Origin of the sequence: Shewanella zhuhaiensis, assembly GCF_022484835.1 — a bacterium.
Lineage (GTDB): Bacteria > Pseudomonadota > Gammaproteobacteria > Enterobacterales > Shewanellaceae > Shewanella > Shewanella khirikhana.
Genome location: NZ_JAKUDL010000008.1, coordinates 115,344 through 173,014 on the forward strand (window position 1 = coordinate 115,344; position 57,671 = coordinate 173,014).

Below are 57,671 nucleotides of genomic sequence, written 5' to 3' on the forward strand. Positions count from 1 at the left end.
ACTTGCTGAGGTTCGCTCGGTGGTCGAGAGCTTCTGGCAGCGGGTTTCACCCCAATTGCCGCTGAACCTGGTGTTTCAGCATCGCAGTGGCCTGGGCACCCGCACCGAGCTGTTATCCGGCGAACTGCCCGAGACCCATGTGATAAGCGAGCTGGGGCTTAAGTATCTGGTGCATTTGCTTCGTGGCCAAAACCACGGTTTGTTTCTCGATATGCGCGAAGGCAGACGTTTTGTGCGTGAGCATGCCGATGGCAAAAAGGTGTTGAATCTATTCAGCTATACCTGTGCATTTTCGGTAGCAGCGCGTGCCGGCGGCGCCGAAGAAGTGGTCAACATCGACATGGCCAAAGGCGCCTTATCGATTGGTAAGCAGAACCATCAGCTGAATGGCATCGATGGCGGCGTGCGCTTCCTCGGTCATGATATTTTCAGCAGCTGGGGCAAGCTGACCCGCTATGGCCCGTACGACCTGGTGATTGCCGATCCCCCAAGCAATCAAAAAGGCAGCTTTATCGCCACCAAGGACTATGTGCGTTTGCTAAGGCGCCTGCCAGAGCTGGTGGCGCCGGGTGGTGATGTGCTGCTGTGTTTGAATGCCCCCGAGCTTGGCAGCGATTTTTTAATGCAGCAGGTAAAAGATACCGCGCCTGCGCTCGAGTTTGTTGGCCGCGTTGCCAACCCTGAAGTCTATGCCGATGTGGATGAGGAGAAATCCCTCAAGGTGCTGCACTATCGCAAGACGGCTGAGTAACTGCCGAGACTGTTGATTTGGCCGTTTTGGAAGACTGGCGAACTCAATAGAGTGGATATGTATTAGGTCCCAATGCTTAAGGTCCCCGTGCTTAACGGTGCCTATGCATAAAGGCTGCTGTGTTTAAAGGCTGCTATAAAGGCGACAGACAAGATAAGACCGCCGGAATATCCCGGCGGTTTTTTTGTTGACGTTTTGATGACAAATGTCTTTGTGGCTGGTGCCCATAACCCCAAGCTTTTGCCTTGAAGCCTGAGTAAGCAGGCAAGCAAATGAACCGGCTATTTGGGTTAAAAGCCCTAAAGGTTAGTAACTTAATCTCTCGGATATGGCAGAGTGGCCATTGTCCTCGAGCCAGGATGCAATCCGCAGTGGATCGCTGCTTAAACTGTGCATGTCGTCGCACAGTCGGTCTTGCACATCCAAAGGTATGTGCATGTTTTCCATGAACATCCGTATCCCCAACACGTCCCCACGTCCTATGAGAGCGGCAAGCCGGTCAGCCTGAAAATCGATCAGCGCATTCATATGACAGTCTCCTGCTGTTGACACCCTAACTAATAGCACCGTCGAAATTTGATTGCCTATACTGTTTAGTTGCTAAAAGCAACCGCTAATATAAATGGCGAATAAGGCGGCTATTAAGGTTTGAATTGCAGGTGGGGAAAGCTGTCAAACTGAAAGACTTTCATGATGGGTTACGTTTTGAGCATTTATTAACCAGCCTTTCAGTAAATAATTGCCAAAATGGGTCACAAAACTGAAAGTAAACTGTAATTCCCGTTTCGAGGCTGGTATACTTCGCCCCGTGGACAGCCAAGCTGATACCCGATTTTAATCGGCCGACACCAATCGGCCAGCACCAATCGGAACGTATCAGGCAGCGTCAGACCTCAGACGCCGTGCCACACAGAGTTCATGTCTGCGAAGAATAGACAGAACCTCAGTACCCGACCCAAAACAAAGCCGGAGCCCGTTATGGAAATTCATGAGTACGAAAACGCGTATTATCAGGTGCAGGATGAAGTGATTGAGTCACTGCCTCTGGAAAAGGACGAAGAAGCGTTTTTGGATTGAGAATCCTCCGTGTCCTGGGACATGCAGACCTAAAAGAATAATAATCAGCAAAAAGGCCACCTTCGGGTGGCCTTTTTCAATTTGGTGATCCAGTTAGCCTTGCACTATCTGGCAGCAGTTATCCGTTCGCCGTTACCCGTTCACTATGCGCTTCTCATCCATAATTTCGACGATAATCCAATTCTGGCCGCGCTTGTGCAGTCTCACGGTTCTGTCGTCAATCCAGGGCTGACCGGCCTTGAGGCCCTTGAGCTTTACCTTCACAGTGACATCGCTGGTGAACTTGCGAAAGAAGTCGATATCGATTTCATCCACTTCCATTTCCACATTGGTCATCGACAAATTGAGCATATGACGTTGCACAGAGGCCGCAATGTGATAGTGACCGAGCACTTCCTGCATGGGAGCGTCGACAAACTTTTTTGCCAGCGCTACGTCGCGTTCCACGTATATGGCGCTGAAAAAGCCGATGCTGACCTGCTCAGGCGTCAGATTAGGGCTGGTGGCACGTTCGACCGATTCATTGCAACCAGCCAGAAAAAAGAATAAAACCAACAGGAAAGCTCTCATGGGCTCCGCACGTTTTTCAAGGTGTTTGCGCTAAAGTATCGGAAATTTCGCCAAACAGTACAAGGGATTGGCTCGATCTATTGCGATCTGCAACAAAACCTGTCATATCTGAGAGGATTGGCCAGTCATCTTATCCACAGAATCTGTGGACAAGTGTGTTGAAGAGTGAGGATATTTATCTTAAGTGATTGGCACAGCAAAGTTTTGACAGTTGGCTAAAAAATTGTCGCTTGTTTGTTCAGCAGTTTTTGGCTGAATTTTCCCCATGTCCATTCCCCGGTATTTTCAGTTTTTGATCTGAGTGACGATCGGCTTTTTGCGAGCAGATCTGTTCAAAATGTCTGATAAACCTCTGTGAATGGGCAATAAAAAACGCCGTCAGTTGACGGCGTTTTTGTGTCTGCAGCGTGATTACTGCTCCTGGGTCGCCTGAATGGCGGTCAGGGCGATGGTGTAGACGATATCGTCCACCAGAGCGCCACGTGACAGGTCATTTACCGGCTTACGCATACCCTGCAGCATAGGGCCAATACTGATAAGGTCGGCGCTTCGCTGTACGGCTTTGTAAGTGGTGTTACCTGTGTTGAGGTCCGGGAACACAAACACGGTTGCCTTACCGGCCACCGGGCTGTCTGGTGCCTTGCTCTGGGCCACATTTGGCATCACTGCCGCATCGTACTGCAGTGGGCCGTCGATGATAAGGTCTGGGCGCTTCTCTTTGGCGATACGGGTAGCTTCACGGACCTTGTCCACATCTGAGCCTGTGCCTGAGTTACCGGTAGAGTAACTGATCATCGCAACCCGTGGCTCGATACCAAAGGCCTTGGCAGATTCTGCCGACTGGATGGCGATATCGGCCAGCTGTTCGGCGTTCGGATCCGGGTTGATGGCACAGTCACCGTATACCAGTACCTGATCCGGCATCAGCATGAAGAAGATGGAAGATACCAGGCTGGAGCCCGGTGCCGTCTTGATAAGCTGCAGCGGAGGGCGAATGGTGTTGGCAGTGGTGTTCACAGCGCCTGATACTATGCCGTCCACTTCCTCTTCAGCCAGCATCATGGTGGCCAGCACCATATTATCTTCCAGCTGCTCGCGGGCAACCACTTCGGTCAGGCCCTTATGGCGGCGCAGGTTCAGCATAGGCTCAACATAACGCTCACGGATTTCCTCTGGGTCGAGAATTTCTACGCCATCGCCCAGCACCACATCCTGAGTGGCGGCAATGCGCAGAATGTCGTCTTTCTTACCTAAAAGCACACAGCGGGCAATGCCGCGCTCGGCGCAGATGCTGGCCGCCTTGATGGTACGCGGCTCGTCGCCTTCCGGCAGTACTATGGTCTTCTTGGCTTCGCGGGCAAGCTCGGTGAGCTTGTAGCGGAATGCCGGCGGTGACAAACGGTGCTCGCGGGGCGAGTTTTGAGTCACGCTTTCAATCCAGCTCTGGTCGATGTGGCTGGCCACATATTCCTGCACCAGCTCGATACGCACGGCATCATCCACCGGCACTTCGTGGTTGAAGCGCTGAATATTCAGCGAGGTTTGCCAGGTGTTGGTATCCACCATAAACACCGGCAGGCCGGTTTCGAACGCCTGCTCACACAGTTTCAGCACTTCCGGCTCAGGCTCGTAGGAGCCGGTAAGCAGCAGGGCACCAATTTTCACGCCGTTCATGGCAGAAAGACAGGCAGCCACAATCACATCAGAGCGGTCGCCAGAGGTCACCAGCAGCGAGTCGGTACGGAAGTGACTCAGCATGTTGGGAATGGAGCGGGCGCAGAAGGTCACTTTGCGCAAACGACGGGTGTTCATCTCACCGGCATTGAGGATCCGTGCGTGCAGGTGCTTGGCCAGATCCGAGGCGCGGGGTGATACCAAATCCAGGTTGTAAGGCACGCTGCCGAGGATGCGCAGCTTGCTCTTGCCGGGCAGCTGGAACATGGCGGTGGCATCGCCTTTTTGGATGTCGTGGTGGTCGAACACTTCCGACAAGTCAGGGCGGGTGCGGCCTTCGTCATCTACGGGGGCGCCGATTTTGTTTATGACTGCACCAATCAGGCGTTTGTTCTTGCTGCCGCCCCAGCTGTTGTAGGCGATTTCCAGACGGTTCATCAGTGCATTCGGCGTGTCGTTGCCCGGGGTGGCGATGAAAATCACGTCGGCATCCAGCGCCTTGGCGATGGCATAGTTCACGTCATCGGAGAACGAATGGCTGCGGGTCGGCACCAGACCTTCGATGATGAGGGTCTCGGTGTTGCTGGCGATTTCCGCTGCGCGGGCAATGATTTGCTCCATCAGCACATCGGTCTGATCGGTACGGATCAGGGACTCGGCGTGCTGCATATCGAAGGGCTCCAGCGGGTTGACCGTGGGAGACTTGGACAGAATAGTGGTGGAGCGCTCAGGGCCGGAATCGGCAGGGCGCTGCTGGCTGATGGGCTTAAAGAACTGCACTTTCACGCCGTGGCGTTCCAGCGCGCGCACCATGCCCAGGCTCAGAGAGGTGAGGCCGACGCCTGTGCCTATGGGAACCAACATGATGTTGCGGGACATAAAGTACCTCTTATGGTGTTACTGTGATGGCCTCGCCATCGTGATGCTTTGAAATGCAAAACCGCCCGCGGGGTGTCCCGGGGCGGCTGGCGCCTTATTTGTTAACCAGGCGCAGTGAGTCTTCGGCGATGACCCACTCTTCGTTGGTGGGGATCACCATGGCAATCGGGCTGCCGTCTTTGGTGATCACCCCTTGCTTACCGAAGCGGGCAGCCTGGTTGCGCTCGCTATCGACGTCAAAGTTAAAGATTTCGAGCAACTTCAGTACCTTCTCGCGGATAAGGTCTGAGTTTTCACCGATACCGCCGGTAAACACAATCGCGTCCAGACGGCCCAGAGGCACTGTGTAAGAAGCGATGTACTTGGCGAGGCGATAGCAGAAGATTTCCAGCGCCAGGGTCGCACCCTTGTGGCCTTCGGCGTAACCTTCTTCGATGCCGCGGCAGTCGTTGGTCAGCTCAGAAATGCCCAGCAGACCACTTTGCTTGTTCATCAGGTTGTTCACTTCATCCAGGGTGTAGCCCAGTTGGTGAACCAGATGGTAGATGATGGACGGGTCCAGGTCGCCGCAGCGGGTACCCATCACCAAGCCCTCAAGCGGGGTCAGACCCATGGAGGTATCCACGCTCTTGCCGCCTTTTACCGCAGTCACAGAGGCACCGTTACCCAGGTGGGCACAGATTACGTTGGTGTCGCTCAGGTCCTTGCCAAGCGCTTTGGCTGCCTCGCGGCTTACAAACAGGTGGCTGGTGCCGTGCATGCCATAGCGACGAATGCCGTGCTCGCGGTACAGCTTGTAGGGCAGGGCATAAACGTAAGCGCGGTCTGGCATGCTCTGGTGGAAGGCGGTGTCAAACACGGCCACCTGTGGCAGCGCAGGGAAAGACGCCTGAGCGGCACGAATGCCGATAAGGTGTGCTGGGTTATGCAGGGGGGCCAGTGAGGCGCAGTCTTCAATGCCTTTGATTACCGCATCATCGATGATTACCGAATGGGTGAACTTCTCGCCGCCATGCACGATGCGATGGCCGATGGCAATCAGCTGAGCCTTCAGCTCCGGCTCGTTCACCAGAATTTTGTTAACGATAAACTCCACCGCCTCGCGGTGAGCGCTGAAGGCACCCAGGCTGGCTTCGTGTTTCTCGCCGCTGAGTTTCCACTTGATGCGGGCATTTTCCAGGCCGAAGCACTCGGCGAGACCTGAAATCTTCTCGTCGCCATTGGTGGCATCCAGAATGGCAAACTTCAACGAGGAGCTGCCGCAGTTGAGGACCAGAACCAGTGTATTGGACATGATAAAACCTTCTTGCGTCATGAATTGGCTAACCGGGAATAGGCCCGGCGCTGTGGCACCAGAGGCGCCGAAAATCTTTGTCACATTCTCGCCAAACGCGGGCGCTTGGGGAGCCGACTGCCTTTGTGCTAAGGTAAAGACAGTCTGTAGCTGTTTTAAGGTGGCTTTGGTTGAAGCTTCAACTCTTCACCACCCTGGGCGATGGCCGCCGTTATATGAAGGCCTGGCCCATGGTGAAATCTTTGGGGTTCTTTTTCCCCGAATATCGCATCGTTAAGGCGACGTCGCTGGCGGTGCGTTTTATGCCGCCCCTGGCAGTGCTTGCTGCTGCCAGTCAAATCCATTTGCATGGCTGGGAATTTTTGCCCCAGGCCATAGCCATTGGTCTGTTTTTCTTAAGCCTGCCGTTGCAGGGCTTGTTGTGGCTTGGGCAGCGCGCCCGTCATCCATTGCCACTGTCTTTGCTCAGTTTTGGCAACCAGCTGCAGGAGCGTCTGGGTGCCATGGGGGTCGACTATGTGCCCCTGGGTGCCAAGGCCTGTTACCTCGATATGGCGAATCTTCTCAAGATAGCCTTCGAGCGCCTCGATGCAAGTTACTGGGACGAGCTTTAAGTCCGGCTCGGGTTCGTCTTTTGCTTCGCCAATCACCATTTTTGACCGGCGCTCAGGTTTGACGTCTCAGTAAACCGCGTTCAGTCCACGGGCCGTAAAGGCGGCCTTAATGGCTTCCATGGTGTCTTTGCCGGGAGGCCGAACATCCTTGAGCGGATAATCCTCGCCCATGGCTTCCCACTTATGTTTGCCCAGTTCGTGGTAGGGCAGCAATTCCACCTTTTCCACATTGCCCATAGGGGCGATAAAATCAGCCAGCTTTTCAGCACTTTGCACATCTTCGGTAAAACCGGCGACTACCACATAGCGGATCCAGGTTTTCTGGCCGCGCTTGGCGAGGTATTCGGCAAACTGCAGGGTGCGGTGATTGCTGACCTTGGTTAAGTCCTGATGCCGGTCATCGTCTATGTGTTTGATGTCCAGAAGCACCAGATCTGTGTTGTTGAGCAGCACATCAATGGCGGGGGTGTACTTACGCACAAAACCATTGGTGTCCAGACAAGTGTGAATGCCTTCGGCGCGGCAGGCCTTGAACAGCTCGGCCACAAATTCGGCCTGTAAAATGGCCTCGCCGCCACTGGCAGTCACACCGCCGCCGCTGGCATCCAAAAAAGGCCGATAGCTGATGATTTGACTCATCAGCTCATCGACCTGCATTTCTTTACCGCCATCCAAATCCCAGGTGTCGCGGTTATGGCAGTATTGGCAGCGCATCAAACAGCCCTGCATAAAGGTAATAAACCTGATGCCGGGACCATCCACTGTGCCGAAGGATTCCACTGAATGAACCCTGCCTGTGACTGTCATTGAAACTCCTGGGTTGGTTTGGATGAAGGGGACAATTGTGGCGAGCCACAATTGTCCTTTAGCGACTGATGAATTACCAGCGCCTGAATTACAAACCTTGAGTAAAGGTGCGGGTGATCACATCCTGCTGCTGCTCTGGGGTCAGTGAGTTAAAGCGCACTGCGTAACCAGACACACGGATGGTGAGCTGTGGATACTTGTCAGGGTTCTTGACTGCATCTTCGAGCATTTCACGGTTCATCACGTTTACGTTCAGGTGCTGACCGCCTTCATTGCTTTCGCTGTGGCGGAAATAACCGTCCATCAGCGCGGCCAGGTTACGCTCACGGGCCTTTTCATCTTTACCCAGGGCATTGGGCACGATGGAGAAGGTGTAAGAAATACCATCCTGTGCGTGGGCAAAGGGCAGTTTGGCTACCGAGGTGAGCGAGGCGATGGCGCCTTTCTCATCACGGCCGTGCATTGGGTTGGCACCTGGGGCAAAAGGTGCACCGGCACGGCGACCATCCGGGGTGTTACCTGTCTTCTTACCGTACACCACGTTAGAGGTAATGGTCAGAATTGACTGGGTTGGAATGGCGTTGCGGTACATCTGCTTGTTGCGGATTTTGGCCATAAAGCTCTCAACCAGCATACAGGCGATGTCGTCTACGCGGGCGTCGTTGTTACCGAACTTGGGATAGTCACCCTCGATTTCAAAATCAACGGCAATGCCTTGCTCATCGCGTACCGGCTTCACTTTGGCGTGCTTGATGGCAGACAGGGAGTCGGCAGCAATCGACAGACCGGCAATACCACAGGCCATGGTGCGGCGCACGTCGCGGTCATGCAGGGCCATCAGCGCGGCTTCGTAGGAATACTTGTCGTGCATAAAGTGAATGGCGTTCAGCGCAGTGACATACTGGGTTGCCAGCCACTCCATAAAGCCGTCCAGACGTGACATCACATCGTCATAGTCCAGATACTCGCTGGTGATAGCGTCACACTTGGGGCCAATCTGCACTTTCAGCTTTTCGTCCACGCCGCCGTTGATGGCATACAGCATGGTCTTGGCGAGGTTTGCACGGGCACCGAAGAACTGCATGTGCTTGCCAACAACCATGGGGCTTACGCAGCAGGCGATGGCGTAGTCGTCAGACTCAAAGTCAGGACGCATCAGATCATCGTTTTCGTACTGGATAGAACTGGTATCGATAGACACCTTGGCACAGAAGGTTTTGAAGTTCTGTGGCAGTTTTTCAGACCAGAGCACTGTGATGTTTGGCTCAGGGCTTGGGCCCATGTTGTACAGGGTGTGCAGGAAGCGGAAGCTGGACTTGGTCACCAGAGTACGGCCATCAAGGCCCATACCGCCGATAGACTCGGTTGCCCAGATTGGGTCGCCGGAGAACAGTTCATCGTACTCAGGGGTACGCAGGAAGCGCACCATACGCAGCTTCATCACGAAGTGGTCGATCATCTCCTGCGCCTGCTCTTCGGTCAGAGTGCCGTTTTTCAGATCGCGCTCGATGTAGATATCGATAAAGCTGGAGGTACGGCCAAGTGACATGGCGGCACCGTTCTGGCTCTTCACTGCGGCGAGGTAGCCAAAGTAGGTCCACTGAATGGCTTCCTGGGCGTTTTTGGCAGGGCCAGAGATATCGTAGCCGTATTTGGCGGCCATTTTCTTCATCTGGGCCAGGGCGCGGTGCTGCTCGGCGATTTCTTCGCGCAGCTGCATGGTGGCCTGCAGATCTTCACCGGCTTCGAAACGAGCCTGCAAAGACGTGAACTGCTTGAGCTTGTCGGCCATCAGGAAGTCGATACCGTACAGGGCTACGCGGCGATAGTCACCGATAATACGGCCACGGCCGTAAGCATCAGGCAGACCGGTCAGCACGCCTGATTTACGGCAAGCAAGGATTTCCGGGGTGTAGATGTCAAACACGCCCTGGTTGTGGGTCTTGCGCAGCTCAGAGTAAACATACTTGATGTCGGCATCCAGCTCGCGGTCATAGGCGGCGCAGGAGCTTTCCACCATACGAATACCGCCGTTTGGCAGCATGGCGCGCTTGAGCGGGGCATCGGTTTGCAGACCAACAATGGTCTCCAGCTCTTTTTCGATGTAACCGGCATCGTGGGAGGTGATGGTGGATACCTTGTCGGTATCAAAGTCCAGCGGCGCGTGGGTGCGGTTTTCTTCCTTGATGCCTTCCATCACCTTGGCCCACAGGGCGTTGGTGGCTGCGGTGGGTCCGGCCAGGAAGCTGTCGTCACCTTCATAAGGGGTGTAGTTGGTCTGAATAAAGTCACGTACATTGACATCGGACTTCCAATCACCGGGAACGAATCCTTCCCACGCGGTTTGGAACAGCTCAGTTTTATCGGTCATCGTACTTCACCTTCTATTAGAGAAAAGGGTCGGGGATGTTTCCCCTCATCGAGTCTTTTGCATCCCGGCGGTACATCCCCTGATGAGGCCAGGACCCCGGAAGACCTTCCGGCGGATTCGGTGGACAGGACTCTCAGTGAATTTGTTTGAGAGTTAAATTGGTAAGACCAATTGTCCAGCTGCATATTAACATAAGGTCCGGTGGGTCGCACTTAAAAGCGGCGAAGATTAGGTCAATTAATGCAAAATTTGCTACCGACTTAGCAGTTTTTAACCGGCAGTGGCAAGTTGGCATCAGAGATCACTGAATTTCGTCCCATCTGACACATTAGATAGCGCTTCAACGGCCAAAAGCACAATAAGAAAAAGGGGCACATTTGCCCCTTTTTATCGTATGCGTGAGTGTTACAGCAGTGGTGGAATACCTTCAATCATGCCCACGGCCAGCATGGCGGCGAGACAGATCACGAAGGCAAGCCCCGGGATCACCACCCGGTCAACAAATGACAGGTTGGCGGCACGCTCTTTGTCACCAATCAGACCGTTGTTGTCCAGCAGCATGGTCAGTGCCCAGGCAAGCACGGGATTGGCCACGAAGGAGCCGAAAATACAGATCCCGGCGGCCTGGCTGCTCTGGTTGTCTTTCACCATCTGCAGGCCGGCTTCCAGCAGCGGCAGGAACACACCAACCAGCAGCGCAATCGACATCACGGGGCGCCAGGTAGTCAGATCCATCGGATAACCGACAATCGCCACAATAATACACAGGGTACCCAGTAGAATGGCACCGGCAGGAATGGGACGCTTGGCGATGGCGGCCGGGATCATATATGTACCCCAGCTCGAGGTGATGTTACCGCCGCCCACTGCGGTACCCACCATCTGACGCAGCGAACAGGTGGTCATGGTATCATCCACGTCCATCAGCACTTTCTCGGCGCCCTTGGGATAGTTCAGCTCCTGGAAAATCCGGTGGCCGAGGAAGTCAGGCGACCACATGGCCACCGCCAGAATGGCAAAGGGCAGTGAGGCGATAAAGTGCTGCATATTGGGCAGGCCAAGCTGCCAGCCGGTTTCGGTAGAGCCCCACCAGTACACAGGGTTCAGGTTTGGCAAACCGGGTGCCGTAGTGAACTTAAGATCAAGCCCGGCGCCCAGGGCAAAGGCCATTACAATCGCGGCAATCGAGCACAGCGGAATGGCGAGCCAGCGTTTACCTAATTTGGCAAGCAGGGCGTAAATCACCACGTTGGCAAGCAGAATAAAGAAGGCCACATAGCCTAAGGAGTAATCCAGCGCGTGCTTGGCCTCGAGGCCGCCCGCCCAACTGAATAAAGACTCAATCTGGCTCTTGGCCCCCATAAAGCCGAGGAACACCAAAAGGCCTCCGGCGACCCCGCTGCTGGTGAGGTTTACCAGCCGCGACCCCCCTTTGAAGAAGGACAGCAAGAGACCGAATACCCCCAGCAGAATTGCCAGTGCCAGTGGGTGAGCACCGGCCAGCGCAATGGCGCCAATCAGTGGGATCATCGGGCCATGGTTACCGCCAAGGTTGGCGCGGGGATTGATAAAGCCGGAACTGATAATACAGAAGAGCAGGGCGGGAATCAGCATTTCGACCCGCACCACCGAAATGATAAAGTCGGCGCCCAGGTTGACGTGATCCCAGCGCTCGGTAAGACCCGAAGCCCAGGCGGCCATTACCGCAGAGTACATCACGGTAATACCTATGGTACCTGCGATGGCGGGCACCAGATCTTCCCATTCAAAATTAAAGTCGCGGCCGGGCAGGTTAAGGCCCCAGCGTCTGGGTTTCATGATCTTAAGTTCATGATCCAAATAGGCTTCGCGGGATGGAAACTCCGAGGCTGGACGATGCAGCTCGCGGTAGCTTTTGTCCGCGATATCGCTGGCAGAGGCCATTTCGGTCTCATTGAGGCCGGTGGCCTCGGTGGGTTTTGCTGCTTCTGACATGTTTGATCCCCAAAAAAACAGCGGGTTGAGCCTGCGTGACCAGCTTGAGGTCGTCCTTGGCGTGGGGCATATCACCTGGGTGAACTGCCCGTCAGAGCGGTTTTGGGGAGGCGCGGAATTAACCTTAAACCTTCGAAAACCCGGGGTCCTGAAATCTGCTCAAATTGGTCTTACCAATTTACCTGTTAAAAATGTTACCACAGCTGCAACCCGCTAACATTAACTATCAATCTTTCTGAAGGACCCTGTTTGTCGATTTGCGACAAAGGGCACATACCCGCATTTTTGCGCCTGCACCCCCTTGCGCCGGGGCACGATAATTGCGTAGGGAAAATGCCGCTTTAATCTAAGGAAGGTGCGAACAAGTCGTCGCACAGCTCTGGCTTTGATAGCAGCAACAGTTCAAGGCACTCAACTGAGGGCATGGCTGGGCGCCCCCGCCGTCCTGTTGAAGTTGAATAACGCCGAAATGGTGTTGCTATCAAAGCCCCGAAGAGCGTGGCTTACAGCGGTATCTGCTGCGTTACCTGCTTTTGAAATCAAAGAGGTGCGAAGGACCAGGGCCATTCGCTGTGAACTGTGCCTTGCATCTATCCACTTTAAGCTCACGCAGAGCAAGCACGGGACTTATTCGCACCTTCCCGACACAGCTTGGCTTTTATGCAAAAGCTGGGTGTTTATTCATCAGTGGCGCCGTTATCGCTGCTTTGACGCCCCCGTAAACGCATTCTGCTGCCATCTTGATGGTCGCTTGGTTGAGCCGGATATTGACGTTCTGGGCGCAGACAGCCGCTTATTTCACCTTTTTCGGCGCTATTGGGCGCCTTATCCATACTCGCAATGCGGCTGCGTAGAACGCCGTGCTGGAATTGTCGCCAGCAGCGCGCCTACTATCAATTCGCTTGATACAAACCATCAAAAGTCTTCGATATTTTCTATCGTTTCACCTTGTTACATTGGCGCCGTGGTGGTGAGCCAATGGGTTTTAACTCATTGATTTAATGCCTAAGCTTTAGTGCTGACGCCAAGCTTTAGCGATGAGTCTCATGCTAAGCCAGAGCCCTGTTGTGCTTCCACCGCATGAACCCATACCCCAAATACACAAGGGACAGCCTATGTATGTAAGTCATCAAGGTGGCCAGGCGGCCCCGGATGTCGGTGCCTCGCCGCCTGATGGAATCGCAACTCACCTCAATTCTCCGCCGGGTGCCTGCCCCGGCCGGCTATCGATTGCCGATGAGGTTGCCAATGCCATGGCGGCCAAACTGGCCAAGCCCGCGTTGGCACGTTTTGCCAGAGCGCTTTATGCCGGGGTGTTTATCGGCCTTGCGTTTGTGTTTTACCTCACTGTCACCACAGGTGCCGCGGCCGCGCCCTGGGGACTGGTGCGGCTTATGGGCGCGCTTGCCTTCAGTGTCGGGCTGATTTTGGTGGTGCTTTTGAATATGGAGCTGTTCACCGGCACAGTGCTGAGCGCCATCCCCTGGACAGAAGGGCACATTGGCGCCGCCGGGCTTGTGAAAGCCTGGGGCACTGTGTTTGCCGGTAATGCGGTTGGCGCTTTGCTGCTGGTGGCCATGGTGAGTCTGGCGGGTCTTTGGCAGCTTGATGGCGGCCTTTGGGGCATTCATGCCATCAATTCTGCGCTGCATAAGCTGCATCACGGCTGGTGGCAGGCGTTCTTCCTCGGTGTGCTTTGTAACCTGTTGGTGTGCCTTGGAGTGTGGCTGACATTCTTAACCAAGGCGCCTGGCACCAAGGCGCTGCTGTTGGTTTTGCCAGTGGCCCTTTTTGTCAGCAGTGGCTTTGAGCACAGCATTGCCAACCTGTTTTTGCTGCCACTTGGCGCCGTGTTTGCCGCGATTATCCCTGAGCCTCAACTGCTGGCCCATGGCCTGGATAGCCAGGCACTGGCGGCGCTGGCACCGGTCAATCTGATTGTTGCCAACCTTATCCCCGTGACCCTCGGCAACATAGTCGGTGGCGCCTTGCTGGTCGGGCTTGGGCTGTTCCGGCTTGAGCGCCTTGGCTCATGTAAAGGAAATGCCACGACCAATTCTGCAATCAAGCTGACAACACCCGGGGCAAACGCGAGCAAAGCGCTGCAATTGGTACCCGCGACAGACTCCAGTGCCAATGCTGTCAATCAAGACGCCATGGCCGCCCAAACCTTCTTCGCCGTAAAAGAGAGCAAACTTATGAACACACGCTTAAGCACATTGACCGTAAAAGACATTCTTGAACCTGCAACCAGCCTTGAGCCCGGCATGAGTCTGTGGCAGGCGTTGTCAGAAATGGAGCAGGCCGGTGAAAGCCTGTGTCCGGTAACCGATAACGGTGGGCGCCTGGTGGGGGTTCTCAGCGCCCAGGATGCCATTCGTGGCCTGTGGGCCGAGGAGTTTGGCGCTGATAGCAGTTATTGTGTGCGGGACCTGATGCAAAAGTCGCTCAGTACCCTGTCACCGGATGAGGTTTTGCTGCCGCTGCTGGAGTTTTGGGTGGTGAACCGTGAGGCGCTGTTTCCGGTCAGCACAGAAGGGCATTGGCTGGGCGGTCAGTATCAGGCCTATGAAGAGCGGCTTCGGGGCGCAGCGGCCGCGACCCCTGCGGTACTGCCTGTGGTGGAAGCCGGTGTGCTCAAAGGGCTGGTGCGCCGCGATGCCTTGATAAAACTGCTTTGCAGCGCATCGCCTGCCACCGCCACAGCATAGCCTGCGTCCGCCAAAGTCATAGCGGTGACAGGTTAAGAGCGGCGACAGGTCAAGAGTGCCGGTGGCGTGCCAGACGGCGGGCCTCGGCAATCACGCAATCCCTCAGAGGGCTCTCGCCGCTGTCACAGCGCCAGATAAACGACAGCTGGCGCTTCATATTTAGCTTGGGCGTTGGCAGGATTATCAGCTGATTGGCTGCCACGTCTTTTTCTACATCCAAATAGGGCAGTGCACTCAGGTAAGGGCCGTTTTTGACCAGCGTTTTCAGCACTGTCACCTGCTCGTACTCCCGCCATACATTCAGCCGGTCGAGATTGCCATGGATGGCAGCATCGAAAATCCGCCGTGTGCCCGCGCCTTGCTCCCTCAATACCCATTTGGCCTGCTCCAGCTGTGACAGGCTGACATTGCCGTACTTGCCATAAGGGTGGTGCGGAGCCGCTATCACCACCAGATGATCGTCAAGCCAGGGCTCGACACACAGGCGGCTGTCATCACTGCGCCCCTCAATGATCCCAAGCTCTATCTCATAGTCCAGCACTGCCTGAATCACGTTTTCGGTGTTCTCTACCATCAGCCCAATATGAATTTGCGGGAAGTCGGCATCAATCCGGCTGATGAGATCCCCAAGCAGATGTTTGGCCGCGGTTTGGCTGGCGCCGACCGGCAGACTGCCGGATAACAGATGCTGATCGTGCAACCCCATGGTGATTTGCTGGGCGTCGGACAGCAGCTTGCGGGCTCGGGGTTTAAGCCAGGTTCCCCAATGACTGAGAATTAAGCGGTTGCCCTGGCGAATAAAAAGTGGCCTGCCCAACAGGTTTTCAAGCTGCTGCAGTGACATGCTTACCGCCGACTGGGTCATTGATAGTTTACGGGCCGCCCCAGAGACACTCTCAAGGCTTGCCACCGCATCGAAAACTGCAATTTGTTTGAGTGTGTATTTCATGATTGATGAATATAAAAGTGACTGATACCCATACGAAATTTTATAAAGCGGCTGGGCAATAAAAAAGACTGCGACAGGGGAATAGTTGCAAAGCTTTAACTGGCCCACGTTTTTATCAGCAACAGGGCCTGTGCATCATTTGCCATCTTGCAACGGGCGTGAGGGAGCGGCCTTAAGGACAGGGTAAGCCAACTGAGGTATAGTGCTGGGTTTTGCTCAAGGCTTTGGATAAACACAATAATATGACTGCCAACACCCAGGCTGCTCCGGTAGCCAAAACCGCCATGCCGATGCCAGATACTCTGGTGATCATCTTCTTTGTGGCGCTGCTTGCGGCGGCGCTCACTTACCTGGTGCCAGCGGGCTCCTTTGACACCCAAACCGTGACCTTTTTACAGGACGGAGTAGAGAAGAGCCGCGATGTGGTTAACCCGGACTCCTTCCGTTATGCCGTTGATGAACAGGGTGAACCGCTGCTTAAGCCGGTGCCGGCGTTCGACCCGGCTGGCCAGGGATTTTTCAACTACATGTTCGAAGGTCTGGTATCCGGTGATAAGTGGGGCAGCGCCGTCGGCGTTATCATGTTTATGCTGGTTATTGGCGGCTCTTTCGGGGTGGTAATGGCCACCGGCACCATAGATAACGGCATCTTGCGGCTTATTCACCACACCCAGGGGCGGGAGTTTTTATTTATTCCTGTGCTTTTTTGCCTGTTCTCCCTCGGCGGCGCCGTGTTTGGTATGGGGGAAGAAGCTATCGCCTTTGCCATTATTATCTGCCCGCTGATGATCCGCCTTGGTTACGATGGCATTACCACTGTGATGGTGACTTACGTGGCCACCCAGGTAGGCTTTGGCGCCAGTTGGATGAATCCCTTCAGCGTGGCCATTGCCCAGGGCATAGCCGGAATTCCAGTGCTTTCGGGCTCAGCGGTGCGGGTACCTATGTGGATAGGCTTCACCCTGCTTGGTATCGCCTTTACCATGCTCTACGCCCGCAAAATTAAGAAAAACCCAACGCTTTCTTATAGTTTTGCCACAGATGCGGCCTTTCGCGACGGCGACAACAAGGAGTCAGGGCACCAGAGCCGCTTTAATCTTGGCGATATATTGGTGCTTGCGGCCATTACCGCCACCATGGGCTGGGTGATCTGGGGCGTGGTGGTTAAGCATTGGTTTATTCCGGAGATTGCCAGCCAGTTCTTTACCATGGGCCTGGTGGTTGGCGTTATTGGTGTGCTGTTTAAGCTGAACGGCCTCACGCTGAACGGTATGGCGAGGGCTTTTAAAGAAGGCGCCGCCACCATGCTGGAGCCTTGCCTCTTGGTTGGCAGTGCCGCGGGCATTTTGATTTTGCTCGGTAAAGGTGGCCCAACCGAGCCATCGGTGCTTAACAGTGTGCTTGCCGCCGCCGGCGGTTTTATTGGCCACTTGCCCGATGCCTTATCTGCCTGGTTTATGCTGCTGTTCCAGTCGGTGTTTAATTTCTTTGTGACCTCAGGCTCGGGTCAGGCTGCCCTGACCATGCCACTGATGGCACCCCTTGCCGATATCGTCGGTGTCAGCCGTCAGGTGGCAGTGCTGGCGTTTCAGCTTGGCGATGGCTTTACCAACATTTTGGTGCCGACGTCGGCGTCTTTGATGGCGACACTGGGTGTGTGCCGGGTGGAATTCAGCGCCTGGGTGCGTTTTATCTGGCGTTTTATGCTAATGCTGCTGCTAGCCGCCAGCGCTATGGTGATTGGGGCCCATTATTTAGGGTTTAGTTGATTAAACTGAGTTTCTTCAGGTAATAAAAAAGGCACCCGGGGGTGCCTTTTTATACAGCTTGGATTATCAGAACTTCAGATCGTACTGAGCGTAGAAGAAGCGACCGACGTTGCTGTAGGTGCCCTGATCATAGAAAGGCCAGTCGTTAGGTGAGCTGAACGAAGGCTGTCTGTCGAGCAGGTTACGGATACCGAAGGTTACCTTACTGGCTTCGTTCAGGTGGTAGCCGGTGGTCCAGTCAAGCTGGAAGTAGCTGGCTACGTGCTGAGGACGGCCTGCATCGATTACGTTGCCTTCTTTGTCAACGTCGGCGCCGTAGTAACCAATCAGCTCACAGGTCTTACCAACAGTGTTGCGCTTCTCGTAGTCATCGTAACCAGGCAGGTAGCGCATGTTCAGAGAGGTTTCGAAGTCGTCGTTGGCATAGGTTACGCCAGCGTTAACGTTGAACTTGCGCATGGCATCGTCAGCAACTGAATCACACAGAGGCTGAACGGCAGAGTTTTGAGTCTCATAGCTCAGGTACTGCTCGGCCTTCAGGTTGGCACGCAGCTCACCGAAGGAGAACTCGCTGCCATACTGAACATTGTAGATGATACCGGTAGCGCTGCGCTCGGTCAGGTTTTGCAGGTTACTGCGTACATAACCTTCGCGGGCGGTGTCAGTCAGCTTACCTTCAGAGTTACGAACTACCAGCTGAGTCAGACGACCTGCAGCTTCTTCGTCCAGGATTTCCTGCAGAGACAGAGAACCTACTACATCGTTGATTTGCAGCGACCAGTAGTCAACAGACACAGACAGGTCGTCGGTGATCTGGTACACAGCACCCAGGTTGTAAGATGTAGAAGTTTCTGGCTTCAGCTCTGGGTTGCCACCGCTCTTGGAGTTCAGTTCAACACGGGTACATTCGTTGCCACCCAGCTCGTTACAACGCTTGGTGTCAATACCGCGGGTCACACCGGCAGACTCGGCAGTGAACAGATCGTCCAGGTTTGGCGCCTTGAAGCCGGTACCGTAAGAGGCACGCAGCAGCAGCTCGTCAATTGGGCGGTAAGAGATTTTGGCTGAGTAGGTGGTCTCAGAGGCATCACCCAGTTCCCAGTCCGCAGCGTCGTTACGCACGGCCAGGTTCAGCTCCATGTTCTCAAGGATTGGCAGTGAGAATTCAGCAAATGCAGCAGCATTGTCGAAAGTACCGCCGCCGTTAGAACCTGCGCCACCAATTACCTGACCGGCAACAGAAGCTGGATCAGAACGATCAGTGTATTTCTCAGCGCGGAAGTCCACACCAACAGCGACACCGATTTCACCACCAGGCAGTTCCCATGGAGTCAAACCAGAGGCTACCAAAGAAGTGAAGGTCACTTCGTACTCACCGGTACGGTGGATAGCGGCCTGCAGATCTTTACAGATACCGGACAGCTCAGGAGAGTTGCAGTCGTTGATGATAAACGGATTCAGTTTTGAATCAGCGCTGTTGAACGCATCAGATACTTCTTTGGCGAGCAGCTGACCGGCACGACCAACCTGACGGTTAGTCAGCTTAGAGTGGCCCAGGTCGAAATCCAAAGACCAGTCATCGCTGATGTGGTAGATGAATCCACCAACAGCTTCGAAGGTTTCGTTGGTGTTGTCTTTTTCACGGTTTGGAAAATCAACATAGCGACGGCCAACGGCTACAGTCGCTTCACCGGCTTCAACCAGCTTGATGATTTCTTCAGCCAGAGCTGGGTCGTCTTTGTAGCGATCGTTGCGCAGGAAGTCAGCCAGGAATGGGCTGTTAGATACGTCAACCTGACCCGGTGCTGGCGCGTTAGACGTCAGAGTGTAAGCACGGGTGTAGCGGAACTGGCCGTCAAAGCTCAGATCGTCATTCACTTCATGGTTGATGCTGGTGAAGATAGACTGACGCTCAGATTTTGGCTGCAACTGATACAGCGGAGCGAAGTCGTACAGACAGCGACCGTTGAATACCTGATCTTCCGGGCAGTTGGACCATGGCTTGGAGCCCTGACCTTTGGCAGCATTGTCCAGACGATCACCATTCGCATCCAGAGTAGAATTGATGCTGGTAAAACCAGGGATACCCCAGGTAGAACGACCTTCGCCGCCTTCATGGCCTTCGATGAAAGCAGTGCGGCCAAATTCACGATCAACCGCTTGGATTGGGTCGCGAGAGAAGTGCTCAGCGGTGAAGAGGATATTGGTCTTGTCGTTGCTTACACCAGCAACGATAGAGAACTGGGCTTCGTTGCCGTCGATGTTCTCAGTCTTCAGACCGCTGCTTTGAATGGCTGCACCGTATTTGGCACTGATAGCAACGCCTTCAAAGTCTTTCTTGGTGATGATGTTGATTACACCAGCAACGGCGTCAGAACCATAAATGGCTGAAGCGCCGTCAGGCAGAATGTCGATGCGCTCAACAGCTGCCATTGGGATTTGGTTGATGTCGGTAAAGATTCCGCCAGCAGAGTTTTTAGGCAGACGACGGCCGTTCAGCAGGATCAGTGTATATTCAGAGCTGAAACCTTTTAGACCGACAGAAGAAGCACCGGCAGCCTGGCTCAGGGTTGAAGATTCGTTGAAACCACCAGCAGCGGCGTTTTCACGCAGGAATTCTGCAACAGTAGATACACCTGTTTTTTGAATTTGAGCAGCGTCAAATGCGATTACAGGATTAGCGGTTTCCATATCGGTACGCTGGATGCGTGAACCGGTAACGGCGATGCGTTCAACCTTGGCACCGTCTACGGCTTCTTCGGCGAATGCTGGGGTGCTGGCAGCTACGGCAGCGCCACCGATCAGCGCAAAGCGGATAGCTTTGGCCAATGAATTATTAGCAAGCATGAATTTCTCCCTGACACTTAATATTGTGTTTTGCTTTTTTATATAGAACGAAATCCGGATACAAATAAAAACAAAGGTAACCAAAAATCGTCTGGCCGGAGATATAACCACATCGATTTAACAGGTGCAACAACCGCACTTGTGTGGCCTTTTGTTGCTCAAATTTGGTTTTGCGTGAGATTTTTTAAACATAATTCAAACAATTTTGGTGCAGTGCGTTTTGTTATGAGGTGATATGTAACGGCTGTGGTGAGTTGGTGGGTTTTTATTGTTTAATACTGTTGCACGGTAATCACATTGAGGTTTGTCAGTTGTTTTTATTTTCTGATTAATACTCATTTTGCTTAACAGTATTTAACTGAAAAAAAGTGTGCCTGTCTTAAAATTAAACAGTCTTAGGGTGTTTTTTGAGTGTATTTGAAATTGAATGCGGTTTAATTTGTGAGCTGTATTCAGGAATAATTAATTTATTGAGTTTTGTTAACAATCTCTGGCTGGAGATTAAACGAGCAATTGTTAACATGTCTGATGTAGATACAAGCTTCAGAATGAAGCCTGATAGTAAGCGGGCTACCCTACATTCGGCTCTTCTTACTCCCGACTTTGAGATAAAAAAACGGCACCCTAGAGTGCCGTTTTGCTACTTGGATGGGATCAGTTACATCTTAAAGCTAACTGTAGTGTGGAAGAAACGTCCTACGTTGTCGTAAGCGGCAGAACCGGAACCGGTACCGGTAGAGCCATAAGGCAAATCGGCATCCAGTACGTTATCCACGCCAAACTTCAGCGTCACACCTGATTCAAACTCATAAGCAACAGAAACGTCACTGATGTAGTACTCACCATAGGTCAATACGTTGTTTGGGTTGGCGTTCAGAGCCAGCTCCTGATCAGTGTAGAGGCTTACTCCAGACAGGTAACGGGTACGCCACAGGGCGCTCCAGTTTTCCAGGCTGTAGTTCAGGGTCAGGTTAGCCTGCCAGTCAGAATAACCGGTGGTGCCCGCAAACTGTTCGAAGGTGTCTGGCTCATCTTGGAAAGAGAAGTCTTTACGATTCAACAGTTTGGTTGCCACTACTGAGGTGCGGAAATCACCGCCGAATGCATCAAAGTTGTAGCCGATATCAAAGTCGATACCGTTGGCTTCCAACGAGGCTACGTTCAGAGCGTATTGCTTGATCAGGGTAATTTCGTGGCTACCTGAATCACGGGTGATCAGTGAGCAATACTCGTTATTGATACCGGTTGGTGAATCGACGCAGCGATTGATGATGTCCTGAGCACCAACAGCTGAGATGGCATCGTCAATTTTGATATCCCAGTAGTCTACGCTGATAGACAGACCATCAACATAGGTTGGCTGGTAGATCACACCAACAGTGTAACTGGTGGACTCTTCCGCTTTCAGCTCACGGTTACCACCGCTCAGGCCTTCCAGAGTCTTGGAGTCGTAATCTGAGTCAAAGCTGGTTGGAATGCCCAGGGCGGCACAGTTTTGGCGACGCAGAGTGGAGTCCTGCAATTGATCCAGCTCAGATGATTTACAAACATCATCAACGCTGAAGAAGGTTTGGCTTTCGGCGCCATACAGCTCAGAGATGTTAGGTGCACGGATGGCTTCGGCATAGGTGGAGCGCACACGCAGATCATCCATTACTTCCCAGCTGATACCTGCTTTCCAGGTTGTGGCATTGCCGATGGTGCTGTAATCAGCAAAACGGATGGCCAGATCCAGGTCGAGCTGACGGATCAGAGGCAGATCGGCCAACAGTGGCAGCGTCATTTCGGCGAAAACTTCTTTTACATCGAAATCACCCTTGTCTTCGCCCAGTACGTTAAAGAAGGTGCCTTCAGCGTTGTCTGGTTCAAAGATTTCACTTTGTTCTTTACGATATTCGATACCGGTAGAGAAGCCCACGGCGCCAGCTGGCAGATCGAACAGTGCGCTGTTGGTTAAGCTTCCACCCAGTACGGTCTGCTTGATGACAGAACTACCAACTGAGGTTGTGTTGATGTAGTCAATCGCTTCCTGGCTAGGTTTACCGAAGCCAAATATATCTACCGGTACACAGCCTGCTGCACGTGCTTTTTCGTCACGGCAAACGGCCTTGCCATCAACCAGGATGGAGTCCAGTGCATTTTGATAGTTGGCGTATACAAGGTTGTTTTTGTTAATTCGCTCAAGATCGGTCTGACCATATACCGCGAATACTTCGTAATCCCAGTCTTCGCCGAGTAAACCTTCAAGACCCAAAACATAGCGCTGAGTCTCGCGAGTATCATCTTCGATACGTACACCGAGATCGGTCATGAATCGACGAATGTTCAGCGAAGTCTTGCCATTGTCCTGCATCAACTGGCGCAATTCGTCAGTCATGAAAGCGTTGTCAATGGATACAGTATTTACAGGATTGCCAAAGAAAAATGCTGGCTGACCTTCGTCGGTAGACTGGCTGTTAACATACTTGGCTTCAAAATACAGGTTCAGATCGTCGTTGAACTCATAATTTGTTTTGAAGTTGACGTTGTAGCGTTTGAATTCAGGTTGTAATTCTACAAACTGGTTCAGGTTGGTAATGTCACAGTCAGCACAGCGGATACCATCGATGTTGGTGCCACGATACACATCGCGCAGAGAACCATCCGGATTGAAAGTCTTCCAACCGTCGAGCAGGAAAGTACCTGCGTTGCTGATGGTATAGTGACCGGCGTTAGGGGTCAGGATTTTATCAGGATTAGATGGGTCGTTATCGTCAATTGGCTTGCCATTGGCATCCAAGGGGCGATCTTTATTTACCAGGGATGAATACGAAGTGCGTGTTTCATCACGATCATAGGCAGTCAGTTGGCTTTGAGCACTGTATTCGACTGCAAAAGCAACATTACCGCGGCCTTCGGCATAATCAGTACCGTACGACAAAGAGAAGCGGTCTTTCTGATGATCGCTGTCGCTGGCAACGCCCAGGGTGGCGGATACATCCAATCCCTGAATATCTTTTTTCAGAATAAAGTTTACTACGCCGGTTACAGCGTCGGCACCATAGATAGCTGATGCGCCACCGGTGATAACTTCTACCTTATCTACCCAAACGCTTGGGATGGTATTCACGTCAACGGAAGATGTACCGGCTGAGCTGGAAACATGGCGTTTGCCGTTAACCAGAACCAGAGTACGAGCAGTACCCATTTTCCGCAGGTCCAGCAGGTTCAAACCTGAAGTGCCGATAAAACGACCAGAGTTTGCGAGCGAGTAGGTGTTACCGAGTGCGGGCAGTTGGTTCAGTGCCTCACCGATATTAGTGGCACCAGTAGCCAACAATTCTTCACCGGTAACGATGGTTACTGGGGTTGGCGCGATAGCGCCTTCGCGCACGATCCGCGACCCGGTAACTGAGATACGTTCTACTTTGGCAGCATCCACAGCTTCCTCTGCAAGTGCTGGCACACTGGTGATTACAGCAGATGCTGCACCACCAATTAGCGCAAAGCGAATCGCTTTGGCCAATGAATTGTTAACAAGCATGATTTTCTCCCTGACACTTAAAATCTGTTATTTGATTTTATGGAGCGAAGAGTTGTCTCAAAGTTAGCACTTGGGTGACAAAATATCGCTCCTAAGCCGGATGTAATCACATTGAATTAACAGGTGCAACATTGGAAAAAGGGGTTAGCAAAATGCAATTGTTAATAATTTTGAAATATTATTGCTAACAAAAATTAACATTTAATGGTGTTTGCGGGCGGGCTTCGCCATTTTGTTGCCTGCTTAAGCGCTGGAGGTAAAATTAATGTTATTTTAAGGCTTGTAAATTATCACCGTATTAACATTTCAATGATATTGATATGAGCGGTAGCGTAAAATATTTAACAATTAAGTGTTGTGTTTTTTTATTTTTTTGTCGATTAATGAAACAAAATGTTTCAGGATGGTATTTTATACGGTTTGTCATCTTGTTAAATTGGCATTATGTCCATTGGTTTTAATTTTATGTTTTATCTTGTGCAACCTTTATTGGTAAAAATAATAACAAGTCAGCAGTGGCAAGCATGCTGACTTGTTAAATAATTCCTTATTGATGTGCAGCTTTGGCGCCCTGTGGGAAGTAGTGTGCCAGGTATTTGAAACTGACAAAGCTGACGACTGCAACCGCTACGGCAAGTTCGGTGACGGCGAGGTGATGTACTGCGGTTACCAAACTGCCTGGGGCATCCATCTGTGTCAGCCATTGGCAGGTTTTAAAGAGGGCGGTTGCGCCAATGACCATGGGAAAGGTAAAGGCAGCGAACCCCGGGCTGAATGGCAGCCTCAAAAGGTGGAAGAAGGCCAGGTAGATGATGCTGGTCATCAGAATGGCCACCGTCAGCAGCAAAGCGACGATAACGACGGAGGGCGTTGGGATAAGGCTCAGGTAGCCGGCCAGTGACAGGCTGGCAGGCGCTGCCAAAATGGCCAGGGTAGGCTGGGCGGCTTCGGGCACGGCGGTGCGAAAGATAAGCCGGTACAGCATCAGTGGCAGCATAATGAGGTAGGCAATCATGCCAAACCACAGCAGGGTTTCCGCCAGCAGGCGTGGGCCATGGGGTGGAAAGGCTACCGCGGCCACGATAATGCCAATGGGCGGCACAAACCAGCTGGGCACCATGTGATCCAACGAGAAATTACGGTAGCGGTGGAAACAGAATGTCGCCAAAAAGCCCAGGTGCAGGCTCACAGCAGTCAACCACAGGCTTTCGCCTGCGGCGGCAAAATAGTCGCCCAAACAGCGGGATACCACCATCAATGCCATGGCATAGGTGGGGATAACGCTGCCAAGTACCGGGTGCGAGAGCTCTTCTTTGAGCAGCTTTGGATGCAGCACAAATTTGGCAGTCAGTGGCAGCAGTAAGGCTGCGGCAATGATACTGCCCAGAAGCTGTAATTTGCCCCCCGCTGCTGGAAACACATTTTCCAGGGTCCAGCCAAGACTGGCAATGGCCAGTGCCAGCCCGCCCATGGGGCTTGGCAGTTTGGCGGCTTTCTGATGCAGTCGGTGATGCAGTGGTTGGCGCAATCTGGCGTGGCGATGAGTCATAAGGGCACTCCTCTAATCTGATGTGCCCATTCTAAAAGCTTGCCTTAAATAATAATATTTTAATCATTTTACTCAATTGATAAGTATTGCTTACCGTTTGCTGCAACATAACAGGCTGTGACCCAGGCCGATGCCGTGCTGCTGCCAGTCGATGCTAAGCCCCGCTTTATCTATCAGTTCAATAAACACCCTTGAGTGATACATGCGACTGTTTCCATTGGCGATAGCGGTAAAGTAGAGGCTGGTGGCGTTGATGCAATAGGCTGACGCCGCGTTTGGCTGTTTATCCCAAAAGGTTTCCAGAATACAGAGTTTGCTGTCTGTGCCCATGGCCTGTGCGGTGCGTTTAAGGATGGCCAGAATTTGTGCCTCGCTGAAGCAATCGAGAAACTGGCTCATCCAGTACATGTCTGCCGCCTCGACAAAAGCAGGGTTGGTTGCCAGCAAGTCGGTTTCCAGAAAATCTATCCGTCCCAGCAATCCGGCCTCGGCGCAGGCGTCATGGGCAAGACGAATTTGCTGCGGCAAGTCCATTATGGTGATCCTGATGTCGCTGTCATAGCCGCAGCAGGCCCGTGCCCATTTGCCGGTATTACCACCGATATCCACCAGATGAGCCGGTTTGTCGCCAAGCACCAAAGGCAGTAGGGCATCGAAGGCGTGATCTGAATAAAAATGGTCGAAACTGAACCAGCTGTCTTTGGCGTCAGTTGGCAGCGAAGAGAGCGCCGGGTAAAGGGTATCCCAATCGCCAAACTGAGTGAGCCCCTCGGGTTTACCTGACACCAGGGCCTGCTCGAGGGCAAACATGCCCTGATAGCAAATGTGGTGCATAAAGTTGAGGTTGGTGCGGGTCATCTCATCGTGCAGCAAAAAATGGCCGGTCTTGTCGAGCAGATACCGCTCACCCTCCTGCCAAATCAGTCCCATGCTCATGCCCATATCCAGCAGTACCCCCAGGCCATAATCACTGAGTGGTTTGCCTGTTTTGGTGACGGAAGCGAGCAGAGATTGGCGGCTTGCCCCTTGGGCATTGTCGATGGCGGATAATATGCCAAATTCCAGCAGGCAGCGGGCGACCTGAAAACTGACCGGTGCAAAGGCAATTTTTTGCGCTTCGAATTTGGCATCGAAGGCGTGAATAGATTTGGGAGAGCGGTAAAAGTGCATCAGACGTCCCTGATAGTCAAAGCGCACCTTTTTAGCAGGCTTGGTATTGCCGTCTTATGATCTGGGCCAAAAACCGCGGCAGTAGTTGTAAAATTTGGCCAAAGCTTGGAAGCGGCGCACAAAAAAGCGCCCTAAGGCGCTTTTACTTGGCTTATGAGCCTGCACTCTGCTTGTAGCTCGGTGCTAACTCAAGGCATAGCCGCCAGCCACATGGGCGATGGCACTGAACCCGAAGCGCTCCAGTGCTTTGGCAGCCACGGCTGAGCGGCTGCCACTGCGGCAGATCAGCACCAATGGGCGGCTGCGGGCATCAGGTTCACGGGCCACAAAGCCTGCCAGCCTGGTCAGAGGCACGTTGATGCAGCGCTCTTCACGGTGAGACAGCTTATATTCATGGGGCTCACGGATATCCAGCACCAGGGCATTTGGATCTGCCTGCAGCAACGCATCCAGTGCACCGGCGCTGTACTCATGGATTTGCTTGCTGCCCTGGCAGCTGCCGTAGGCGCCGCACATGATGGTCTCACCCTGCTTGTCTTCCAGTGTGGCATCCATGGCATCTTTTTGTGCCACAAAACCCGCCTCATCCACGCGGTGTTGCAGCGCTGCAGCCAACAGCGGGCTTTGCTGCATTTCCACGGCGAAATTGGTGAAAAAGTCGTTGTGGTAATCGTGTGATGACAGCAGCAGGGTGTCGTCTCCCAGCAGCGCATATAGCGCCTTGAGGCTATGAAACAAGGCCTTGGATGACGACGAGGGGAAATTACTGCGACCAATGCTGCCGGGCAGCACTGTATCACCCACGAAGGCGAACAAGAGCTTGCCCTGGTCATCAATCAGGATCAGCGTCTGGCTGTCATCGGTATGGCCTGGGCTTGGCAGGCGCAGCAGTTTGTTACTGCCCACCGAAATACACTTAAAGCGCTCACCTTGCCATTGGCAGTCAGCGGCAGCAGCCGGCCAGCCAAGCTGATTACAGGCGCCGCTGAGCGACAGCCCGGCCACAATGTCATCGCGATTGCTGTGATGATCGCCATGGCCATGGGTGTCAATAACCGCCACCACAGGTAACTCCTGGCAGCGGATGAGGTTCAGCAGCCTGTCTTTCAGTGCAGGTAATGGGTCAATTATCAGAGTCTCACGGCTTTGTGGGTCGGTGTAAATCCAGCAGCAGGCGCCATCGTCTTTCAGTTGCACCAGACCAGACAGCGGCTCGCGATCCCCATCGCTGCGACGGGAGTCCAGCGACAGCAGACAAGAGTGGCGCAGCGAAGAGGCAGCCTCCACAATGCGCTCGCAGGCGGCATTGAGTTCAGCTTCAGTCATGGCAGGGCCAAAGGACATGCGGATGGCCGACTCGCTTTGCCAGCGCGGCAGACCCATGGCATCCAGCACAAAACTGCCGGTCACCTTGGAGCTGCAGGCTGAGCCCGAGCTGACACGGATCCCTGCCGCATCAAACAAGTCCATGATTTCCTTGCTGGAAAATCCAGGAATGGCAAAGTTCAGCGTGGTGGGGACCGTATTATCCAAACTGTGGTTGAGCACCACATCACCAAAGGCGTTCCTGAGTGCATCCAATAACCGCACCCGGTAATGTTTGAGGGTATCTTTATCGGCAAATTGCTGCGCGCCTTCGCCATTGAGCATATCGAGCACCACTTTGAGCGCGGCCATGGCGGGCAGGTTTTCGGTGCCTGAGCGCAGGCCTCCTTCCTGGCCACCACCGGCTATAAAGGGCGTAAAGGGTGCACCCTCACGGATGTAAAGCATGCCAATGCCTTTGGGGGCGTATAACTTGTGGCCACTGAAAGGCGCGTAGTCGATGCTGGTGGCGGCGAGGTTTAACTGTAATTTTCCCAGTGCCTGCACACAGTCCACCATCCAGAATACCAGTGGATTGGCCTGGCGGATGCTTTGCTCCAGCGCCGCCATATCTTGATAAACGCCGGTTTCGTTGTTCACTGCCATGGTGCAGATAAGCACAGCAGCAGGGGCCTTTTGGGCGATAAATTCAAGATCAAGCCGACCTTGTTGGTCGACGGGAATTGCCAGCACCTCGGCATTGAGGCCAAGCACCTTGTTCCAGTGTTTGAGGGATTCGGGAACGGCCTTGTGTTCGGTGGCGCCATACAAAATGCAGGCGTTGTCGGCCACGCCTTTGTCGCGGCTGGCAACCAATGCCGACAAAATAGCGGTTTGAATACCTTCGGTGGCACCGCTGGTAAACACCAGCTTGCCGGCCCCCGTACCCAGATGCCTGCGCGCCGCAGAGCGGGTTTGCTCCATCAATGCCTTGGCCTGGAGACCTGTGATATGACTGCTGGAAGGGTTGCCGTAGAGATGTTCCATGGCATCCATGGCGGCCTGGGCGGCGGCGGGCAATACCGGTGTAGTGGCATTGGCGTCCAGGTAAATGAGCTGCTGTGCCTGTTTCATACTGTTTTCAATGCTCGTGCTGTGATTTATATAATTATAAGTTATATGTAATTCTGCTGGATTATATTAGCAGTTTTCAAGGCAAGCTCAAGCGGGTGGCATAATTCAGCAGAAGCTGAGGTAAAGCTCGCCTTTGTTGGCGTGAGATCGGGGGCCACTGTATGAATACGGCAGTATCTTTGCCTAATTCATCGGCAAACAGTGATTTGGTGGGGTGGTCGCGGGTTTCCGCTTTGCTGACTTGGGGTTAGTATCCAGTAACCCAATGCAAGGAAGTCGACAGATGTTACAGCCACTACCCTATATCGGCCGCCAGGCCAGTCGCAGCGATGGCCAGGCCCGCAGGATTGCCATCCTGGAAGCGACACTCAAACTGATTGTTGATCAAGGGGTGAGGGGCGTCAGGCACAGGGCCGTTGCCAATCTTGCCGGCGTGCCGCTGGCCTCAACCACTTATTACTTTGGCGATATCAAAGAGCTTATCCACGATGCGCTGACCTACCATGCCGAAAAATCCATGGTGGCTAATCTGGCGCTGGAGCAGCAAAGCTTTGCCGCTTTGAGTGGTTACAACGCCGAAAGTCTGGCCGAGCCCGCCAAGTTACAGGCACTGAGGGATACTCTGGTAGGTTTTATCTGTGGCCACATCCGGATGCAGGTGGCTGACCGCAACGAGCGTATTCTTGAAATGGCGTTCCATGAGGAGGCGCTGCGTAACCCGGCGCTGGCCGAGGCCATAGTGCTGCTCGATGAAGCCATTTTAAGCCCGGTGATCCAGTTTTTTGCCCGTCTCAATGTGGCCAGTCCCGAAGTGCCCGCCGCGCAAATCATCGCCCTTATCCGGTTTTTGGAATATCGCTACAGCGTGCGTCAGGCATTTGATGACGCCGAGTGTGAACAAAGTGTGCGGGATTTACTCGAAAAACTGATCCACGCATAAGCACTCAGCGCCGGTAGAAAACACACAAGGATATGTGAAACGCACCCAACAAAAAGCCCGGCAATGCCGGGCTTTTTTAAGGAAGGTTATCAGCTTACTGTACGTTTTCCTGGTCGCCAAACTGGCCCTGGAACAGTACAGAAGACAGGTAACGCTCGGCTGCCGATGGCAGGATAACCACGATGTTCTTGCCTTCAAACTCAGGCAGGGCAGCGATACGGTTAGCAGCAACCACGGCGGCACCGGAAGAAATACCCACCAGAATGCCTTCTTCTTTCATCAGGCGATGGGCCATTTCGATGGCGTCGTCGTTGGAAACGGTTTCAACGCGGTCAATCAGCTCAAGATCAAGGTTGCCCGGGATAAAACCGGCACCGATACCCTGAATTTTGTGTGGGCCCGGCTGCACTGGCTGACCGGCCAGAGTCTGGCTGATCACAGGTGAGTCAGATGGCTCAACCGCCACAGACACAATCGCCTTGCCCTGTACGTTCTTGATGTAACGGCTGGTACCTGTGATGGTACCACCGGTGCCAACACCGGCTACCAGTATGTCCACTTCACCGTCGGTATCATTCCAGATCTCTGGACCTGTGGTCTTTTCGTGGATTTCCGGGTTGGCTGGGTTGTCAAACTGCTGCAGCAGAATGTACTTGTCTGGTGCAGATTGACGGATTTCCTCGGCCTTTTCGATGGCACCTTTCATGCCCTTGGCACCTTCGGTCAGCACCAGGTTAGCACCCAGGGCCTTGAGCAGCTTACGGCGCTCCAGGCTCATGGTGTTTGGCATGGTCAGGGTCAGCTTGTAACCGCGGGCAGCGGCAACGTAAGCCAGGGCGATACCTGTGTTGCCTGAAGTAGGCTCAATCAGTTCTTTGTCCTTGGTCAGCACGCCACGCTTTTCGGCATCCCAGATCATGTTCGCACCAATGCGGCACTTTACGGAGAAACTGGGGTTACGGGCTTCAACCTTGGCCAGTACCTTGCCGTTGCTGACACGGTTCAAGCGAACCAGCGGGGTATTGCCGATAGTGTACGAATTGTCTTCAAAGATTTTGCTCATGGAATGCAGCTCCTGTGACTTTATCGCATTAAAGCATAATCGCTGTGGCATTATTTAGAAGTGATTGTTTGTTCTTCGTTATTCCTTTTGGCTATTAAAGCGCATTCTGTTATTCATAATGCCTGATTGGTTGTTTTCCGGATTGTGATAACCTCAAGCCAATAATAACAAGGCTGGTTCCTTTTATTCACAGCCGCCGGACACAAGCATGACAGAACCCAGTGTAGTCAATTCGGGGATCCTGGCGGCAGGCAAGGATCCTCGTACCATTATTACCCCCCATGCCTTCAGCGTGGCTGAAGGACTGCTATATACCCCGCTGGCATCGCCACTGAAGCGGGGCATTGCCATTTGTATCGATGGTTTGTTGATTTCCGTGCTGGCTGAGGATGCTGGGGTGGTGTTTGTGGCTCTGGTGCTGCTCACCTCTTACCTTGGCAAGCGTCTTGGCGGATTTGGCCGCTGGGCCAAAATTGCCCTCTACACCCTGATGACGGTGGTGATGATTTATGCCATCTCGGACAACTTTACCACCACAGATGCGGACACAGACACCAAGGCGCCGGTTACTGTGCCCGAGGCTATCAGCGTTTTGCCCAAAGTGATTGCCTTGAGCCTGTGTGAAGACGCCAGCTGCGCCCAGAGCAAGGCAAGTGAGCTGGCTGACAGTCTGGCGGCGTCAAATATCGCCCGTGAAGATGCCGAGGCCATGCTGTTTTCGCCGCTGGATGAGCTGGACATTCCTGACTTGGATAAAGTGTCACTGAAAGCGCAGCTCGCCGGTAAATTGCAGCAACTGCCCCCCAAGGCTCAGGCAATAACCCAAGAGCCAGCCACCAAAGAGCCAGCCACCAGAGAGTCAGGCGAGCAAGCACCGCGCATTCAAGCCCCTGTTGGCCAAGCTCCTGACAACCATGCTCCTCAAAGCCAGGCTCCTGAAAGCCAGGCCTCAGATAACCAAAGCTTGGCGCCAAACAATTTACTCAATGGTATTGCTGATAAGGACAAGGCTGAGCCAGCGCCTGTCACCATACCCATTTCAGCAGCGGATGACAGCGGCAGCAAATACAGCCTTATCGAGTGGGCCAAGGGCATTTTGAACGATCTGGGCCTGGGTTTCGGCTGGGCTGCGTTTTACTTTACCGTATTTACCGCCTGGTTTGACGGCCAGACCCTGGGCAAGAAACTGATGGGAATTAGGGTGATATCCCTCGATGGCTCCAAGCTTGGGCTTTGGGACGCTTTTGGCCGCTACGGCGGTTATGGTGCAGGTTTTGCCACAGGTCTGCTGGGTTTTATGCAGGTATTCTGGGACGCCAACCGTCAGGCTATTCAGGACAAAATTTCGGCCACAGTGGTCATCGATTTAACCAAGCCCAGGCTGATGCCGGGGCAGGACATGATGCATAGCGGAGATGCTCGCCATGAATAAAGCCATCGCCATTACCGGAACCGGCCTTTTTACTCCGCCCGAGGGGATAAGCAACGAGGCGCTGGTTGAGAGTTTCAACGCCTATGTCGACCTTCACAACCGTGAACATGAGGGTGAGATAGCCATAGGCCATATGCAGCCGCTGGAGTACTCATCCAGCGAGTTTATTGAAAAGGCCTCGGGTATCAAACACAGATACGTGATGGTTAAAGAGGGCATTCTTGACCCTGAAATCATGATGCCGCTTATTCCCGAGCGACCTTCGGATGCGCTGTCGATGCAGGCCGAAATTGGTTTGCTTGCGGCTAAAGAAGCGCTGGCCAATGCCTCACTTCAGCCGCAGGATATCGATTTGGTGATTGTGGCCTCCGCCTACACCCAGCGCGCTTATCCCGCTGTTGCGATTGAGATCCAACAGGCACTTGGCTGCAGAGGCTTTGGCTTTGGCTTTGGCTTTGATATGCAGGTTGCCTGCAGCTCGGCCACCTTTGGCCTTGCCAGTGCTGCCGGACTGATAGGCTCGGGCGCGGCGAGCAGGGCATTGGTGATTTGTCCCGAAATTTGCTCAGCCCAGGTGAACTACCGTGACCGCGACAGCCACTTTATTTTTGGCGACGTGGCAACTGCTATGGTGGTTGAGCCCCTCGTTGGCAGTCGCAGCCAGCAGGCATTTGAGATCCTCGGTCAGCGCTGCGTGACCGATTATTCCAACAATATCCGCAGCAACTTCGGTTTTCTCAACCGTTGCAGTCCGGGTACTGCCCATGCGCCCGATAAACTGTTTCATCAGCAGGGGCGCAAGGTGTTCAAAGAGCTGCTGCCGATGATTTACAGCCATTTGGACAGCCAGTTCGCCGATGCCGGACTGGAGCCTGCTGCCATGAAGCGTTTGTGGCTGCATCAGGCCAATATCAATATGAATCAATTTGTGGTGAAAAAGCTGCTTGGCGACACCCCCGGCGCAGACACTGCGCCCATAGTGCTCGATACCTACGCCAATACCGCCTCGGCCGGCTCTGTGATTGCCCTGCACAAACATCGGCAGGGGCTGAGTCAGGGCGATTTGGGGCTGCTGTGCTCCTTTGGCGCGGGTTATTCCATTGGCAGCTTTATCTTAAAAACGGTCTAAGGAGTTATAGACTTGCGAATTTTGTTGGTTGAAGACAGCAACATGGTGGCCAAGGTGCTCAAGCATATGCTTGCGCAGCAGCTCGACTGCACCGTGGATGTGGCGCCGGATCTGGCCGCAGCGCGGGATTTACTGGGGCAACGTGAGTATTTTGCGGCGATCACCGACCTGAATCTGCCCGACGCCCCCAATGGCGAGAGTGTGGAGCTGGTGCTTGGCAGTCAAACCCCCTGTATCGTGCTGACCGGCAGCCTGGATGCCAAGCAGCGCCGCAGGCTGTTGCAGATGGGCATAGTGGATTATGTCTACAAGGAAAACCGCTTCAGCTACGAATACGTGGTCAAGCTGATAAGCACCCTGGATCGCAACCGCAAGACCAAGGTGCTGATTGCCGATGACTCTGGTCTTAGCCGGAAGTTTGTCCGTAACTTGCTGGAGTTACACCTGTTTGAAGTGCTGGAGGCCGAAGACGGCGCCAAGGCGCTGGAGGTGCTGCAGCGGGTGCCCGGCATTCGGTTGCTGATTGCCGACTACAATATGCCCGGCATCGACGGCTTTGAGCTGATTTTGCGGGTGCGGGAAAAATACGCCCGTGAGGAAATGGCCATTATTGGGCTCTCGAACGACACCGACGAAACCCTCACCGCGCGCTTTATTAAAAATGGCGCCAACGACTTTTTGCAAAAGCCATTCGTGCACGAAGAGTTTCACTGCCGGGTCAGCAATACACTGGAATCGCTGGAGATGATCCGCAAGCTTTGGGAGCAGGCGAACCTCGACTACCTAACCGGTGTGTATAACCGCCGCTATTTCTTCGATAAATTCAGTCCGCAGCTGCCGGTGTTGTCCCAGCAGGGGGCCAGCTTCTCCATCGCGCTGATGGATATCGACTTCTTCAAGGATGTGAACGACACCCACGGGCATGACATTGGCGATGAAGTGCTTAAATGCTTTGCCAAGCGGATGAGTGAGTCTCTTGGGCAGCACTTTACCCTGGCGCGTTTCGGCGGTGAAGAATTTGTGGTGGCCATGAAAGGCCTGGACAGTGGCAGGGCACAGGCGCTGATGGAAGGTTTCAGGTTAAAGCTTGAAGATACGCCATTCCAGTTCGGTGATTTGAGTCTGGCGCTGACCGTGAGTATCGGTGTGGCGGAGCTGGCAGATGAGAGCCTTGGCAGCCTGATGAAACGGGCAGATATGGCGCTCTATGAAGCGAAGACCCTCGGACGCAACCAAACCCGGGTTGCGTCCTGAGAGTGACAACATGCCCTACAGAATAAAGGCGTAGCTTAACTTCATAAACAGGGTTTGCTCGGTTCGGGTAAGACCCGGGAAATCATCATCGGCCTGCATGCCATCGGCATAGCCCAGATAAAATACGCTCAGCGGGTTGAGTTTATAGCCATACAGCAGCTCGGTGCCCAGATCTTCCGATTTGGCATCGCGGCTGTGGTACAGGTAGAGGCCCGGGTCGCGGCTGATGTGAGTATAAATGCTCGACAGCCGGATAAAGCTCTCCACACTGAGCTGCCAGTTCAGACGCAAATCGGTCAGGTTGGCGGTCAGCAATCTGCCTTCATCCACATCCAGCGCAAAGTAATCGTGGGTTACGTCCAGCACCAGGCTGTCAGTCAGTTTCAGCTCAAGCTCTGCGCTCGCCCGCAAACTGCTGCCGAGACGGTTATTGAGCAGATCCACCTCATCGCCCCAGGAGGCTGAGACACCGCCGCCCGCCCAGGCGAGGGGGTTGGCGTTGGCCTCCAGCCAAAAACGGCTTTCATCAAACAGCGTTGTGTTGCCGTCAATCGCCAGTGAGCTGGCATCGAGGCGGCGCCCGACCTTTTCACGGGTCAACCAGCCACCGCCAATCCAGCTTTGCCAGCCGCCTTCAGCGGAAAGCCAGCCTTCCCATTCCTGCTCGATTTTCTCGCCATTCTGGTTTTGGGTGATGTCCCAGTCGCCGCCGAGTTCCACTTCGTTGAACCAGCTGTCGCTGGGGTACCAGATATAACCGCCGCCAATCACGGCCTTGCGCTGATCCACCTTTTCGATAAAGCCAAGATCGGCCCGAAAATCTTCTCCCACTGACTCATAATCAGCGTGCACATAATAGTTGCGGGTGGAATGGGTGTAGCCAAGGCGGTACATCTCGCCCTGGAATGCGCCAATCTTATGGGTGCGAAGTACCCGCTCGTTGACATCACAGTTATCGAGACTGCACTCGGCAGCGGGCAGGCAGTCGTCATCTGAACCGCAAAAATCACGATAAAAGCCAACTGGATACTCGGTATCTGAGCTGGCAAATTGGCCGATAAAGGTATCCTGTGGCGTTGGCTGATACTTGAAGTCGCCGGACACCACCAGGTTATGGTAATCCTCGCTGCGCTTGCCGGTGACCACGGCGCCCATCGCCAGGGATTCGCTGCTGGTGTAGAGGTAACGGCCGGCCAGGTTATGGCTTTCTTCATCGATGCTGGCAACCGATGAGCTCAGGTTACCCGGCACCAAAAAGTGGCTACCGGTGTCGTTGGCGCCAAGAAACGCAAAGGTATGGTTTTCTGACTTGTGGGTGAATTTAAGACCGTAGTCAGGATCGGCAATGTTGCGGGTGTGCAGCAGCGGCAGCTGTGAATCAAAATAATCTTTGTTATCAAGGAAGAATGAGCGTTTTTCCTCAAAAAACAAGGTGAAGTTTGAGTTCACGTTCAGCTGGCCGGCATCGGCTTCAACCTGGGAGAAATCCGGGTTGATGGTGGCGTTTAGCAAAGACGATGGCGTGATGGCCCAGCGCACATCAAGTCCGGCCTCAACGTCTTCCTCCTGCTGCCATTCGCTGCCCGGGGTTTGACTGCGCTCGCGGCTGCCCTTGGCCACCAACGAGGGCGTAACCTGCAGGCCATTGCCCAGATTGACTTCATCGAAGCCGCGGATCACCCCAAGCTGACACAACTGGCAGTCGTTGGCGCGGGAGATCTGATGGGTCGACAGCCGGTGCTCGGCATCACGTGGATAAAAGCGGATAAGCTCGAAGCCCCAGTCTTTGGGGCCCGGGGCGTCTTCAAAGCTGAGCTGCGACAGCGGAATGGCAATTTCCACCTGATAGCCGGTGTCCGTCACCTGGCCTGCGCTTTCCCAAATACCATCCCAGGCGGCGCTTTCACTCTTGTTCAGCTCGTTCTCGATGGAATCGAACTGTACCCCCAACGGGTTGATAAAGAACTGGTAGGCGAGCCGGGCGTTATTAAAGGTATCAAGCTTGATTCCCACCATGTCTTCGCCCCAGATATCATCCCGCGGCCGCAGGTGGGCACGGATGGCGCCTGGGTTAGGGTCATCGGCAATAAAGGCCACATAGAGGGTGGTGTCGGTGGCGAACAGCTTCGCCTTGGTTTTAACGGGGGCAGGGGCGTTTTCTGCCGGGCGGGTTTCGTAGCTAAGCTCGGCCTCGGCGGCTTTGGCCCACACCGCATCAGACAAGTCGCCATCGATGGTGGCCTGCTCGGCAAGCGAGGGGATGCGCAGTGAAAACTGCTCCGCGGTGCCAGCGATGGAAACAAGTGGCAGAGTACAGAGCGCGAGCAGCGGGCTCGCCTTGAGTATCCTTGTTGACAATGTCTTATGATCCTGAATTATTGTTATTTTTGCTTTTTCGGGCGCCAGTTTACCTGAGCCGGTAACCGCGGGCTTGGATGATTTGTTACAAAGTATAAGTAAAGTTTGTCAATGAAGGTCATAAAAAACAACGCCCGTACAGGACGGGCGTTGTGTTGATGGTTGCTTGAGTTGGCTTTGGGACATGCGCTTATTCCGGGGCGATTACCGGGTGGCGGTAGGCCTCTCGGTACTTGTCGACCCACATGGCGGTCGCGCCGCAGATGGCCACCGGCATCACGATAAAGTTCACCACAGGGATCATCGAAAACACGGTTACCGCCGCGCCAAAGCTCATGCTGGTGCCCTTGGTTTGCCTGAGGGCAAAACGCATATCATCAAACGGCACCTTATGGTTGTCGAACGGATAGTCGCAATACTGAATCGCCATCATCCAACTGCTGAACAAAAACCACAGTACCGGGGCGGCGGTTTGGCCAAGCAGCGGTACCCAAAACAGCAGTAAAAACAGGATGGCACGGGGCAGATAGTATTTAAGCTTGAGCCACTCGCGGCCGAGGATCCGCGGCAAATCCTTCATCAAATCCATGGTGGTGCCTGTGTTCATGGGCTTGCCGGTGAGCAGCTGCTCTACCTTTTCGGCCAAGAGGCCATTGAAAGGCGCCGCCAGCCAGTTCATTACCGAGCTGAACACAAAGGCCATCACCACCAACATGGCAAGTACCGCCATGGGCCATAACAGAAAGTTCAGCCAGGAGAGGTATTCGGGCAGCTGGCCACTGACATAGGCAAAGAGTTCATCCAGTTTGCCAAGGGCGTAATAAAAGGCTCCGGCAAACAGCAGCATATTGATAAGCAAAGGCACAAACACAAAGGTTCGCAGGCCGGGGCGCCGGATAAGGCTAAAGCCGTCCATAAAGTAATTGAACCCGCTCTTGGCTTGTACGGCGGTGTTTCGGGCAGAAGAAAGCGAGGGTCGTGACATAAGACGTCGGCTCCAAGCAGTTGTGTTTGCGGGCATTGTGGGCCAGCAAGCCGGGCAGGGGCAAGGGTTAATTTGTCGCTAATTACTTCAAATCAGCGCCAGCTGCCGTCAATTGGAGCGGATTGCACCAATTTGGCCGATAAAAACGTTACAAATTCAAAAAGGCTTTGGTAAAGTTGGCTGCTAATAACATGAGTGATCCACCCCGGCTTTCGGGGGAGTGTTATCACCTTTGGCAGGCGAGCCCAACCCCGGGCTTGCGAGGCGATTTGACTGGCATTATGAGACTCAAACAAATAAAACTTGCTGGCTTCAAGTCGTTTGTCGACCCAACGAAGATCCCATTTCCCAATCCTCTCACAGCCATTATCGGCCCCAACGGCTGCGGTAAATCCAATGTGATTGATGCCGTGCGCTGGGTACTGGGGGAAAGCTCCGCCAAACACCTGCGCGGCGACTCCATGACCGACGTTATCTTCAATGGCTCCAGTGCCCGCAGACCCGTGTCTGTGGCCGGGGTCGAGCTGGTGTTCGATAACCGCGAAGGTCGCTTGGGCGGCCAGTACGCCAGCTATGAAGAAATTGCGGTTAAGCGTCAGGTGAGCCGCGAAGGGGAGTCACTCTATTTTTTGAACGGCCAGAAGTGTCGCCGCAAAGACATCACCGACCTCTTTATGGGTACCGGCCTTGGCCCGCGCAGCTACGCCATTATCGAGCAGGGCATGATTTCCCGGCTGATTGAGTCGCGTCCGCAGGAGCTTAGGGTCTTCATTGAAGAGGCCGCCGGTATTTCCCGCTATAAAGAGCGGCGCCGCGATACCGAAAATCGTATCCGCCACACCCGTGAAAACCTCGAGCGTCTTGGCGACATTCGTCTTGAACTGGGCAAGCAGCTCGACAAACTGGCGGTGCAGGCGGAAGCGGCCAAACGTTACCGCGAATATAAGCAATCTGAGCGTACCACCCACGCCGAGCTGTTGGTGATGCGCTATCAGGAGATTTGCGAACAGACCGACATGCTCGACCGTGAAATCGAGCAGCAACACTTTTTGCTGGAAGCGGCCAAAACCGCACTTGGCACCACAGAGGCCAATCTTGAGGCTGAACGCCAGGCGCTGGCGGTGTTGGTGGATGACGAGCAGCAAAGCCTGGAGGCCTATTATCAGGCAGGCACCGAAGTGGCGCGGCTCGAGCAGCAGCTGTCAAACCTCGATGAGCGCTCTAAAAGCCTGCAAAGCCGTCTGGAAAGTTTAAGCCGCGATATGCTTGCGCTCGATGAAAGTAACCGCGAGCTTGGCGAAACCCAGGCGTCACTGCGTCTTGCCGTCGAAGCCGGGGAAGAGCAGTTGCTCACCCTGGAAGAAACCCAGGAAGCCTGGAGCCAGAGTGCCTTCGATGCCGATGAAGCGCTGGAGGCGGTTCGCGGTGATGTGAGTCAGGCCGAGCGTGCGTTGGCCAAGCTTAAATCGCAAAAAGAGCTCACCGGACAGCGGCTTGGTCATCTTCGCCACAGTATTGATGAGCGTGAACATAGCCTTGCAGGCTATCGGGAGCAGCTGGCAAGCCTTGGCGAGCAAGAGTCGCCGGCCGACAATCCTGCGCCTAAGCCCCAGGGCGATTTTGCGGCAGAGCAGGGCATCTCAGCCTTGCCAACCGACACGACCGACAATGATGGGCCCCAAGCCGATTTGCACCAGCAGCAGGCTGCGGTCGATGTGGCCACTGCGGCGCTGAAAAGCGCTCAAGCCCAGCTTGCCGATGTGGACAATCGCATTGCGGCCAAGTCCCGTGAGCTCAGTGAAGTGCGGGGCCGGCTGTCGGTACTCACGCGCCTGCTGACTGAAGAAAGTGGCAGTGGCCAAAAGCTGTGGCAGTGCCTTGAGGTCGAACCCGGTTGGGAAGCGGCCGCCGAGTTGCTGCTGGGGCGGCTGTTGGATGCCCCGGTGATTGAGCAGGCACCTGAAGCGAACTCGCCCGGCTTTACCCGCCAGACAGCTTCTCAGTGGGGGGTGATTGGCGCCGATGTTAACCTCGCGCCCTGGCTTGACGGAGTCGGCTTTGCCAAGAGCCTCGGCGAGGCCCAGGCAAAATTACAAACGCTGGGCAGCAACGGCCTGATTGTGTGCCGTGAAGGGTTTCTGGTCGGGCAGGGCTTTATATTATCCAACCAGAGCGGTGGCACCGATAAAGTGGCGCTTCGCAGCGAAGCAGAAGCACTCGAGCAAGAGGTGGCGAGCCTTGAAGCTGCGCTTGCCACACTTGGCAGCGAGTCTGCTGACGCCAGCCGCACGCTGGAGGCGAGCACTGCCGCGCTTAAGGTCGCCGAGCTTGCGCTCAGCGATGCCAAACAAGAGGCCGAACGTGAGCGCATGCGCTGGGAAGCCAGGCGTGAAAGTGCCAGGCAAGCGGCAAAGCAGCGTGAGTTTGTCAGCGCGCAAATAGCCAGGCTCAGTGCCCAGCAGCAGGAAGCCTTGCTTGAGCTTGAAGTGGCGGATGAGTCGCTGATGCAGCAAGAAGAAGCGCTGGAGGAAGCCAGTGCCCGCGTAGCCGCGCTGACTGAAAAGCAAACTGCCGCCAGGCGGCTTGCCGAGGAACGCAAAGCGTCGCTTGCCAATCTGGAATCGCAGTTGGCGCAGGTTCGCGCCAAACGCAGCGAGCTTGCCACCGAGCTTGCGCTGGTGGATCAGAAATTGCAGTCGGGCCAGCTTCAGCTTGGCAAGCTTACCGAGCAAAAAGGCACCGTGCTCACCGAGCTTGGGCAGCAGGACGTGAAGGAGCAGGACACTGACCGTACTGGCCTGTCAGAGCGGCTGAGGGAGCAGCTTGGCATGCAGCAAAGCCGGCAAACGGCACTGGCGGAAAACCGCAGCCGTCAGGCGGCGCTGCAGGAACAGATAGATGCTTTACTATTGAAGCAAAAACAAGAAGTTGGCAAGATAGACCACTTGACTCATACCCTCGAATCGTTAAAGCTACGGCGTGAAGGTTTAAAGGGGCAGGCGGAAACGCAGTTGGGGCAATTGGCCGAGGCCGATATTCGTCTGGCGGAAGTGGCGCCAGCCCTGCCAGCCCATGCCTCGGTGGATGAGTGGCAGCAGCGACTGGAAAAGCTGCGGGGTAAAATCAGTCGTCTGGGCGCGATAAACCTTGCAGCCATAGAAGAGTATGATGAAGCCCGCGAGCGTAAAGATTACCTCGATGGTCAGGATGCTGATTTAAATCAGGCGCTTGAAAGCCTTGAAGAAGCTATCCGTAAAATTGATCGCGAGACCCGCAGCCGGTTTAAAACCACCTTTGAGCAGGTGAATGCCGATCTGGGCATGCTGTTTCCCAAGGTGTTTGGCGGCGGCAGTGCTTATCTGGCACTGACAGATGATGATTTATTGGAGACTGGGGTGACCATCATGGCCCGGCCTCCCGGCAAAAAGAACTCCACAATCCACCTGCTGTCGGGTGGTGAAAAAGCGCTGACCGCTTTATCATTGGTGTTTGCCATTTTCAGGTTGAATCCAGCCCCGTTTTGTATGCTCGACGAGGTCGATGCGCCGCTGGATGATGCCAACGTTGACCGATTCTGCCGCTTGTTGCAGGAAATGTCGGCCAGCGTGCAGTTTATTTATATCAGCCACAATAAAATCACCATGGAGATGGCTGATCAGTTGGTAGGTGTGACCATGCATGAGCCCGGGGTATCCCGCATTGTTGCGGTGGATATCGAAGAAGCGGTGGCCATGGCACACGCAGAATGAATTCAGGAAAGACAGGGTATCCAATGGAAGATTTGCAACTGGTTTTGTTTGTGCTTGGCGCCATCGCCATTATTGCGGTTCTGGTTCACGGATTTTGGTCAATCAGAAAGCAGCAACCCCGCGCCATTAAAGAAAGCAGCAGGAACCCTTATGCCATGTCACCCGCTCGCCGGGACGCCGAAGGCTTCGATGCCGATGGCATTGGCGAAGTGCGGGTGCGCAAAGTACACGCCGATGATAAGTCATCGGAGGACACACACGCCGAACCTGCGCAGCCAGCCTTTACCAAGGCGCCGCGCAAACAGAGCTCGAATGAACCTTCAGTAGCTGAACCGTCTGTGTCTCAACTGTCTGGCGCTCAATATGGCACGGCTCAAACTGAAGACAGCCGCAACGATGCGGACAACGCACCTGAGTTTGCCCTGAACGATGAGCCCAAGGTGCGTCGCAGCAAGGAGCGTCAGGAGCCGGTATTTGGTCAGCAGCAGGCTGCTGGCGATCAGGTGCAACTGGGCCTGCTCGATGATTTACCGGAGCCCCAGGTTGCTGCCGATTATGAGGGCTACGATGAAGACGATGACGATCTGATGCGTGGTCACAGCTCTGCCGCCGCTGAAACTGCCTATGTGCAGCAGGAGCAGCCACAACCTGTCCAGTCGCAACCAGCACAACAAGCACAGCCACAGCAGGAAGAAGCGCTGCCGGATCCACGTGATGTGCTGGTGCTGCACGTGGTTGCCCGTGAAGGTCAGGTTCTGGCCGGTGCCGAGCTGTTGCCCTGTCTGCTGGAGCTGAATTTCAAATACGGAGAGATGGAGATATTCCATCGCCATGAAGATAACGCAGGCACTGGCAAGGTACTGTTTTCACTTGCCAATATGCTCAAACCTGGTGTGTTCGACCCGGACACTATGGAGCAGTTTTCCACCCACGGCATAGTGCTGTTTATGACGCTACCATGCCACGGTGAAGCTGTGATGAACTTTTCCCTGATGCTGAACTCAGCCTGCCAGTTGGCGGACGACCTCGATGCACTGGTACTCGATGGTCAGCGTCAACTCTGGAGCGATAGCACCAAGGCACAGTATCTCGCCCGCATCCGCGCCAGTGCATAACAAGTTATTGATTTAAAAAGTGGGGCCGCATGAGCGGCCCCGCGCATTTCCAAGGTACCATCATGCAAGTCAAAGCCGAAATTCAACGTCTTACCGCTGAAATCAATCGTCACAACATTGCCTACTATGTGCAGGATGCGCCAAGCATCCCCGATGCGGAATATGACCGGCTGATGAACCAGCTTAAAGCGCTGGAAGCCGAGCATCCGCATTTGGCCGAGCCTGACTCGCCTACCCAGCGCGTGGGCGGTGCTGCACTCGATAAATTCGAGCAGGTCAGCCACCTTAAACCCATGCTGAGCCTGGATAACGCCTTCAATGAAGAGGACTTTGTTGCGTTCGACAAGCGTCTGACCGACAAGGTTGGTCCCCAGGTGTACTGCGCCGAGCCCAAGCTCGATGGCCTTGCGGTAAGCCTGATATACCGTCATGGCGTGCTTGAGCGTGCCGCCACCCGTGGTGATGGTGCTGTGGGGGAAGATATCAGCGTCAATGTGCGTACCATCAAGTCGGTGCCTTTGAGGCTGCAGGGTGATGATATTCCGGCTCTGGTGGAGGTGCGCGGCGAAGTCTTTATGCCAAGGGCTGCCTTTGATGCACTGAACGACAGAGCGCGCGCCAAAGGGGATAAACTCTTTGTTAATCCGCGCAATGCTGCCGCCGGTAGCCTGCGTCAGCTCGACAGCAAGATAACCGCCGAGCGCTCACTGGCGTTTTATGCCTATGCGCTTGGTGTCGTGCAGGACGATAATGGCGCCGATCTGGCGCTGGCGCCAACCCATAAGGGCCAGCTGGAGCGTTTGTCAGCATTTGGTCTGCCGGTGAGTAAGGAAGTAAAACTCTGTGAAGGCCTTGCCGAGGTGATGGCCTACTATGGCGACATCCTCAAGCGTCGTGATGAGCTTGCCTTTGAAATCGATGGTGTGGTTATCAAGGTCAACGACATCGAAGCGCAGCAGCAGCTCGGGTTTGTAGCCCGTGCGCCGCGTTGGGCGATTGCCTTTAAGTTTCCGGCCCAGGAAGAAATGACCCTGCTGGAAGGGGTTGATTTTCAGGTAGGCCGCACCGGCGCCGTGACGCCGGTAGCCCGTCTAAAGCCAGTGTTTGTCGGCGGGGTGACCGTATCCAATGCCACGCTGCACAACGGTGATGAAATTGCCCGTCTTGGGGTGAAGATTGGTGATACCGTGATTATTCGACGCGCCGGTGATGTTATTCCACAAATCGTGGCCGTGGTGGCAGAGCGCCGCCCCGAGAACGCGCAGGAAATTCTGTTTCCCGACAATTGCCCTGTGTGTGGCTCTCTGGTGGAGCGTATCGAAGGCGAGGCGGTGGCGCGCTGCAGCGGCGGTCTTTTCTGCGAAGCCCAGCGCCGTGAGGCCATTAAGCACTTTGCTTCCCGCAAAGCCATGTATATCGACGGCATGGGTGACAAGGTGGTGGAACAGCTTATCGATAAAGAGCTGGTGGCAAGCCCGGCCGATCTCTTCAAGCTCAATGTGTCCAAGCTGACCATGCTTGAGCGTATGGGCACCAAATCGGCCACCAATCTGGTTGCCGCCATTGAAGAAGCTAAAGCGACGACCTTGCCCAAGTTCCTGTATGCACTGGGTATTCGGGAAGTAGGGGAGGCCACCGCCGCTAACCTGGCGAAACATTTCCTGAGTCTTGATGCCATTAAGGAAGCCGATGTAGATGCCCTGATGCAGGTGGAAGATGTGGGCACTGTGGTGGCGCAGCATGTGGCACACTTTTTTGCCCAGCCCCATAACCTTGAAGTGATAGATGCGCTGATCAACGCCGGTGTGAACTGGCCAGCCATCGAAAAACCATCGGCTGATGCCCAGCCGCTGCTGGGGCAAACCTGGGTGCTCACCGGGACACTCACCAGTCTTGGCCGAACCGAGGCCAAAGCCAAGCTTGAGGCCCTGGGTGCCAAGGTGGCGGGCAGTGTCTCCAAGAACACCCATTGCGTGGTCGCCGGTGAAGCAGCGGGCTCCAAGCTTGCCAAGGCCCGGGAGCTGGGTATTCCTGTTTTAGATGAGGCAGGGCTGATAGATCTGATAGGTCTTTGATCTGATTTAAAAACATATCCAGTTGAAAAAACGTCAACCTAAAGTTGGCGTTTTTTGTTGCCTGAAACGAAGAAATAAAATATACAATATATCGCAACATAAATATAACAACTGGAGAAGACACATGCACTCAACCAAGACCCTTATCGCCGCCAGTTTGCTGCTGGCTCTCACCAGCACGGTTTCTTACGCCAAGGGCCGCCCTGGTACCAACCCTACCGAGCCTGCCGATCCCGACGTGGTGCTGCCTATTCGTGTGGATTGCAGCGCCAGCATCAATCTGTGGGCGCAGGATATGACGGATGTACAAATCGCCGATACCTGCAGTCAGCTCTCAAGCCAGGAGAGCGATTTCCACCAGAGAATGCAAACCTTTGGCGTGCCGGTGGCCGACGATTACAACGACAGCCTGCGAGTCGTGGTATTTGATGATTACAACCAATACGACAAATACGGCTATGAGCTGTTCAATATCAATACCAATAATGGTGGTGTCTATATTGAGGGCAATCCTGCGGATGTGAACAATCAGGCGAGTTTCTACGCCCATGAAGCAGATTGGCTGCGGCCTGAGTTTGAAATTTGGAACCTGCGCCACGAGTACATCCACTATCTGGAAGGGCGCTTTGTCAGCTACGGCGGCTTTAATTTCTATCCGGATAAAATGGTGTGGTGGGCGGAAGGCCTGGCAGAGTATCTCTCCCTTGGCAGCGACAACGCCACTGCGGTGAACCTGGCAATCAATACCCGCGCCAATCGTCGCCCGACCCTGGCGACTATTTTTTCGACCAGCTACCGCGACAGTACCGATCGCATTTACCGCTGGAGCTATCTGGCCATTCGCTTCCTGTTTGAGCGCCACGAAGCCGAAGTGCTGGCCATGACTGAGCACCTGAAACACAACCAGTTCGCCAGCTATGATGCGGCGCTTAGCAGCTTTGCCGCCAATTATCAGGCCGAGTTTGCCGACTGGATGAATGGGCTTGCGCCGCAAAAGGCCTCGGCGCTGGACAGCAAGCGTGAACAGATGCTGCTGCGACACACCGAGCACAAAGCTCGCAAGCAATAGCGCTCAAGCAAGCCACCCTCTGTAATAAAGGCCCGCCGATGCGGGTCTTTGTGTGTCTCAGGCCTTGAATCCAGGCCTCCTAGCCCCCAATTCTTGGGAAAGACATGATGTGGAGCACACTTTGCTCAAGTTTGAACATATTCGCTGGGTCGATGATAAAGGCCATATCAAACCGCCGCTGGGGCTGTATCTACTGCTGACCTTTCTTGCCCGCGGCTGGGTGGTGTTTGTGGCTTCGCTGACCCAATTCAGCGACAGAGCAGGGCTGGTGCGGCTGTTTTACCCACAAAAAGAGACCTTTTTGCTGGCACTTGCCACCGGCTTGGGCGCTGTGCTGGTGTACGGCATTATTTTGCTTGAGCGTAAGTCCAGACCCAACTGGGCCAAATCACTGTTTGACCGAATGAAGTGGCTACTGTGGCCGCTGTTGCTGCTGGACGGCGCTGTGCTTATTGTGCGCCTGGCCACCAGTGGCTATCTGTTTTCCTGGACGGCGGCTTTCGATGCGTTACTGATCTTCTGGTTTGCGATTTATTTGCTGAAGTCCGAGCACTTACGGCTCTATCTGAAGGATTGGCAGCGGCCGGTAATAGCCCAGTAAACTGCTTCAATGCCAGGCTTGAGCCGTTCACGCTCAAGCCTGAGCTATCCAGAGCCTCAGCCTTGGCTTCAACCTCTGCTTCAAACTCAGCCCCAGCAAGCTATAAGCCTGGCATTGTCTGCATCCAGGCGCGTTGAGGCCACTGGCTATCACGGCCCTAATGCCCACGCCTGCGCATTGTCCTCTCAGTTTATCCTTGTACCTGCTTATTCCCAGCACTGCCTTTTCCCTTTTTCTGCCTATTTCCATTTCTGCCTATTTCCATTTCTGCCTATGTCCATGCCTGCCTGACGCCGTACCCGGCACAGTCGTAGTCAGGGCACAAGTTCCTTCCGCTTTCGGCATAAAAAAAGGCGCTGCAACAGCAGCGCCAAAAATTGGTAGATGTCAGGGAAAATACGGCATCCCTGGCACCGCTGACCAACAAAAGGAATGTAACCTGAGTCTTGGGCAAGGCCCTAAACCAAGGACAATTGACAGCAACACAAACCACCGCAGGGCTCGGGGTGCGCAACTCCGCGGCAGTGGTGCAACTATCGCACAAATGAATAATGTATACAATATAAATTGGTAAAATTTCTGTAACAGGCCAGCAAATGTCAAAATTTTGCCCATAGTATAAGAAGTTGGCACAGATTTATTTGCCATAACGCTGCTAAGGAATTACGCTTTTATTTCATAAGATTGGCGTACAAAGCAGTGTGATTTCCCCAAAGGGGAGACAATTGTCCTCGTTGGAGGCTCGGATTGGCCAAAAACAAACCTGTTTCTATCCCTGTATCTGAACTGCGGCTTGGCCTGACGGTTAAGCTGCCCTTGTCGTGGACGGAACATCCCTTTTTAATCAACAGAATAGAACTTAAAGAGCCCGGGCAAATCGAGATGATCCGCGGCCTTAAGGTCGATCATGTGCTGGTGCTTGCCGGGGCTGAGCTGCTTGATGAAGCCGTGCCCAAAGAAGAAGTGGCCGGTGACGATGACGAGTTTGAAGAAGAACTGCCCGAGCGCGATCTGAAACGGGAAGCGCGGGTGGCGATTCGCAAAAGCCAGAAGCGCTTCCTCGACTGCATTAATGAAAGCCGCAGCCTGGTGAGTAAACTTGGCAGCGATCCTGAAGGTGCCTACCGGTTGTCCGCAACCTTGGTAGAGCAAATGCTGGAGCACCTGTTCGAACAGGAAGATGCCTTTCTGGCGCTGGTAAGTGCAGGCGAGCAGGGAGCGTCGGTGACCCAGCACGGCATCAGCGTGGCGGTGCTGGCGCTGATGATTGCCAAAACCCTGGAAATGCCGAAAAAAGAGATGCGCGACATCGCCCTCGGAGCGCTGCTGCATGATATCGGCAAGCTCAAGGTGCCCGATAATATTCGCCGCAAGCGCGGCGCCCTGACTCAGCAAGAAACCAATTTTATGAATCAGCACCCCAACTATGGCCATGAAATGCTTGGCCGCAGTGGGCTATTCCCGGAAGAGGTGCTGCATATTGTGCGTCATCACCACGAGTTTATCGATGGCAGTGGCTTCCCCGATGGTCTGAAGGCTAAAAAGCTGCCCAAAACCACCCAGGTTGTTGCCCTTGCCAATGATTTTGAATTCCAGCTGACCGCTCTGAGTATGGCGTCGCCCCAGGTGGCGCTTGGATACCTGTTTAAAAACCGGGTTGGTAAACACGACGAGTCGCTGATTTCCACCTTGGTGAAGGTACTGGGGATTTATCCGCCCGGCACCCTGGTGCAGCTCACCGATGGCAGCATCGGCAAGGTAATGATGACCACCCGCGAGGTGAAAAAGCCGCAGGTCTGGGCCTGTAATGCGGCCGGTGGCGAGGCGGGTCTTCGTATATTGATGAATGAAGATGTGAGTATCGAAAAGGTGCTCAAAGTTGAAGAGCTGACCGAAGCGGCCATGCGCACCCTGCAGGCCGAAGCCCCCATCAGTTTTTACTTCGCCGCCCTTGAATCATGACTCGCGAGTCTTGAGTTTTCAGGCTGCTTGCGTATCCTGAACCCCTCACACAGTACCGTCAGGGAATTCGGTGTTCATGTCTGATATTCAATCTGTTTCTATTATTGGCTGCGGCTGGTTTGGTTTGCCGCTGGCCAAAAGGCTGCTTGCGGCAGGCCTGTCGGTGAAAGGCTGTAAGCGTACCCGGGAGGGTGTTGATGACATCAGCGCCCTGGGTATTGAAGGCTATCGCCTCGATTTACAGGAAGACGAGGCTGTGCCCGGGCCACTGCTGAAGGCCGACTGTCTTATCATCAATCTACCGCCCGGGATCCGCCGCGGCGAAACCGATTATCTTGACCGGCTGGCCAAGCTTAGAGACGCCCTTACTGCCATCCCCAAGCGGCTGATATTTGTCAGCACTACCGCGGTGTATCCCGATTTACCTGACGTGCTTGATGAAGCAGACGCCAGCGCCCATTCGCCCGGCGCAGCCATTTTGCTTGGCGCCGAAGCGCTGTTTGCCGGGTTGAATACCACAGTGGTGCGTTTTGCAGGGCTCGTTGGCCCGGGGCGCCATCCGGGGCGTTTTTTTGCCGGCAAGACGGACGTTGGCGGCGGGGCCTTACCGGTGAATCTGGTGCATCTTGAGGATTGTCTCAGCGCGTTTGACGCTCTGATAGCCGCGCCTACTCTGGGGCGGTGCTATAACCTCTGCGCGCCCGGACATCCCTCCAAGCAAGATTTTTACACCGAAGCTGCCCGATGTGGCGGCTTTGCCTTGCCGCAATTTGCCGCCGATGACAGCAGCGGTAAAGTGATAGATGGCAGTTTAATTTGTCGCGAACTTGGGGTTAACTATCGCTATCCCGATCCTCTGGCCATGCTCGCCGAGCCCGGGGCATTTTAATAAAAATCAATAGTAGGAAGAAGGTTCATGGTTAAGCATTTGAAGACGCTTGGATTACTGGCAGGAATTATGCTGTCGGCATCCACCTTTGCCGCCAGTTTTGAAGAAGGGAAGCATTACGTCAAAGTCGATGGCTTTGCCGAGTCCCACGCGCCTGTGGTTCGGGAGTTTTTCTCGTACAACTGCCCCCATTGCTATCGTTTCGACCACACGATAGCCGATACTGTTAAGCTGCTTGGTAACGAGGTGCAGTTCGAACGGACCCCTGTGTCCGGCGTCAGACCCGACTGGAAAATGAGTCAGCTTGCTTATTATGTGGCGCAGAAGTTTAAAGTGACCGAGCAGACACATATGCCGATTTTCAAGCAGGTTCAGCAGGTTGCGCCATTTCGCGATGAGGCCGATGTGAAGGCGTTTTTTATTGCCCAGGGACTGAAGGCTGATGCCATCGACCAGGCGCTGAGCTCATCTGACAGACAGTTCACCCTGATGGGCTTTAACACCCAGGCCGAGCTTGCCGGGATCCGCGGTGTGCCCAGTGTGCTGGTAAATGGCAAATATATGCTGAATGTACAGGGGCTCAGCAGCGAGCAGCTGGCCGAGCTGGTGAAATACGTCGCCAAACTCTGATAATGTCAGCAGATGAAAACGCCCGGCTGGTCCGGGCGTTTTTATTTGTTAGCAGCTTGTTAGACCTAGGTCGCAGCCAGCGTAGAAAAATCGCAATTGTAAAATTCAAAAATATCAAACATTTTCTATTTATAACAGCAAGATACAGTAATATCGATGCGAATCGCAATCACCACTTAGACTAAGGTCGTGATTGAGGTCACATTCTGCCTTGCTAGATTAACCCTGACTTAACTTAATTATTAAAACACAGGGGAGTCACTACTATGGCATTCGAAAGCAACGAAAAGGCTCAAGGCTACTGGCGCGAAAATCTTCGCCTGGTGGTTAGCCTGCTGGCAGTTTGGTTTGTTGTGTCCTATGGATTCGGCATTCTGCTGGTGGATGTACTCAATCAAATCACCTTTATGGGTTTCAAACTGGGTTTCTGGTTTGCTCAGCAGGGTTCCATGTACGTGTTCGTAGCGCTGATCTTTATCTACGCTAAGAAGGCGAACGCACTCGATAAAAAATATAACGTTCACGAAGACTGAGGAGCACTGCAATGGATGTTCAAACTCTGACATACCTGATTGTGGGGCTCTCGTTCGCCCTCTACATCGGTATTGCGATCTGGTCCAGAGCCGGTTCGACCAAAGAATTCTACGTTGCCGGTGGCGGCGTTCCCCCTGTAATGAATGGTATGGCGACTGCGGCTGACTGGATGTCTGCTGCATCGTTTATTTCGCTGGCCGGTATCGTGTCCTTCGTGGGCTACGATGGCTCTGTGTATCTGATGGGCTGGACCGGTGGTTACGTTCTGCTGGCGCTGTGTATGGCTCCTTACCTGCGTAAGTTTGGTAAGTTCACCGTACCTGACTTCATCGGCGAGCGTTATTACTCCCAGGCGGCCCGTACTGTGGCTGTGGTCTGCGCTATCTTTATCTGCTTTACCTATATTGCAGGTCAGATGCGCGGTGTGGGCGTGGTGTTCTCCCGCTTCCTCGAAGTAGACGTAGACACTGGCGTATACATAGGTATGGCCGTGGTGTTCTTCTACGCTGTCCTTGGCGGCATGAAGGGCATTACCTACACCCAGGTTGCCCAGTACTGCGTGCTTATCTTCGCCTTCATGGTGCCAGCTATCTTCATCTCTGTGATGATGACCGGCCACATACTGCCGCAGATAGGCTTTGGTGCTGAGCTGATTGACGCGGCCGGTAACGGTACCGGTGTGTATCTGCTGGATAAACTTGATGGTTTGTCTGCTGAGCTTGGCTTCTCCCAGTACACCGAAGGCTCCAAGAGCATGATTGACGTGTTCGCCATTACCGCCGCGCTGATGGTGGGTACTGCCGGTCTGCCACACGTAATCGTGCGTTTCTTCACTGTTCCCAAGGTAAAAGATGCCCGTTCAAGTGCCGGTTGGGCGCTGGTGTTCATCGCTATCATGTACACCACTGTGCCTGCGCTGGCTGCCTTCTCCCGTGTAAACATGATTGAGACCATCAACGGTCCTGAATCTACCGGTGTGGCCTATGAGACTGCGCCTCAGTGGATTAAGAACTGGGAAAAGACCGGTCTTATCACCTGGGATGACAAGAACGGCGACGGCAAGATGTACTATGCCAAGGGCGATGCCAACGAGATGAAAATCGACCGTGACATCATGGTGCTGGCTACTCCTGAAATTGCCAACCTGCCAGCCTGGGTAATCGCTCTGGTGGCTGCCGGTGGCCTGGCTGCGGCGCTGTCGACTTCTGCGGGTCTGCTGCTGGTTATCTCGACCTCAGTGTCCCACGATTTGATGAAGAAAGGCTTTGCACCCAATATCTCGGATAAACAGGAACTGCTGTATGCCCGAATCGCAGCGGCCGTGGGTATCGTGATTGCCGGTTACTTCGGTATCAACCCACCCGGCTTTGTGGCAGCGGTTGTGGCGTTTGCCTTCGGTCTGGCGGCATCCTCACTGTTCCCGGCCATCGTGATGGGGATCTTCTCCAAGAAGATGAACAAAGAAGGTGCTATTGCCGGTATGGTGCTGGGTCTGGCCTTTACCGCTGGCTACATCATCTACTTCAAGTTCGTAAACCCTGCTGCCAACGTGCCTGCCAACTGGCTGTTTGGGATCTCGCCTGAAGGTATCGGCATGATTGGTATGATTGTCAACTTCGTTACTGCGGTTGTCGTGGCCAAGCTGACTGCTGCGGTGCCAACCCATGTGGAAGAAATGGTGGAAGCCATTCGTTTCCCTAAAGGCGCCGGTGGAGCATCTGATCACTGATAAACCCAGTGAGTAAAAGATAAAAGCGGCGCCTTTGGGCGCCGCTTTTTACTTAGGTCGAATAGTGACTTTTCAGGCCTCTGCCTTATAGTGGGACAAGAACCGGAAAACGGGACTCGCGCCCCACCAACAGTGCGCTAAGCGGATGATTTTTATGGATGCCAGTGAAATACAGCCCCTGATGCAGTTCCTCGAACAATTGGTGCCCTTTGACTCGCTGCCGCAGGAGTTGTTATCGGCCAGTGTCAGAGCGCTCAGTGTGGGCTACTACAGCAAAACCATGGGCCACGTGCCGCTGGATGCTGATCATCCGCAGCTTTACATCGTTCGCAGTGGCGCCTTTGAAGTACGCGACGCCGAAGGCGAATTGGTTGACCGGCTGGGGGAGGGGGACTTCTTCGGCTTTCCGTCACTGCTTTCCGGCGAAGCCGTCTCCAACAAGGTGGCCATTTTAGAAGATGGCCTGGTGTATCACCTCGATCCCGACAGCTTTAATCGCCTGCGCCGGGAAAGCCGCGAGTTCGACCGCTTCTTTAACCGCGCCTTTGCCAAACGCATGCGCCATCAGGCCCGTTTCAAGGCAAAGGAGCTGACCACCACCAGCCGCATCAGTTCGCTGATGTCAGGCTCGCCGCTCAGCATAGATTGCAACCACAGCATACGTCAGGCGGCGGTGATGATGCGTGATGCCCGGGTGTCGTCACTGTTGGTGACAGACAATCATAAGCTTTGCGGCATTCTCACCGACAGAGATCTGCGTAATAGGGTGCTTGCCGAAGGGCTTGATGCAGCGCTGCCGGTTCATCAGGCGATGACCCGCAACCCGGTGACCATCAGTGCCAGCGCGCTGGTATTTGAGGCGATGCTGGCCATGAGTGAGCGCAATATCCACCATCTGCCGGTGCTGGACGGCGATACGCCTGTGGGGGTGATTTCCAGTACCGACATTCTGCGCAGCCAGGGCTCAACGCCGCTGATGCTGATTGGAGAAATTGAGCGCCAACGGGATGTGGCCAGTCTAATCTCGGTCAGTAAAAAAATTCCCGAACTTTTACAAAGCCTTATCAGTGCCGATGCCAGAGCAGAAGAGATAGGCCGGGTGCTGACCTCGGTGACCGATGCGCTGACCCGAAGGCTGATTGTGCTCAATCAGCAAATTTTAGGCGAGGCACCAATGGCCTTCTGCTGGCTTGCTTTTGGTTCCCAGGGTAGGCAGGATCAGGCCGCCTGCTCAGATCAGGACAACGGCATGTTACTGGCCGCCGAGCCCGATGAGCAGGCGAGCGGCTACTTTGAAGCCCTGAGCAAAGCCGTGTGCGCGGGCCTCAATGAATGTGGCTATGTGTTTTGCCCGGGCGATATCATGGCTCAGAACCCCAAGTGGCGAATGTCGCTGCAGCGCTGGCAGCAGGTATTTGATAATTGGGTAAAAGCTCCCGATCCCAAGGCGTTGATGCACGCGTCTATTTTCTTTGATATGCGGCCGGTGTTTGGCCCGCAAACCCTGTTCGACGCCCTGCAGGACAAGGTGCTCGCCGGCACCAAAGACAATGATATCTTCCTTGCCGGCATGGCTGGGAACAGCCTGAAAGAATCACCGCCGCTGGGCTTTTTCCGCAAATTCGTGCTCGAGCGCGATGGCAGCGAAGTGAAAGGCATAGATTTAAAGCACAAGGGCAATGCCCTTATCAATGACATTGCCAGGGTGTATGCCCTGTCGGCCGGTATCAAAGAAGTGAATACCGCCAAGCGGATCCGCGCTCTGATGGAGCTTGGGGTGATTGGCCGTAAAGATGCGCTTAATCTTGCCGATGCCCATGAATTTATTGCTCATATGCGTCTTGCCAATCAGGGCGTACAACATCAGCAGGGGCAGGCGCTGAGTAACTTTCTCAAGCCGCAGCAACTGTCTTCACTGGTGCGCCATCAACTGCGGGACGCCTTTAAAGTGGTGCACGATGCCCAGTCCGGGCTTCGGCTTAAATTTATGCGGAGCTTTTAATGGTATCCGGCGCCCTGGTGCGGCCAAGGCTGTGGTGGAAAAGCCGCGGCTTGTCGAGCGCAGCAGCTCCGGCGCTTAAGCGGTTGCTGGACAGTCAGCGCGCGCTGCTTGCTACTCATTTGTGCGACTTGCCCATACTGGCACTGGATCTGGAGACGACCGGCCTTAATCCCTTGCAGGACCAAATTCTCTCCATAGGTGTGGTGCCCATCGACAAAGGACTGGTTAATCTGGCAGGCGCTGCCAGCATTCTGGTGGAGATTGATGGCAGTGTCGGCCAAAGCGCTGCCATTCATGGCATTACCGACCGAGAGCTTGCCGGTGCCTTACCCCTTGACAATGCCATGGCCTGGCTTTTGGAGAAACTTGAAGGTCGTATTGCGCTTGCGCATCACGCGCCGCTGGACCTGGGGTTTATCCGTGAGGGGATTAGACGCGTTTATGGCGCTGAATTGCCACTGCTTGCTATAGATACCCTGCAACTTGAGCGCAGTCGCCTGCTGCGAGGGCAGGAAGTGATAAAAGAGGGCAGTCTTCGTCTTGGCGCAAGCCGCGGCCGCTACGGTTTGCCTGTGTATCACGCCCACAATGCGCTGACCGATGCGCTTGCCTGCGCCGAGCTGTTTTTGGCCCAGCTTGCCTGTATGGGCGCGGCAACCCAGAGCGCCGATCCCTATTTATTGCTCTGTGATTAATACTCTTTTACAGATTTTCAGTCTCACTTCAGCGCAATTGATTTTAATCTCAATGTATTGAACCTGATGGGAGAGAGCCCATGCCTTTACCCCTGCTGTGGATTGGCGGCGCTGCACTTGGCGCGCTGGCGGTGGCGGATGCCAGAGAGTCGCGTAAAACGCTGCAGCGCAGGCGTGCCAGCGGTCTTACCGAGCTTATGCACACCGACAAGGCCACAGTGCTGCACCCCAGCACCTGGCAAAGTGGCGGCAGGAAAACCACACCAACGCCGGGTGCGCTGATGTGCTGCTATGTCTACGGGGTGATAGAGCACACCGGCATCTATCTCGGTGATGGCTTGATAGCTGAACTGCACGGCAGCGGTCTTATTCGTGCGGTGTCGGCGCAACGTTTTCTGCATGGCCGCACCGGTAGCCATATTTTCGTTGCGGCCGATGCCAACCATGAGTGTCTGGCCCACGAAATGGCGGCCGAGCGCGCTGCTGAGGCCTTGTATCAATATCGGGAATACGACCTGCTCGAGAACAACTGTCATAGGTTTGTGTGGGGCTGCATCGGTGCTGAGGACAGAGAAATCCATGGTTTCAGCGATCTGAACGCATTGGTGGCGAAGTTTTACGGCAAGGCGATTTACTGGGACGAGGCGAGACTCGATTACCAGAGCGAATAAGTACTGTATTTGAGCGGGCCTGGGTCGCATTAGTTGGCTGCATGAGTGGGCGGTAGCGGGCAAGCGATACAAAAAAGCCACCCGTTCGGGTGGCTTTAAATTAGCGTCTACGCCAGCGCCTAGCTTACTTGCAGAAGTAGTTTACCGCGCGGCGAACCAGTTCAACGCCGGTCTCTTCGCAGGGGGGCAGCTCGGCATCGGACACAGCTATCGGAGTCACGCGCTCGCCCCACTTGAGTGCCAGAGCGGCTGAAGTCAAACCGGCACCAAAGGCGCACGACAAAATGGTATCGTTCGGTTTAATCAGGCCTTTTTCCAGAGCGTCACAAATGGCGATAGGGATAGTAGCCGCAGAGGTGTTGCCGTAGTTGGCGATATTCACAAAGGCTTTTTCCTTTGGAATACGCATCTTGCTCACCAGGGTGTCGATAATGCGCTCGTTGGCCTGATGGGGGATAACCAAATCCACATCGTCTTTCGACAGACCGCATTTCTCCAGCACCTGAGCACTGAGTTTGCCCATGCCGTTAATGGCACGCTTAAAGATTTCCTGGCCATCGAACTGGATGTAAAAATCCAGTGATTCGGGGCTGAATCTGTCCATGGCGGTACCGAAACCGGCTTTGAGGATATCGCGGCCATCGGGGTCGTTGTTCAGCTCATAGCCGAGCACGCCGCCGGGTACATCGCTGGCTTCAACCACCACGGCACCGGCGCCATCACCGAAGAGTACGGCGGTTTCGCGGCGAGACCAGTCCAAATAGAAGGTCAGGCGCTCAGCGCCAACAACCAGCACCTTCTTGCACTGACCGCTTTTGATTTGCGAGCTGGCAAGACCAAGGCCATACAGGAAGCCTGAGCAGGCGGCATTGATATCAAAGGCGGCGCAGCGGGCGCCCACATTGGCCTGCACCGTGGAGGCAATGTTGGGGATCAGAGTATCCGGGCTCGCGGTGGCCAGAATAATCATGTCCAACTCGCTGCCGTCGATACCGGCTGCGGCGAGGGCGCGCTTGGCGGCCAAACTGGCAAGCTCGGAAGTGTTTACATGGCTGACATGGCGCTGACTGATCCCGGTTCTGGGCTTAATCCATTCATCGGAAGTATCGATAAAGGTGGCCAGATCGTGGTTGGTCAGTACGGCAGGGGGTACACATTTGCCCCAGCCGGTAATGGTGGCGTACTGCATAAAAATCTCTCAAACAAAAAAGGCAGAGCCAGTGGCCTGCCTTGTATATCCGACAACAAAGCTTGTGGCGTAAGCGTGTCGTCCCTGATTATTTCACCTGTTCCGCGACGAGATCGCGAATAGAGCCAGCGGCGTGCAGAATGTGCTCGCGCAGCAGGGCAACAGCCTTGTCGGTTTCTTTCTGCTTGCAATAGCTCAGCAGATCTCTGTGGTCTTGCTCGGCCCGCGGGATCCCGCCGGTTAGCAGCAACTGAAGACGAATGTAACGGTCACAGTTGGTGTTCAGGCCGTGCACCACTTCCAGCGTGTGGGGACGGTCGGCAGCCTGATACAAGGTGGTGTGGAACTTGGTGTTAAGCTCAGCCCAACTGCCAATGGCATCTTCCTGCTTAAACGCAGACTCAAGCTGTTCCAGCACTTTTTCCGCTTGGATCAGGTCTTCATCTTGCAGATTCGGGATGGCTTTTGCAAGCAGATCTGTCTCGATAAGCGCCCTGAGTTCAAACAATTCGGTCACCTGAGCGGCAGACAGCTCTGTGGCGGTAGCACCCTTGTGGGCCTCGAATTTCACCAGCCCTTCGGCTTCGAGTTGCAGCAAGGCTTCCCGAACCGGAATACGGCTGACGTTCAGC

At 54.2% G+C, this 57,671-nt stretch carries 39 protein-coding genes (2 of these 39 cut by a window edge); 21 read left to right on the plus strand and 18 right to left on the minus strand.

Annotated features, from left to right (window positions below):
- Positions 1–751, plus strand: partial view of a class I SAM-dependent methyltransferase gene (locus MJ923_RS18195; protein WP_240592307.1) — the 3' portion only. The gene continues 164 nt to the left of window position 1, outside the view; 751 of the gene's 915 nt are visible here — the last part of the coding sequence; its start codon lies beyond the left edge, outside the window; it ends in the stop codon at positions 749–751.
- 306 nt (positions 752–1,057) lie between these two features.
- Here MJ923_RS18195 and MJ923_RS18200 read toward each other — a convergent pair whose 3' ends face one another.
- The 4 genes from MJ923_RS18200 to ackA all read right to left on the minus strand — a co-directional run bounded on the left by MJ923_RS18200 (position 1,058) and on the right by ackA (position 6,245).
- Positions 1,058–1,279 (minus strand): hypothetical protein, encoded by a 222-nt coding sequence (locus MJ923_RS18200; RefSeq protein WP_126166647.1) that lies wholly within the window; start codon positions 1,277–1,279, stop codon positions 1,058–1,060.
- A gap of 681 nt (positions 1,280–1,960) precedes the next feature.
- The gene (locus MJ923_RS18205) at positions 1,961–2,398 is read right to left on the minus strand and encodes a hypothetical protein (RefSeq protein ID WP_240592308.1); all 438 of its coding nucleotides are present in this window, start codon (positions 2,396–2,398) and stop codon (positions 1,961–1,963) included.
- A gap of 411 nt (positions 2,399–2,809) precedes the next feature.
- Positions 2,810–4,951 carry a phosphate acetyltransferase gene (gene pta / locus MJ923_RS18210; protein ID WP_126166649.1) on the minus strand — a complete coding sequence of 714 codons (2,142 nt, stop codon included), beginning with the start codon at positions 4,949–4,951 and terminating at the stop codon, positions 2,810–2,812.
- A gap of 94 nt (positions 4,952–5,045) precedes the next feature.
- Positions 5,046–6,245 (minus strand): acetate kinase, encoded by a 1,200-nt coding sequence (gene ackA, locus MJ923_RS18215; protein WP_240592309.1) that lies wholly within the window; start codon positions 6,243–6,245, stop codon positions 5,046–5,048.
- 170 nt (positions 6,246–6,415) lie between these two features.
- Between ackA and yfbV the strand changes: the two genes are divergently transcribed.
- Positions 6,416–6,859, plus strand: coding sequence for a terminus macrodomain insulation protein YfbV (gene yfbV, locus MJ923_RS18220; RefSeq protein WP_126166651.1), 444 nt, complete (start codon positions 6,416–6,418; stop codon positions 6,857–6,859).
- A 66-nt stretch (positions 6,860–6,925) separates the two neighbouring features.
- Here the strand turns inward: yfbV and pflA are convergent, their stop codons facing one another.
- From pflA to MJ923_RS18235, 3 genes are all read right to left on the minus strand, one after another.
- Entirely contained in the window at positions 6,926–7,666 is a 741-nt protein-coding gene (pflA, locus tag MJ923_RS18225; protein ID WP_240592310.1) for a pyruvate formate lyase 1-activating protein, read from the minus strand.
- Between the two features lie 88 nt (positions 7,667–7,754).
- Positions 7,755–10,037 carry a formate C-acetyltransferase gene (gene pflB, locus MJ923_RS18230; RefSeq protein ID WP_240592311.1) on the minus strand — a complete coding sequence of 761 codons (2,283 nt, stop codon included), beginning with the start codon at positions 10,035–10,037 and terminating at the stop codon, positions 7,755–7,757.
- A 405-nt stretch (positions 10,038–10,442) separates the two neighbouring features.
- Positions 10,443–11,960, minus strand: coding sequence for a DUF3360 family protein (locus tag MJ923_RS18235; RefSeq protein ID WP_126169433.1), 1,518 nt, complete (start codon positions 11,958–11,960; stop codon positions 10,443–10,445).
- A gap of 1,166 nt (positions 11,961–13,126) precedes the next feature.
- Here MJ923_RS18235 and focA point away from each other — a divergent pair.
- Positions 13,127–14,722 (plus strand): formate transporter FocA, encoded by a 1,596-nt coding sequence (focA, locus tag MJ923_RS18240; protein ID WP_240592312.1) that lies wholly within the window; start codon positions 13,127–13,129, stop codon positions 14,720–14,722.
- Positions 14,723–14,771: 49 nt separating this feature from the next.
- On the opposite strand, the gene MJ923_RS18245 is transcribed toward focA, so the two are convergent.
- Positions 14,772–15,671, minus strand: coding sequence for a LysR substrate-binding domain-containing protein (locus MJ923_RS18245; protein WP_240592313.1), 900 nt, complete (start codon positions 15,669–15,671; stop codon positions 14,772–14,774).
- A gap of 242 nt (positions 15,672–15,913) precedes the next feature.
- Between MJ923_RS18245 and yfcC the strand changes: the two genes are divergently transcribed.
- Positions 15,914–17,440 (plus strand): putative basic amino acid antiporter YfcC, encoded by a 1,527-nt coding sequence (gene yfcC / locus MJ923_RS18250; RefSeq protein WP_240592314.1) that lies wholly within the window; start codon positions 15,914–15,916, stop codon positions 17,438–17,440.
- Positions 17,441–17,506: 66 nt separating this feature from the next.
- On the opposite strand, the gene MJ923_RS18255 is transcribed toward yfcC, so the two are convergent.
- From MJ923_RS18255 to MJ923_RS18275, 5 genes are all read right to left on the minus strand, one after another.
- Complete coding sequence (locus MJ923_RS18255) at positions 17,507–20,287, minus strand: TonB-dependent receptor domain-containing protein (RefSeq protein ID WP_240592315.1); 2,781 nt, start codon at positions 20,285–20,287, stop codon at positions 17,507–17,509.
- Between the two features lie 658 nt (positions 20,288–20,945).
- Positions 20,946–23,810, minus strand: a complete 2,865-nt coding sequence (locus MJ923_RS18260) for a TonB-dependent receptor domain-containing protein (RefSeq protein ID WP_240592316.1) — start codon at positions 23,808–23,810, stop codon at positions 20,946–20,948.
- Between the two features lie 547 nt (positions 23,811–24,357).
- Entirely contained in the window at positions 24,358–25,359 is a 1,002-nt protein-coding gene (locus tag MJ923_RS18265) for a TDT family transporter (protein WP_240592317.1), read from the minus strand.
- A 90-nt stretch (positions 25,360–25,449) separates the two neighbouring features.
- Positions 25,450–26,529, minus strand: a complete 1,080-nt coding sequence (locus MJ923_RS18270) for a methyltransferase (RefSeq protein WP_240592318.1) — start codon at positions 26,527–26,529, stop codon at positions 25,450–25,452.
- Positions 26,530–26,712: 183 nt separating this feature from the next.
- Positions 26,713–28,968, minus strand: coding sequence for an aminotransferase class V-fold PLP-dependent enzyme (locus MJ923_RS18275; protein ID WP_240592319.1), 2,256 nt, complete (start codon positions 28,966–28,968; stop codon positions 26,713–26,715).
- 283 nt (positions 28,969–29,251) lie between these two features.
- On the opposite strand from MJ923_RS18275, the gene MJ923_RS18280 reads away from it, so the two are divergent.
- Positions 29,252–29,908 carry a TetR/AcrR family transcriptional regulator gene (locus tag MJ923_RS18280; protein ID WP_240592320.1) on the plus strand — a complete coding sequence of 219 codons (657 nt, stop codon included), beginning with the start codon at positions 29,252–29,254 and terminating at the stop codon, positions 29,906–29,908.
- A gap of 94 nt (positions 29,909–30,002) precedes the next feature.
- On the opposite strand, the gene cysK is transcribed toward MJ923_RS18280, so the two are convergent.
- Positions 30,003–30,971, minus strand: coding sequence for a cysteine synthase A (gene cysK, locus MJ923_RS18285; protein ID WP_240592321.1), 969 nt, complete (start codon positions 30,969–30,971; stop codon positions 30,003–30,005).
- 208 nt (positions 30,972–31,179) lie between these two features.
- On the opposite strand from cysK, the gene MJ923_RS18290 reads away from it, so the two are divergent.
- From MJ923_RS18290 to MJ923_RS18300, 3 genes are read left to right on the plus strand one after another with little or no spacing between them, the layout of a single operon-like run.
- Positions 31,180–32,403, plus strand: a complete 1,224-nt coding sequence (locus tag MJ923_RS18290; RefSeq protein WP_240592322.1) for an RDD family protein — start codon at positions 31,180–31,182, stop codon at positions 32,401–32,403.
- Positions 32,396–33,532: a beta-ketoacyl-ACP synthase III gene (locus tag MJ923_RS18295; RefSeq protein WP_240592323.1), complete on the plus strand. Its 1,137-nt coding sequence runs from the start codon at positions 32,396–32,398 to the stop codon at positions 33,530–33,532. The genes MJ923_RS18290 and MJ923_RS18295 overlap by 8 nt, the downstream gene beginning before the upstream one ends.
- A 12-nt stretch (positions 33,533–33,544) precedes the next feature.
- Positions 33,545–34,786, plus strand: a complete 1,242-nt coding sequence (locus tag MJ923_RS18300) for a diguanylate cyclase (RefSeq protein WP_240592324.1) — start codon at positions 33,545–33,547, stop codon at positions 34,784–34,786.
- Between the two features lie 15 nt (positions 34,787–34,801).
- Here the strand turns inward: MJ923_RS18300 and MJ923_RS18305 are convergent, their stop codons facing one another.
- Complete coding sequence (locus MJ923_RS18305; protein WP_240592325.1) at positions 34,802–37,144, minus strand: carbohydrate binding family 9 domain-containing protein; 2,343 nt, start codon at positions 37,142–37,144, stop codon at positions 34,802–34,804.
- Positions 37,145–37,334: 190 nt separating this feature from the next.
- Entirely contained in the window at positions 37,335–38,129 is a 795-nt protein-coding gene (cysZ, locus tag MJ923_RS18310; RefSeq protein WP_240592326.1) for a sulfate transporter CysZ, read from the minus strand.
- 281 nt (positions 38,130–38,410) lie between these two features.
- On the opposite strand from cysZ, the gene MJ923_RS18315 reads away from it, so the two are divergent.
- The 13 genes from MJ923_RS18315 to MJ923_RS18375 all read left to right on the plus strand — a co-directional run bounded on the left by MJ923_RS18315 (position 38,411) and on the right by MJ923_RS18375 (position 55,850).
- Positions 38,411–41,878, plus strand: coding sequence for a chromosome segregation protein SMC (locus MJ923_RS18315; protein ID WP_240592327.1), 3,468 nt, complete (start codon positions 38,411–38,413; stop codon positions 41,876–41,878).
- A 23-nt stretch (positions 41,879–41,901) separates the two neighbouring features.
- Positions 41,902–42,993: a cell division protein ZipA gene (gene zipA, locus MJ923_RS18320; protein ID WP_240592328.1), complete on the plus strand. Its 1,092-nt coding sequence runs from the start codon at positions 41,902–41,904 to the stop codon at positions 42,991–42,993.
- Positions 42,994–43,055: 62 nt separating this feature from the next.
- Positions 43,056–45,068, plus strand: a complete 2,013-nt coding sequence (gene ligA, locus MJ923_RS18325) for an NAD-dependent DNA ligase LigA (protein WP_240592329.1) — start codon at positions 43,056–43,058, stop codon at positions 45,066–45,068.
- Between the two features lie 124 nt (positions 45,069–45,192).
- Positions 45,193–46,137, plus strand: coding sequence for a collagenase (locus tag MJ923_RS18330; protein WP_240592330.1), 945 nt, complete (start codon positions 45,193–45,195; stop codon positions 46,135–46,137).
- Between the two features lie 109 nt (positions 46,138–46,246).
- Positions 46,247–46,738, plus strand: coding sequence for a DUF2919 domain-containing protein (locus MJ923_RS18335; protein ID WP_240592331.1), 492 nt, complete (start codon positions 46,247–46,249; stop codon positions 46,736–46,738).
- Positions 46,739–47,485: 747 nt separating this feature from the next.
- Complete coding sequence (locus MJ923_RS18340; protein ID WP_240592332.1) at positions 47,486–48,700, plus strand: HD-GYP domain-containing protein; 1,215 nt, start codon at positions 47,486–47,488, stop codon at positions 48,698–48,700.
- A 76-nt stretch (positions 48,701–48,776) separates the two neighbouring features.
- Positions 48,777–49,589 (plus strand): SDR family oxidoreductase, encoded by an 813-nt coding sequence (locus MJ923_RS18345; RefSeq protein ID WP_240592333.1) that lies wholly within the window; start codon positions 48,777–48,779, stop codon positions 49,587–49,589.
- A 27-nt stretch (positions 49,590–49,616) separates the two neighbouring features.
- Positions 49,617–50,219 carry a thiol:disulfide interchange protein DsbA/DsbL gene (locus MJ923_RS18350; protein WP_240592334.1) on the plus strand — a complete coding sequence of 201 codons (603 nt, stop codon included), beginning with the start codon at positions 49,617–49,619 and terminating at the stop codon, positions 50,217–50,219.
- 266 nt (positions 50,220–50,485) lie between these two features.
- Positions 50,486–50,752, plus strand: coding sequence for a DUF4212 domain-containing protein (locus MJ923_RS18355; RefSeq protein WP_126166678.1), 267 nt, complete (start codon positions 50,486–50,488; stop codon positions 50,750–50,752).
- A gap of 11 nt (positions 50,753–50,763) precedes the next feature.
- Positions 50,764–52,482, plus strand: a complete 1,719-nt coding sequence (locus tag MJ923_RS18360; protein ID WP_240592335.1) for a sodium:solute symporter family protein — start codon at positions 50,764–50,766, stop codon at positions 52,480–52,482.
- 154 nt (positions 52,483–52,636) lie between these two features.
- The gene (locus MJ923_RS18365) at positions 52,637–54,484 is read left to right on the plus strand and encodes a DUF294 nucleotidyltransferase-like domain-containing protein (protein ID WP_240592336.1); all 1,848 of its coding nucleotides are present in this window, start codon (positions 52,637–52,639) and stop codon (positions 54,482–54,484) included.
- Entirely contained in the window at positions 54,484–55,179 is a 696-nt protein-coding gene (locus tag MJ923_RS18370; RefSeq protein WP_240592337.1) for an exonuclease domain-containing protein, read from the plus strand. Before MJ923_RS18365 ends, MJ923_RS18370 begins: the two co-directional genes overlap by 1 nt.
- A gap of 80 nt (positions 55,180–55,259) precedes the next feature.
- Entirely contained in the window at positions 55,260–55,850 is a 591-nt protein-coding gene (locus MJ923_RS18375) for a hypothetical protein (protein ID WP_240592338.1), read from the plus strand.
- Positions 55,851–55,974: 124 nt separating this feature from the next.
- Here MJ923_RS18375 and MJ923_RS18380 read toward each other — a convergent pair whose 3' ends face one another.
- Both MJ923_RS18380 and MJ923_RS18385 read right to left on the minus strand, forming a co-directional pair.
- Positions 55,975–57,039, minus strand: coding sequence for a ketoacyl-ACP synthase III (locus MJ923_RS18380; protein ID WP_126166683.1), 1,065 nt, complete (start codon positions 57,037–57,039; stop codon positions 55,975–55,977).
- Between the two features lie 88 nt (positions 57,040–57,127).
- Positions 57,128–57,671: the 3' portion of a GntR family transcriptional regulator gene (locus tag MJ923_RS18385; protein WP_126166684.1), read on the minus strand. It continues 128 nt past the right edge of the window; only the last 544 of its 672 coding nucleotides appear in the window; its start codon lies off the right edge, out of view — the gene reads right to left on this strand; the stop codon is at positions 57,128–57,130.

Bases quoted from the DNA above. Each gene is read 5' to 3' on its own strand.
- MJ923_RS18200 (WP_126166647.1), bottom strand. From the start codon at position 1,279: ATGAATGCGCTGATCGATTTTCAGGCTGACCGGCTTGCCGCTCTCATA.
- MJ923_RS18205 (WP_240592308.1), bottom strand. From the start codon at position 2,398: ATGAGAGCTTTCCTGTTGGTTTTATTCTTTTTTCTGGCTGGTTGCAAT.
- pta (WP_126166649.1), bottom strand. From the start codon at position 4,951: ATGTCCCGCAACATCATGTTGGTTCCCATAGGCACAGGCGTCGGCCTC.
- ackA (WP_240592309.1), bottom strand. From the start codon at position 6,245: ATGTCCAATACACTGGTTCTGGTCCTCAACTGCGGCAGCTCCTCGTTG.
- pflA (WP_240592310.1), bottom strand. From the start codon at position 7,666: ATGACAGTCACAGGCAGGGTTCATTCAGTGGAATCCTTCGGCACAGTG.
- pflB (WP_240592311.1), bottom strand. From the start codon at position 10,037: ATGACCGATAAAACTGAGCTGTTCCAAACCGCGTGGGAAGGATTCGTT.
- MJ923_RS18235 (WP_126169433.1), bottom strand. From the start codon at position 11,960: ATGGCCTCTGCCAGCGATATCGCGGACAAAAGCTACCGCGAGCTGCAT.
- focA (WP_240592312.1), top strand. From the start codon at position 13,127: ATGTATGTAAGTCATCAAGGTGGCCAGGCGGCCCCGGATGTCGGTGCC.
- MJ923_RS18245 (WP_240592313.1), bottom strand. From the start codon at position 15,671: ATGAAATACACACTCAAACAAATTGCAGTTTTCGATGCGGTGGCAAGC.
- yfcC (WP_240592314.1), top strand. From the start codon at position 15,914: ATGACTGCCAACACCCAGGCTGCTCCGGTAGCCAAAACCGCCATGCCG.
- MJ923_RS18255 (WP_240592315.1), bottom strand. From the start codon at position 20,287: ATGCTTGCTAATAATTCATTGGCCAAAGCTATCCGCTTTGCGCTGATC.
- MJ923_RS18260 (WP_240592316.1), bottom strand. From the start codon at position 23,810: ATGCTTGTTAACAATTCATTGGCCAAAGCGATTCGCTTTGCGCTAATT.
- MJ923_RS18265 (WP_240592317.1), bottom strand. From the start codon at position 25,359: ATGACTCATCGCCACGCCAGATTGCGCCAACCACTGCATCACCGACTG.
- MJ923_RS18270 (WP_240592318.1), bottom strand. From the start codon at position 26,529: ATGCACTTTTACCGCTCTCCCAAATCTATTCACGCCTTCGATGCCAAA.
- MJ923_RS18275 (WP_240592319.1), bottom strand. From the start codon at position 28,968: ATGAAACAGGCACAGCAGCTCATTTACCTGGACGCCAATGCCACTACA.
- MJ923_RS18280 (WP_240592320.1), top strand. From the start codon at position 29,252: ATGTTACAGCCACTACCCTATATCGGCCGCCAGGCCAGTCGCAGCGAT.
- cysK (WP_240592321.1), bottom strand. From the start codon at position 30,971: ATGAGCAAAATCTTTGAAGACAATTCGTACACTATCGGCAATACCCCG.
- MJ923_RS18290 (WP_240592322.1), top strand. From the start codon at position 31,180: ATGACAGAACCCAGTGTAGTCAATTCGGGGATCCTGGCGGCAGGCAAG.
- MJ923_RS18295 (WP_240592323.1), top strand. From the start codon at position 32,396: ATGAATAAAGCCATCGCCATTACCGGAACCGGCCTTTTTACTCCGCCC.
- cysZ (WP_240592326.1), bottom strand. From the start codon at position 38,129: ATGTCACGACCCTCGCTTTCTTCTGCCCGAAACACCGCCGTACAAGCC.
- MJ923_RS18315 (WP_240592327.1), top strand. From the start codon at position 38,411: ATGAGACTCAAACAAATAAAACTTGCTGGCTTCAAGTCGTTTGTCGAC.
- zipA (WP_240592328.1), top strand. From the start codon at position 41,902: ATGGAAGATTTGCAACTGGTTTTGTTTGTGCTTGGCGCCATCGCCATT.
- ligA (WP_240592329.1), top strand. From the start codon at position 43,056: ATGCAAGTCAAAGCCGAAATTCAACGTCTTACCGCTGAAATCAATCGT.
- MJ923_RS18330 (WP_240592330.1), top strand. From the start codon at position 45,193: ATGCACTCAACCAAGACCCTTATCGCCGCCAGTTTGCTGCTGGCTCTC.
- MJ923_RS18345 (WP_240592333.1), top strand. From the start codon at position 48,777: ATGTCTGATATTCAATCTGTTTCTATTATTGGCTGCGGCTGGTTTGGT.
- MJ923_RS18350 (WP_240592334.1), top strand. From the start codon at position 49,617: ATGGTTAAGCATTTGAAGACGCTTGGATTACTGGCAGGAATTATGCTG.
- MJ923_RS18355 (WP_126166678.1), top strand. From the start codon at position 50,486: ATGGCATTCGAAAGCAACGAAAAGGCTCAAGGCTACTGGCGCGAAAAT.
- MJ923_RS18360 (WP_240592335.1), top strand. From the start codon at position 50,764: ATGGATGTTCAAACTCTGACATACCTGATTGTGGGGCTCTCGTTCGCC.
- MJ923_RS18365 (WP_240592336.1), top strand. From the start codon at position 52,637: ATGGATGCCAGTGAAATACAGCCCCTGATGCAGTTCCTCGAACAATTG.
- MJ923_RS18370 (WP_240592337.1), top strand. From the start codon at position 54,484: ATGGTATCCGGCGCCCTGGTGCGGCCAAGGCTGTGGTGGAAAAGCCGC.
- MJ923_RS18375 (WP_240592338.1), top strand. From the start codon at position 55,260: ATGCCTTTACCCCTGCTGTGGATTGGCGGCGCTGCACTTGGCGCGCTG.
- MJ923_RS18380 (WP_126166683.1), bottom strand. From the start codon at position 57,039: ATGCAGTACGCCACCATTACCGGCTGGGGCAAATGTGTACCCCCTGCC.